Annotated in this window: 55 protein-coding genes (2 of these 55 only partly in view); 29 read left to right on the top strand and 26 right to left on the bottom strand. The window is 55.6% G+C overall.

Translation table 11 applies throughout. From position 1 onward, the window contains the following. The 4 genes from AUC45_RS01880 to AUC45_RS01865 form a co-directional block, all read right to left on the bottom strand. Window positions 1-442, bottom strand: partial view of an L-serine ammonia-lyase gene (locus AUC45_RS01880; protein ID WP_067597348.1) — the start only. It extends 938 nt beyond the left edge of the window; 442 of the gene's 1380 nt are visible here — the first part of the coding sequence; its start codon is at window positions 440-442; the stop codon falls past the left edge of the window. 13 nt (window positions 443-455) lie between these two features. After that, window positions 456-1643: a glycine C-acetyltransferase gene (locus AUC45_RS01875; RefSeq protein WP_067597345.1), complete on the bottom strand. Its 1188-nt coding sequence runs from the start codon at window positions 1641-1643 to the stop codon at window positions 456-458. Between the two features lie 3 nt (window positions 1644-1646). Then, window positions 1647-2675, bottom strand: coding sequence for an L-threonine 3-dehydrogenase (tdh, locus tag AUC45_RS01870; protein ID WP_067597343.1), 1029 nt, complete (start codon window positions 2673-2675; stop codon window positions 1647-1649). 159 nt (window positions 2676-2834) lie between these two features. Continuing rightward, on the bottom strand, window positions 2835-3995 hold the full coding sequence (locus AUC45_RS01865; RefSeq protein WP_067597339.1) for a glycosyltransferase family 4 protein: 1161 nt from the start codon (window positions 3993-3995) through the stop codon (window positions 2835-2837). A 473-nt stretch (window positions 3996-4468) separates the two neighbouring features. Between AUC45_RS01865 and AUC45_RS01860 the strand changes: the two genes are divergently transcribed. Beyond that, entirely contained in the window at window positions 4469-5335 is an 867-nt protein-coding gene (locus tag AUC45_RS01860; RefSeq protein WP_156423714.1) for a sulfotransferase, read from the top strand. 41 nt (window positions 5336-5376) lie between these two features. Then, window positions 5377-6594: a polysaccharide pyruvyl transferase family protein gene (locus tag AUC45_RS01855; protein WP_156423713.1), complete on the top strand. Its 1218-nt coding sequence runs from the start codon at window positions 5377-5379 to the stop codon at window positions 6592-6594. Window positions 6595-6637: 43 nt separating this feature from the next. Here the strand turns inward: AUC45_RS01855 and AUC45_RS01850 are convergent, their stop codons facing one another. The 10 genes from AUC45_RS01850 to AUC45_RS01805 form a co-directional block, all read right to left on the bottom strand. Continuing rightward, the gene (locus AUC45_RS01850; protein ID WP_067597330.1) at window positions 6638-7213 is read right to left on the bottom strand and encodes a sugar transferase; all 576 of its coding nucleotides are present in this window, start codon (window positions 7211-7213) and stop codon (window positions 6638-6640) included. After that, window positions 7210-8124: an NAD(P)-dependent oxidoreductase gene (locus AUC45_RS01845; RefSeq protein ID WP_067597327.1), complete on the bottom strand. Its 915-nt coding sequence runs from the start codon at window positions 8122-8124 to the stop codon at window positions 7210-7212. Before AUC45_RS01845 ends, AUC45_RS01850 begins: the two co-directional genes overlap by 4 nt. Then, entirely contained in the window at window positions 8124-9119 is a 996-nt protein-coding gene (locus AUC45_RS01840) for an ATP-grasp domain-containing protein (RefSeq protein ID WP_067597324.1), read from the bottom strand. The genes AUC45_RS01845 and AUC45_RS01840 overlap by 1 nt, the downstream gene beginning before the upstream one ends. Continuing rightward, complete coding sequence (locus tag AUC45_RS01835) at window positions 9116-9841, bottom strand: metallophosphoesterase (RefSeq protein WP_067597321.1); 726 nt, start codon at window positions 9839-9841, stop codon at window positions 9116-9118. Before AUC45_RS01835 ends, AUC45_RS01840 begins: the two co-directional genes overlap by 4 nt. 28 nt (window positions 9842-9869) lie before the next feature. Next, window positions 9870-12221 (bottom strand): polysaccharide biosynthesis tyrosine autokinase, encoded by a 2352-nt coding sequence (locus AUC45_RS01830; RefSeq protein WP_197409485.1) that lies wholly within the window; start codon window positions 12219-12221, stop codon window positions 9870-9872. Window positions 12222-12379: 158 nt separating this feature from the next. After that, the gene (locus tag AUC45_RS01825; RefSeq protein ID WP_067597315.1) at window positions 12380-13468 is read right to left on the bottom strand and encodes a glycosyltransferase family 4 protein; all 1089 of its coding nucleotides are present in this window, start codon (window positions 13466-13468) and stop codon (window positions 12380-12382) included. A 36-nt stretch (window positions 13469-13504) separates the two neighbouring features. Further along, entirely contained in the window at window positions 13505-14359 is an 855-nt protein-coding gene (locus AUC45_RS01820) for a sulfotransferase domain-containing protein (RefSeq protein WP_067597312.1), read from the bottom strand. 9 nt (window positions 14360-14368) lie between these two features. Continuing rightward, complete coding sequence (locus AUC45_RS01815; RefSeq protein WP_067597311.1) at window positions 14369-15535, bottom strand: glycosyltransferase family 4 protein; 1167 nt, start codon at window positions 15533-15535, stop codon at window positions 14369-14371. After that, on the bottom strand, window positions 15532-16899 hold the full coding sequence (locus tag AUC45_RS01810; RefSeq protein WP_067597303.1) for a lipopolysaccharide biosynthesis protein: 1368 nt from the start codon (window positions 16897-16899) through the stop codon (window positions 15532-15534). The genes AUC45_RS01815 and AUC45_RS01810 overlap by 4 nt, the downstream gene beginning before the upstream one ends. Next, window positions 16884-18230 carry an O-antigen ligase gene (locus AUC45_RS01805; protein WP_067597300.1) on the bottom strand — a complete coding sequence of 449 codons (1347 nt, stop codon included), beginning with the start codon at window positions 18228-18230 and terminating at the stop codon, window positions 16884-16886. The genes AUC45_RS01810 and AUC45_RS01805 overlap by 16 nt, the downstream gene beginning before the upstream one ends. A gap of 194 nt (window positions 18231-18424) precedes the next feature. Between AUC45_RS01805 and AUC45_RS01800 the strand changes: the two genes are divergently transcribed. From AUC45_RS01800 to AUC45_RS01790, 3 genes are read left to right on the top strand one after another with little or no spacing between them, the layout of a single operon-like run. Further along, window positions 18425-19420 carry a sulfotransferase gene (locus AUC45_RS01800; protein WP_067597297.1) on the top strand — a complete coding sequence of 332 codons (996 nt, stop codon included), beginning with the start codon at window positions 18425-18427 and terminating at the stop codon, window positions 19418-19420. After that, window positions 19417-20784 (top strand): polysaccharide lyase family 1 protein, encoded by a 1368-nt coding sequence (locus tag AUC45_RS01795; RefSeq protein WP_233998495.1) that lies wholly within the window; start codon window positions 19417-19419, stop codon window positions 20782-20784. Before AUC45_RS01800 ends, AUC45_RS01795 begins: the two co-directional genes overlap by 4 nt. Beyond that, a complete protein-coding gene (locus AUC45_RS01790) occupies window positions 20784-21962 on the top strand; it encodes a glycosyltransferase family 4 protein (RefSeq protein ID WP_067597295.1) in 1179 nt (392 codons plus the stop codon). The genes AUC45_RS01795 and AUC45_RS01790 overlap by 1 nt, the downstream gene beginning before the upstream one ends. A 46-nt stretch (window positions 21963-22008) precedes the next feature. Here AUC45_RS01790 and AUC45_RS01785 read toward each other — a convergent pair whose 3' ends face one another. The 5 genes from AUC45_RS01785 to AUC45_RS01765 form a co-directional block, all read right to left on the bottom strand. Continuing rightward, window positions 22009-23247 (bottom strand): outer membrane beta-barrel protein, encoded by a 1239-nt coding sequence (locus tag AUC45_RS01785; protein WP_067597293.1) that lies wholly within the window; start codon window positions 23245-23247, stop codon window positions 22009-22011. After that, a complete protein-coding gene (locus tag AUC45_RS01780; RefSeq protein WP_067597290.1) occupies window positions 23247-23825 on the bottom strand; it encodes a polysaccharide biosynthesis/export family protein in 579 nt (192 codons plus the stop codon). The genes AUC45_RS01785 and AUC45_RS01780 overlap by 1 nt, the downstream gene beginning before the upstream one ends. Before the next feature lie 63 nt (window positions 23826-23888). Next, window positions 23889-24746: a sulfotransferase gene (locus AUC45_RS01775; RefSeq protein ID WP_067597288.1), complete on the bottom strand. Its 858-nt coding sequence runs from the start codon at window positions 24744-24746 to the stop codon at window positions 23889-23891. A gap of 3 nt (window positions 24747-24749) precedes the next feature. Continuing rightward, entirely contained in the window at window positions 24750-25982 is a 1233-nt protein-coding gene (locus AUC45_RS01770) for a DegT/DnrJ/EryC1/StrS aminotransferase family protein (protein ID WP_067597286.1), read from the bottom strand. Between the two features lie 5 nt (window positions 25983-25987). Then, on the bottom strand, window positions 25988-28105 hold the full coding sequence (locus AUC45_RS01765; RefSeq protein ID WP_067597284.1) for a polysaccharide biosynthesis protein: 2118 nt from the start codon (window positions 28103-28105) through the stop codon (window positions 25988-25990). 369 nt (window positions 28106-28474) lie between these two features. On the opposite strand from AUC45_RS01765, the gene AUC45_RS01760 reads away from it, so the two are divergent. The 7 genes from AUC45_RS01760 (at window position 28475) to AUC45_RS15820 (ending at window position 35213) form a co-directional block, all read left to right on the top strand. Further along, window positions 28475-29680 carry a glycosyltransferase family 4 protein gene (locus tag AUC45_RS01760; RefSeq protein WP_067597281.1) on the top strand — a complete coding sequence of 402 codons (1206 nt, stop codon included), beginning with the start codon at window positions 28475-28477 and terminating at the stop codon, window positions 29678-29680. Next, window positions 29680-30585 carry a methionyl-tRNA formyltransferase gene (locus AUC45_RS01755; RefSeq protein ID WP_067597279.1) on the top strand — a complete coding sequence of 302 codons (906 nt, stop codon included), beginning with the start codon at window positions 29680-29682 and terminating at the stop codon, window positions 30583-30585. The genes AUC45_RS01760 and AUC45_RS01755 overlap by 1 nt, the downstream gene beginning before the upstream one ends. Then, window positions 30585-31268: a PIG-L deacetylase family protein gene (locus tag AUC45_RS01750; protein ID WP_067597276.1), complete on the top strand. Its 684-nt coding sequence runs from the start codon at window positions 30585-30587 to the stop codon at window positions 31266-31268. The genes AUC45_RS01755 and AUC45_RS01750 overlap by 1 nt, the downstream gene beginning before the upstream one ends. Window positions 31269-31577: 309 nt before the next feature. Continuing rightward, complete coding sequence (locus AUC45_RS01745) at window positions 31578-32198, top strand: response regulator transcription factor (RefSeq protein WP_067597273.1); 621 nt, start codon at window positions 31578-31580, stop codon at window positions 32196-32198. Between the two features lie 142 nt (window positions 32199-32340). Then, on the top strand, window positions 32341-33588 hold the full coding sequence (gene ribB / locus AUC45_RS01740; protein ID WP_067597270.1) for a 3,4-dihydroxy-2-butanone-4-phosphate synthase: 1248 nt from the start codon (window positions 32341-32343) through the stop codon (window positions 33586-33588). Window positions 33589-33592: 4 nt separating this feature from the next. Further along, window positions 33593-34015, top strand: coding sequence for a 6,7-dimethyl-8-ribityllumazine synthase (gene ribH / locus AUC45_RS01735; protein WP_067597267.1), 423 nt, complete (start codon window positions 33593-33595; stop codon window positions 34013-34015). A gap of 607 nt (window positions 34016-34622) precedes the next feature. Continuing rightward, window positions 34623-35213, top strand: coding sequence for a MarR family transcriptional regulator (locus AUC45_RS15820; RefSeq protein ID WP_197409484.1), 591 nt, complete (start codon window positions 34623-34625; stop codon window positions 35211-35213). Window positions 35214-35281: 68 nt separating this feature from the next. Here AUC45_RS15820 and eno read toward each other — a convergent pair whose 3' ends face one another. Continuing rightward, window positions 35282-36571 carry a phosphopyruvate hydratase gene (gene eno / locus AUC45_RS01720; RefSeq protein WP_067597263.1) on the bottom strand — a complete coding sequence of 430 codons (1290 nt, stop codon included), beginning with the start codon at window positions 36569-36571 and terminating at the stop codon, window positions 35282-35284. A gap of 209 nt (window positions 36572-36780) precedes the next feature. On the opposite strand from eno, the gene AUC45_RS01715 reads away from it, so the two are divergent. The 6 genes from AUC45_RS01715 (at window position 36781) to AUC45_RS01690 (ending at window position 39770) form a co-directional block, all read left to right on the top strand. Then, the gene (locus AUC45_RS01715; protein WP_067597262.1) at window positions 36781-37401 is read left to right on the top strand and encodes a hypothetical protein; all 621 of its coding nucleotides are present in this window, start codon (window positions 36781-36783) and stop codon (window positions 37399-37401) included. Window positions 37402-37437: 36 nt separating this feature from the next. Then, a complete protein-coding gene (locus AUC45_RS01710) occupies window positions 37438-37923 on the top strand; it encodes a phage holin family protein (protein ID WP_067597259.1) in 486 nt (161 codons plus the stop codon). Beyond that, a complete protein-coding gene (locus tag AUC45_RS01705; RefSeq protein WP_067597255.1) occupies window positions 37920-38342 on the top strand; it encodes a hypothetical protein in 423 nt (140 codons plus the stop codon). Before AUC45_RS01710 ends, AUC45_RS01705 begins: the two co-directional genes overlap by 4 nt. Beyond that, a complete protein-coding gene (locus tag AUC45_RS01700) occupies window positions 38335-38904 on the top strand; it encodes a hypothetical protein (RefSeq protein WP_067597253.1) in 570 nt (189 codons plus the stop codon). The genes AUC45_RS01705 and AUC45_RS01700 overlap by 8 nt, the downstream gene beginning before the upstream one ends. Before the next feature lie 103 nt (window positions 38905-39007). Then, the gene (locus AUC45_RS01695; protein WP_067597251.1) at window positions 39008-39238 is read left to right on the top strand and encodes a DUF4170 domain-containing protein; all 231 of its coding nucleotides are present in this window, start codon (window positions 39008-39010) and stop codon (window positions 39236-39238) included. A gap of 31 nt (window positions 39239-39269) precedes the next feature. Further along, window positions 39270-39770, top strand: coding sequence for a GNAT family N-acetyltransferase (locus tag AUC45_RS01690; RefSeq protein WP_067597249.1), 501 nt, complete (start codon window positions 39270-39272; stop codon window positions 39768-39770). Between the two features lie 21 nt (window positions 39771-39791). Here the strand turns inward: AUC45_RS01690 and greA are convergent, their stop codons facing one another. The 4 genes from greA to carA form a co-directional block, all read right to left on the bottom strand. Continuing rightward, complete coding sequence (gene greA / locus AUC45_RS01685) at window positions 39792-40268, bottom strand: transcription elongation factor GreA (protein WP_067598902.1); 477 nt, start codon at window positions 40266-40268, stop codon at window positions 39792-39794. A gap of 123 nt (window positions 40269-40391) precedes the next feature. Next, a complete protein-coding gene (carB, locus tag AUC45_RS01680; protein ID WP_067597246.1) occupies window positions 40392-43724 on the bottom strand; it encodes a carbamoyl-phosphate synthase large subunit in 3333 nt (1110 codons plus the stop codon). Continuing rightward, complete coding sequence (locus AUC45_RS01675) at window positions 43724-44251, bottom strand: hypothetical protein (RefSeq protein WP_067597243.1); 528 nt, start codon at window positions 44249-44251, stop codon at window positions 43724-43726. The genes carB and AUC45_RS01675 overlap by 1 nt, the downstream gene beginning before the upstream one ends. A gap of 3 nt (window positions 44252-44254) precedes the next feature. Beyond that, on the bottom strand, window positions 44255-45448 hold the full coding sequence (gene carA, locus AUC45_RS01670; protein ID WP_067597240.1) for a glutamine-hydrolyzing carbamoyl-phosphate synthase small subunit: 1194 nt from the start codon (window positions 45446-45448) through the stop codon (window positions 44255-44257). A 150-nt stretch (window positions 45449-45598) separates the two neighbouring features. On the opposite strand from carA, the gene AUC45_RS01665 reads away from it, so the two are divergent. The 11 genes from AUC45_RS01665 to AUC45_RS01615 all read left to right on the top strand — a co-directional run bounded on the left by AUC45_RS01665 (window position 45599) and on the right by AUC45_RS01615 (window position 55913). Next, entirely contained in the window at window positions 45599-46051 is a 453-nt protein-coding gene (locus AUC45_RS01665) for a GatB/YqeY domain-containing protein (protein ID WP_067598899.1), read from the top strand. 72 nt (window positions 46052-46123) lie between these two features. Beyond that, on the top strand, window positions 46124-48040 hold the full coding sequence (gene dnaG, locus AUC45_RS01660) for a DNA primase (RefSeq protein WP_082700908.1): 1917 nt from the start codon (window positions 46124-46126) through the stop codon (window positions 48038-48040). 9 nt (window positions 48041-48049) lie between these two features. Next, a complete protein-coding gene (gene rpoD, locus AUC45_RS01655; protein ID WP_067597237.1) occupies window positions 48050-50071 on the top strand; it encodes an RNA polymerase sigma factor RpoD in 2022 nt (673 codons plus the stop codon). A gap of 10 nt (window positions 50072-50081) precedes the next feature. After that, window positions 50082-50696, top strand: coding sequence for a hypothetical protein (locus tag AUC45_RS01650; protein ID WP_067597234.1), 615 nt, complete (start codon window positions 50082-50084; stop codon window positions 50694-50696). Window positions 50697-50738: 42 nt separating this feature from the next. Further along, window positions 50739-51377: a ParA family partition ATPase gene (gene parA, locus AUC45_RS01645; RefSeq protein WP_067597232.1), complete on the top strand. Its 639-nt coding sequence runs from the start codon at window positions 50739-50741 to the stop codon at window positions 51375-51377. Window positions 51378-51466: 89 nt separating this feature from the next. After that, the gene (locus tag AUC45_RS01640; protein WP_067597230.1) at window positions 51467-51946 is read left to right on the top strand and encodes an RpiB/LacA/LacB family sugar-phosphate isomerase; all 480 of its coding nucleotides are present in this window, start codon (window positions 51467-51469) and stop codon (window positions 51944-51946) included. Beyond that, a complete protein-coding gene (gene glyA, locus AUC45_RS01635) occupies window positions 51943-53253 on the top strand; it encodes a serine hydroxymethyltransferase (RefSeq protein WP_067597227.1) in 1311 nt (436 codons plus the stop codon). Before AUC45_RS01640 ends, glyA begins: the two co-directional genes overlap by 4 nt. Before the next feature lie 15 nt (window positions 53254-53268). Then, window positions 53269-53745 carry a transcriptional regulator NrdR gene (nrdR, locus tag AUC45_RS01630; protein ID WP_067597220.1) on the top strand — a complete coding sequence of 159 codons (477 nt, stop codon included), beginning with the start codon at window positions 53269-53271 and terminating at the stop codon, window positions 53743-53745. 3 nt (window positions 53746-53748) lie between these two features. Beyond that, on the top strand, window positions 53749-54486 hold the full coding sequence (locus AUC45_RS01625; protein ID WP_067597218.1) for an RNA methyltransferase: 738 nt from the start codon (window positions 53749-53751) through the stop codon (window positions 54484-54486). Window positions 54487-54637: 151 nt separating this feature from the next. Then, window positions 54638-55252: a 30S ribosomal protein S4 gene (gene rpsD, locus AUC45_RS01620; protein WP_067597206.1), complete on the top strand. Its 615-nt coding sequence runs from the start codon at window positions 54638-54640 to the stop codon at window positions 55250-55252. 301 nt (window positions 55253-55553) lie between these two features. Continuing rightward, on the top strand, window positions 55554-55913 hold the full coding sequence (locus tag AUC45_RS01615; RefSeq protein WP_156423712.1) for a hypothetical protein: 360 nt from the start codon (window positions 55554-55556) through the stop codon (window positions 55911-55913). Window positions 55914-56342: 429 nt separating this feature from the next. On the opposite strand, the gene AUC45_RS01610 is transcribed toward AUC45_RS01615, so the two are convergent. Both AUC45_RS01610 and tgt read right to left on the bottom strand, forming a co-directional pair. After that, entirely contained in the window at window positions 56343-56645 is a 303-nt protein-coding gene (locus tag AUC45_RS01610; RefSeq protein ID WP_067597199.1) for a chorismate mutase, read from the bottom strand. A 3-nt stretch (window positions 56646-56648) separates the two neighbouring features. Continuing rightward, on the bottom strand, window positions 56649-57318 hold the 3' portion of the coding sequence (tgt, locus tag AUC45_RS01605) for a tRNA guanosine(34) transglycosylase Tgt (RefSeq protein WP_067597185.1). It continues 461 nt past the right edge of the window; the window shows 670 of its 1131 coding nt (coding positions 462-1131); its start codon lies off the right edge, out of view; the stop codon is at window positions 56649-56651.

Here is a 57318-nt window from a genome sequence, read left to right as displayed (position 1 = left end):
CTGTCGAATAGTATTCGCCCCGCTCGATTGTTTCCCCGGCAGAATCGTAGGCCGTCAACACCATCCCATTTGGATGAAGCTCTGGAATGACATGGCAGGCGAGGTCGATGTCGCGACGAGGATCAAATTCAATCTGGCGATCGCCGGGCAGCGTTATACTTCTTTCCGCCTGCACCAGCTCGATCGTCTTTCGAGCCGCTTCGATATCGATGGTCTCGGGTTCAAATCCGCAAAGGCCCATAAGGCATGCATCCGGTGTCCCGTGCCCAGGCCCGGTAAGTGCCAGCGACCCTTGAAGCTCCACTGTGATCTTCGCGATCCGTTCAAACTCACCGCGTTGGCTAAGGTCTGCCAGAAACGCATTCGCAATCCTGATTGGCCCCACTGTGTGCGAGCTCGACGGGCCAATCCCAATTCGGAAAAGATCAAGCGCGGAAATCATCGCTGCGCCTCGCTCAATTCTCCATGCGTTTCTTGACGGCTGCGAAAGCGGCCAATGCGCGGTCTATGTCAGCGTAGGAAAGTCCAGCAGACATTTGCGTTCGAATGCGTGCCTTTCCTTTCGGGACGACGGGATAGGAAAAGGCGACCACGTAAACGCCTTCTTCTAACATGGCATCGGCAAATTCCTTCGCCACCCGCGCATCGTAAAGCATGATCGGAACGATGGCATGTTCGCCCGGCAGAAGATCGAAACCCAGCTCTGTTAGCTTGGTTCGGAAATAGGCGGTTTTTTCAGTTAGGTCTTGGACACGTTCGGGTTGCTTCTCGATCACATCCAGCGCCGCGATTGCCCCGCTTACGACTGGCGGTGCGACCGTATTTGAAAACAGGTAAGGCCGCGAACGCTGGCGCAGCAACTCGACGATTTCACGCTTCGCACTGGTATAGCCACCCGACGCGCCGCCCAAAGCCTTACCAAGTGTGCCCGTGGTAATATCCACCCGGTCCATACAGCCGCGATATTCATGCGTCCCGCGACCGCGCTCCCCGACAAACCCCGTCGCATGACAGTCGTCAAAGTGAACCAGCGCGCCATATTTTTCGGCAAGATCACAAACCTTATCCAACTGCGCAATAAAGCCGTCCATTGAGAAAACGCCGTCAGTCGTGATGAGCTTGAAGCGTGCGCCTTTATCATCAGCCTCGATCAATTTGGCTTCAAGGTCAGCCATATCATTGTTCTTGTACCGGAACCGCATGGCTTTTGAGAGGCGGATGCCATCGATGATGCTGGCGTGGTTCAGCTCGTCGGAAATCACCGCATCTTCAGGACCAAGCAGCGTTTCGAACAGGCCACCATTGGCATCGAAGCAAGAGGGATAAAGGATCGTATCCTCCATCCCGAGAAAGGCAGACAGTCTGTCCTCTAGCTCTTTGTGCTGGCTTTGCGTGCCGCAGATAAAGCGCACAGAAGCCATGCCATACCCCCAATCATCTACGCCTTTGCGAGCCGCATCATTGACGCTTTTCTCCTGCGCGAGCCCCAGATAATTGTTGGCACACAGATTGATAACTTCGCGGTCTTTCAGAGAGACATTGGCCCCCTGAGGAGAGGTGATGAGCCGTTCATCCTTGTAGAGATTATCTGCGCGGATCTGGTCCAACTCGTTTTGTAGATGCTTTTGAAAATCGCCGTACATGGCTCACTCTTCCCAATTGAGGACTACTTTGCACGCGTCGCCTGAGAGCATCGCCTGAAAGCCCTTCTCGTAATCTTGATATGGCATTCGGTGAGTGATGATGGGGGAAAGGTCCAGCCCGGATTCTATAAAGACCGACATCTTGTACCATGTTTCGAAAATCTCTCGGCCGTATACGCCTTTAAGTGTCAGCATATTGAAGATCACCTTGTGCCAATCGATTGACATGCCCGCTTCGGGAAGGCCCAGAATGGCCACTTTGCCGCCGTGGCACATATTGTCGATCAGCGAGGCGAAGCCCGCCTCGTTTCCCGACATTTCGAGCCCGACATCAAAGCCCTCGCTCATGCCTAGTTCGTGTTGAACATCTTCGATCTTTTCGCGCGCAACATTGATGGCGCGCGTGACGCCCATTTGCTTCGCCATCTCCAGCCGCGTGTCGTTGATATCTGTAATCACGACATTGCGCGCACCAGCATGTCGGCAAACTGCAGCAGCCATCATGCCAATCGGGCCAGCACCCACTATTAGCACGTCCTCGCCCAGAACATCGAATTGCAAAGCTGTGTGGACCGCGTTGCCGAAGGGGTCGAAAAGCGACGCGATGTCGAGATCAATGCCTTCGTTATGGAGCCACAGATTGGCTGCTGGAAGCGCAAGGTATTCAGCAAACGCGCCCGGTCGATTGACGCCAATTCCATCGGCATCGGCGCACATATGCCGGCGACCCGCCATGCAATTGCGGCACCGTCCGCACACGACATGCCCTTCGCCCGAGACGATCTGTCCGCGCTCATACCCCTTTACGTTGTCCCCAATCTCGGCGATCTCGCCGACAAATTCGTGGCCAACCGTCATCGGTACGGGGATCGTTTTCTGCGCCCACTCGTCCCATTTGTAGATATGCATATCAGTGCCGCAAATCGCGGTGCGTTTCACTTTGATCAGCACATCGTTGATGCCCAATTGAGGCATCGGCACATCCTCCAGCCAAAGGCCGGGTTCCGATTTCGCTTTAACCAGAGCGCGCATGAGGGGTCGTTCTCCGATTCAGCTGGAGCAATGTGGCAAGGAGCGGTTATCAGCCTTGCGAGATCGTCCAAAGTTGAATTGCAAAGACCCGTTAGGCGTCCGCCACCAAAGTTTCCACCTTTGCGAAGCCCAGCAGCCAGCTTTTCGCGGCGGTCTATTTTATCGGTTTGCGGTCCGCGTTCGTGGCGCCGCTACCGCGTCCTCGACAATCTCGATCCACTGGTCCGCAATCGTACCCGTATTGAAACGCGCCGAGGCTGCGAGCGCACCCTTAGCGAGCCTTTCGCGCATTCCCGGATTGCCCAGCACATCTGCCAAAGCCCTGGCCAATGCAGGCACATCATCCTTCGGCACAATACGCCCTGTTACGCCGTCATCGATCATGTCTGAAACGCCATGCTCGCAGTCGAACGCGACCACGGGCAATTCCGCCGCCATTCCTTCGACAATGACATTGGGCCACCCTTCATAGGCTGAAGTCAGCACCAGCACATCAGCGGTTTCAATCCATTGCCCCGGCTTTTCAGTCAAACCTGGCAAAGCGATCCGGTTATCAAGCCCAAGATCGGAGCGCTGTCGTTCAAGTTCCGAGCGCAAAGCCCCTTCCCCCCAGATCGTGAGGTTCCAGTCAGGAAAGTCGCTCGCCACCTTCGAAAAAGCATCAATAAGCAGATGGAATTGCTTCTGATCCGCTAGCCTCCCGACAGCCGTGATTGTGTTCCCTCGCCGCTTATTCTGCCACCCTTTGGGCAGATTTACCGGGTTGGGAATGATCCTTGTTCTGGGGCGCTGGCTTTCAGGATAGTACTCAGCTGCGCCCTTGGTCATAGTCACAAACGAAAATGCTTCAGGATATGTACGCGCCCGAGCCATGCGCCAGAGCGGATTGAATGTCTGCAGCGTGGGATTGTTTCGTTCAGAAATAATCACGGGCACGCCGGAAGATCGCGCAGCGACAAGTGCCATCACGTTTGCCTTCGTGAGGAAACTGATGACTACGTCGGGTTTGAATTCGCGATATACGCCTTTCAACGCTCGTATCCGGCGGGACGTTTGACGGATCTGGCTGATCAATCCACTTGATCCGGGAGGAAGGTCCAATCGAAAAAGGTCAACTTCGGGCGCCAAGGGATAGAACGGCTCAAAATCAGGCGCATCGAAATTGGCAACGCCAACTTTCCTGCCTTGCCCCGCCCAATGATTCAGAAGCGTCGTCACCACGCGCTCGCTTCCGCCCGCGCCTAGCGAAGGCAGAACGAAAAGGATGCGCGCATCCGCCGCCTGTTGATCGACGGCTTTCTTGATCTTCGTTAATTCCATGCCTCGCCCCTGCGCGAGCCTGCCTTTCTCATCACGCTTTCCTGCTTGCCAGCCCGAGTTCAATCCTCAGGTCGTTGCGGCGAAACTCGCCGCGCATTGGCAAGACGATGGCGCGCGCCATCCTCTGTAATGAACCCACGGCAGGGTAGATACCAAGGCGCATGCACCGTCGCATCTGGAATAAGGGATTAACACGTTATCGACGAAATTGCCGCGCAATTGAATGGTTTGGTAGCCGTCTACGCGCGCTGGCGTGACACAGGACAGCCGCGCAGCTGAAAGGATCGAAAGCGGCGAGTTTGGGCTGCGGGACATTACCTGAGATAGCCACCCATCCTACCCATGAGGGTGATTGCAAAGCCCCTCCTACCAAGCCATTCCAGATAACGAGTGGAAGCTTATCAAGGCCCTGCGACAGCGAAGCCTGTCTGCGTATAATAGGCAAAGCGTCCACAGCGCCATTCAGCAAACCATTGAAAGTTGTCACAAAGATCATGCAGTTTTCGGACATCGATTTCGTCATCATCGGAGCCGCAAAATCGGCGACAACCTGGTTGCAGCTACAGCTGCAAGCGGATCCGGCGGTCTATATGCCCGATCCGGAATTGCATTACTTTTCACGCGAGTATGAAAAGGGTGACAATTGGTATCTGTCCCATTTCAGCGATGAGGGCATTGGTAAGACTGTTGGCGAAAAATCGAATTCGTACCTTTATGAGCCCGCATCTGCAGAGCGTCTTTATGAGGCATTGCCGCACGCAAAGCTTATCGCCCAACTGCGAAACCCGGTTGAACGCGCTTATTCCAATTACTGCATGCAGTTTCGCCGCGGGAACATCAGCGCGGATATTGAGTCTGAACTCGATCCATCCGTCAGTGAGAATTTCCGTTTTCACATCGCCGGACAATTTGCCACGCACTTACAGAAGTATGTCGATTTTTATGGCCGAGAGAAGCTGCTCATCCTTTTCTTTGAGGGGGTGAAACAGGATCCCGAGGCGCAAATGGCAAAAGTACACGCCCACCTTGGTCTGCCTCCGCGTGATCTTGCACCGGTGAAGCGAGACAAGGTCAAAGACAAGGCTGCGCCGATGGTGACGCCCGGACTTCGAAAAAGCCTTGGCTGGATGAAGCCGCTGGTCGCTCCTTTGCGCGGCAGCGCAGCATTTGAGGCCGTACGCGGTTCGGTCGCCAAGAAAGTCGAATATCCGGAGATGACAGAGGATTTGCGCGATCGGCTCAATGATTACTTCGCGCCTTCGATTGAGGCGCTTGAAGAGATGAGCGGCCAATCACTCAAACATTGGTACAAATCAACAGCGAAGGCCGAACGCGCGTAATCCGCTGCGAAACCGAATTTACCGAGGGAAAATCAGGTTACATGAAGAAGTTTATCATCACCGGCGTGCAGATGCGAAACAAGGGTTCGCAGGCCATGCTTCTGTCGCTCTATTTCGGGCTGAAGGCGCAGTACCCTGATTGCCAGGTCACCGGCTTCGTCTTCAAATATGACGAGCTGGACCAGTATAATCTCAGCTTGCTCCCGCATGATGATTACACGCGCCTGGTGTTTGAAAATGGCCTCAATCGAGTGCCCATGCTCGCGCCCATCCTCACTTTCATTGCAGGCCGGGTGCGCAAGACAAACAAATGGAACGGCAAAATCGCGGCGATGGAGAAGGCTCTGAAAGAAGCCGACGCCATTTTTGATGCAAGCGGTTACACACTGGGTTCAGGATGGTCGAAAGCGGGCGGCCAGCAACTTCTCGAAACCATCAAACTCGCCAAGCGCTATGACACCAAAATCATCTTGATGCCTCAGAGCTTTGGCCCATGGGAATGGGGTGAGGATGACGATGCAGAGTTCCTCAAAAAGGTCAAAAAGGAGCTGACATATTGCACCAAGATTTATCCGCGCGAGCGTGAAGGTTACGATAGCTTGATGGCGTTGGGCCTCGACAATGTTGAATTGTCGGCCGACATGGTGATCCGTGAGAAGCTGTTCCCGGCGGCAGACGACATTTTGGCTTCGCACAAGGCCGATGAAGCAAACTATCCTTCGGAGGGTTCGGTTGGCTTTATCGTCAACGAGAACCTGTTCCGGTTCGGCGATCCTGAAGCGGCCTATGATCTCTACGCCAAGATGCTCGACAAGCTTATTGCGAATGGCGAGACGGTCTACATGCTCAACACGTCCACAGCTGACAAGCATTTGGGCGAACAGATCCTTCGCAAAACCGCGAACCGGGACAAGGTGAATGTGATTTCTGGTGAGTATTCTAGCCCTGAATTGATCCACATTATCAGCCGTTTCAAATATGTAGTTGCCTCGCGCTATCATTCGATCGTGTTCGGATATCGCAGCGGCGTTCCCGCGGTTATTCTTGGCTGGGCTGCGAAGTATGTCGACCTTGCTGACCACTTCGAACAGCAGGATTATGTCTTCGATATTCGCAATCCGGATGTGGATGGGATCATTGCAAAGATCGATGCCATGGGCGCAAATTACGAGACCGAGTCTCAGCGCATCAAAGCCAACCTAACAAAGATGCAATCGACGTCTGTGATTGAGGATGCGGTGAAGGCGTTGGAAGGCTAGACGAAGAGAGCGGATCCTACATGGGACCTCAGATTTGACATGGTTATTTCGCGGGGATTTCCGGGACGTCCGCGCTCAGTTTCTCACCGCCCACCATCACAATGACTGTTCGCGCGATGATTTGCAGATCGAGAGCAAAGCTGCGATTCTCAATGTACCACAGGTCAAGCGCCACCTTTTGATCGAGCGTCAGGAGCGTGTTTCCGCTCACCTGTGACCATCCAGTGAGGCCAGGACGCACGGATTGGCGTTTTGTACCAACCTCGCCCAGCGCAGCTATGGTCTCAGGCAACAACGGGCGCGGGCCCACAATGGCCATGTCGCCGGTGACGACATTCCAGATGCCGGGTAACTCATCAATACGAGAACGGCGCAGAAATTTGCCGATGCCGGTGGTTCGCTCCTCGTCGGGTAGCAGGTTTCCATCGTTGTCTCTGGTGTCGCGCATTGAGCGGAATTTGATGAGCTCAAATGGCTTTGCGCCCTTGCCCGATCGCATTTGACGAAAGAGGACTGGCTTGCCCTGCAGGATCAAGACCAGCAGCCCCAGAACCAACAGGATGGGCAACAGTGTGAGCAACGCTACGAGAGCAAGAAGGCGAGTGAAAAGCGAAATCACGAGCAGATCCCCTCGTGCTGGATTTCTTTCTTCGTGAGAGCGGCTTTCATATCTGCAATAACATCAGGAAGCGCAGTGGGGTTGTATCCGTGCTCGGCGAGCTTTGCGCAATCAATCGCGGGAAAGCCTTTATCGAGCGCGCCATCGGGGCCGCTCTCATTTATCCGAACCGGCACCGCGCACACTTTTGCGATCATATGCGCAAGGTCTTCCAAAGTGTTCCGCTCGCCTGACGAGAGATTGAAGTCGCCTTCAAGGCCCTTTTGCGCAGAGATCAAAAGCCCTTCGGCGACATCATCAAGAGCCACGAAGTCGGCCCCGAATTCGGGATTGGAAAGAGTGATTGTCTTACCCGCAAGAGTCATCTCAAGGAATTTGGAAGCGATATCGTTGCCCGTCCCGATTACCGAGGAAATGCGGAGCACCGCGCATCCGATTCCTAGTTCACGGCACAGCTCACGCGCGTAGGCTTCCTGTGCAGCTTTCGACGAGAGATACAGCGTGCGGCTTTGTGGGCGTATCGGCGTTGTTTCGTCGGCCATGTCCAGAGTTGGATCATAAATATTCGCAGAAGATGCCATGACGAAGTGCGGAACACCTGCGTTGCCAAGCGCCTCAATAAGGTGGCCGGTTCCGAGCACATTTGTGGTCCAAAGCCCTGTCGCTTCTGCTTTGTTCTCAGGATTGATTGCAACGCTGGCTGCGAGGTGGATTGCACATTGCACTTCCAAGAGCGCATCGCGGGGTAAAGATCCTGGATCGTTCAGATTGAAATCAAGCCACTCACAATTCTCGGACAGAGTTTCAGGCGCCGATCGCCCCAACAAGACGAGCGAGTGTCCCGCCGCTATGGCGCGCTCGACAAATGCCCTGCCGACCGTGCCGGTGGCGCCGGTCACAGCCAAGCGCATCAGCTCGCTCCCTGCGTTACGTTGCCGTAATTCGCGGGCAGCAATTGCTCTTCAAGAAACCGCACCACAGTGCCTGTCTGCAATGGAGGCTGTGTGATTTCCTCGCCGAAAAGCAGCTTGCCCAGCACCATGTCCACTTCGTTGAAACCAAGCAGTCCGCGCATTGGTGTGGTCCCAGAATAACGAGCGTTAATCTCAAACAGGCGGAAGACCCCATCGGGGCCGCGACGGAACTGGAAGTTTGCAGGACCATAGGGCTGCAATGCCTTGGCCAATGAGCGAACATACTCCTCGCATTCGGGATATTCGTCAGCATACGCGCGGAACGTATTGCCATCTCGCAAATCGCGGCGAAGGACGATGGAGGCCTTTACTTCACCATCGAAACAGAGTGCGCCAGCGGTGTATTCCTGATCGTCTGACCCTGCCCATTGCTGCACAACCAGGCCCTCGCGCCCTTCAAGTGCCGCATCGAGTTCAGCACGATTGTTCACCATCGACACGCCCACAGCGCGCGCGCCAATGCGGGGTTTGACGATAAGCGGAAAACCAATCTCCGCGGCCAAAGCATCTACAGCAGCATCATCTTCACCCGCGACGGATTTAGGGAATGGCAGACCGTTCTCTTCCAGCCAGCGAGCGGTAAGTAGTTTGTCGTCGGCGATCCGGATGATCTCGGGCGAACTCACGATGATATGCGTGTCGAACCGTTTTTCCCAATCGGCGCGGTTCTCAGCGAAGATTTCGAGTTCAACATCGGTGCCAACCAGGACTGCGGCAGGCTGCTCTCGCTCAAGCATGGCTTCGACCGCGGCCTTGAATCCCGGGTCCTTTGCCATGGGCAAAAGGCCGTGCTTGTCGCCCCAATAAAGCCCAGGCGAACGAGGATCGGGATCGTAGGCAAGCACTTCGTAATCACGCGAGGCGGATTTGAGGCATTTGATGATGCCTTGGCCAAGGACAGCGCCTGCGCCCGTTACCGCGATTTTCGTCATTGATAGAACCCGCACAGTTTGGTTTTCGTGGCGTCTGAAAGTCCGCTTACAGCCTGAATTGCTGAACAATGCGTTTCCGCATCGAAGGGAATTTCGCGCGTCTCAACACTCAGGTCTCCATTTTTTACTTCGACCATTGTCCATGACGGGCTCTGCTCTCCCTTGCTGCGCGGTTGACCCACCGAATTGACTACATGAACTTCAATCCCATGCTTGTCCGAATAGAACCGTTCACGGTGCAAATGGCCGAATATTCCTGCCGTAAACCCTCGTTCGCGAAGGGTTTTTGCCGCTGCTGCCTGCAGTTCGGGATTTGAAAGATAGGTCCAATCGCCATAGCCAAACGGATTGGCATGCGCGAAGAACACGGTGCCCCAGGCCCACTCTGGTATCCATTCAAGTTTTTGCGGCCAGGCCTCTCCCAATTCGCGCCATGTCCACTCGACAGACTCTTTGATCCAGTCAGGCAGCTTGTCGAAGTAGGCCGAGCGCTTTTCAAGCATGTCGATGTAAAGCTGATCGTGGTTGCCGCCGATCAGAAATGCGCCGTCTTTCTCCACCGCCTCAATGGCAAGATCCATGCATTCAGTCGGGTCGACGCCATAAGTGAACAGGTCGCCCAAAAGCAGCATTTGGTCAAAACCTTCCGCACGCGCATCGGCCAGCGCTTGGCGAAACGGAGCCGCCGCCGAATGAACGTCACTGATGACAGCGATGCGCATGGTCAAAACAAAACCTTATGCGTTTGGATCAGGCCGAAGCGGCGTCAGCTGATCCCCAGCCAAACTTGCGCATCAGCTTCTCTTTCAAAGAAAGCTGGCGTGGCACGCCAACATAGTAGTCAGCTGCTTCGTAGTAGAACTGGACCGAGTCGCCATAACGACGGCGCGCATGTTCAGCGTAGTCGACCTGATTGTAGACGCAGCCAGCGACATTGCTGGAACCCAGCATTTCAAGCGTCGCGCGGAATTGATCGATCGTGGTGTTACCCCAACGGGCAACCAGGATCGTGTCGTCAGTGTAATCACACATCGAACGAGCATCGCGCACGGCAAGCACAGCAGGAGCGTTCACCACCACCAGATCAAAGCGCGATTTGAGATCTTCGACCATACGATGGAATTTCGAAGAACTCAGCACTGCAGCAGGTTCGGCAACGGGCGCAGAAGCACTCAAAAGAGCAAAGCGGCTGAGCATTTCTTCGTCATCGGGCTGCGTGACGAGATCGACACCTGTTGCAGCATCACCCATTGCTGGATCTTCCGGCGCATTGAGAGCTGGCAGATCAACCTCTCCGCGCACCACATCCATGAGTTCAGGCGCGTTAATATCCTTCTGGATCATCTGGAGAATACCCGACCGGCGCAAATCAAGATCGAGGATCACCGCGCGTTTGCCCATTGAAACGGCAGCCGCAGCCAAAGTCAGCGCTACAACCGATTTCCCGTCACCCGGCAAAGGCGATGTTACGAGCACACTTTGCGATTGGTTAACCGGCATAAGCGCGCGGACTTCGGAATACATCGAACGGGAAACTTCCGCGAACATCGATTGCGGTTCCTTGAAGACCGGGCTCTCGCGCAGTTTTGGAGAGACGCCTTCATCCAACATCGGAAGCATCGCAAAGACCGGCATTCCGAAGAATTTGCGGATTTGAGCAACTGTGCGCAGGCGATCATCCAGCATGTCGATCATGAACGCGATAATCATGCCAAGAATGGCCGATCCGATGAGTGCGATCAGTGTCGTTTTGAGAGGTGAAGGCGATACGACTTCGTTGTTGGCTGTAGCTGGTGAAATGATGTTTGAGGTTACACCTTCGACCAGCTTTTCCGAGCGAACGCGTGTGATGCGCTCTGCGACTTCGGCAACTGCCTGTGCGCTTGTCACAGCTTCGCGTTCGAGCTGTTCCAGAAGCGGCGTATTGCTTGCATTCTGGTATGCCTTCGAAGTGAGTGAGGCCACCACTGATTGCAATTGCCCTGCGCGAGCTTGATCGCGCGCGGCATCGGCGCGTGCAAGTTGCGCCATGCGGGCGCTCTCAGCGTTAGCCTGTTCTTGCGCAGCGCGGCGTGCAGCGGCCTGTTCAGTCGCGAGATTGGATTGCACCGTTTGCAGTTCAGCACGAACGCGCGCGACTTCAGGATAACCGTCGCCATAGGTTTGCGTGAGGCTGGCCAGTTCCGCGCCCAACTGTGCTTCCTGACGTTGAAGCTGTTGAACGGCTGCGTTGGTTGCGCCTGCAGTCGAACGAATGCTCGCAGCGCTTGCGACGCCCGCGCTTGCTGCAGAAGCACCAGCTCCCCGCGCCGTCGCCGAAGCTGCTTCCGCGGCGATGCGGTTGATCTGGGCCAAGTCTTCTGCCCCACCGGCACCCACGAGCATACGGTTTTCGACGCGGAATTCGGCAAGTGCATCAGCAGCTTCTTTCGCGACCGCAACGCGCTCTTCGCGCTCGGCACCCAAATCATCGAGCAGTTCCTGACGCCGCTCTTCACTGCGGGTGCGTTTCAAGTCGCGCACCGCTGCCGGGAAGGCGTTAGCAATTTCGGCAGCCATTTCAGGAGATCGCGCAGTTGCCGTTAGTTCGATCAAGTCAGAGCCATCTTCCGATTCAACGCGCGTCATTTCGAGCAGTGTCGAGACAGCTTTATTGATCTGATCGGATTCGCTTCCTGATGGGGCACCGCCCATTTCTTCGTGGAATGCTGGATCCTCATGAAGAGCGAGAGATTCGACTACAGTGCGCGCGGAATTGCGTGAGCGATACAGTTTGCGCTCGTTCGCCAGACGCTGGGTGTTGCGAGCGAGGATGTCGGCCTGGTTGGTGCCTGTATCATCGATCAGTTCAACCTGAATGTTGGCACGAGCCTGATAGAGATTGGGCGACAACAATTGCCACGCAAGCGTCGCGAGCGTCACGGCTGCTACGATTGCGAGGATCAAAAACTTGTGCCGCTCAAAAATGCGGATCAGGTCCTGCAGTCCGAATTGCTCAGGCGCGAGCGTTTGCGGCTGCTGTTGCTGCAGCTGCTGAGTCAGATACCCTCGCCGTTGACTGGGAAGATTATCCCGAGGCTGATTGAGGGCTAGATCGTTCACCGGCTTTCTCCATTTATTGCCGCCCACAGGGTGCGTCCCGCGGCAAATTTGCGAGTCTTCACTACAAGAACAGGCTCGGTCACGTAAAAGGCTATTGCGGAGCTTTATGCTCCCTCTTGAGACTACCCCTTTAGGTGAAGGTGTCTTTACTTAGGAGCTTAGCCAATCAGCGAAGCGTAGAGATCGCGGTGCTTAGCGGCTGTATTCTCAATGGAAAAATCACCGCTGCGCTCAATCGAACCGGCTGAAAGCCTGCTATAAAGAGCATTGTCAGAGAGGATTTCGGTGATGCGCGCAGCTATGGCTTGAGGGTCGCCCAATGGTGCCTTTAATCCATTGACGTCGTCCGCCACCAATTCGCAATTGCCTGGCACATCGGTCGCCACGATCGGAAGACCCGATGCCATGGCTTCAAGGAGTGTGATGGGCATGCCTTCGTAGAGCGACACGTTAAGATAAAGGTCACTCGCTTTCATGAGATCCGGCACGTCAGAACGCTCGCCAAGAAATTCGACAACGTCGACGAGGCCCTCGTCGGTCACCCGCGTTCGGAGAGCATCGAGATCCGCTCCTCCGCCTGCGATCTGAAACCTGGGCAAAGGATGATCTGGATTGCTCGCTCTCAGGGCTTTAGCGGTGTCGATCAGCAGCGGATAATTCTTCTGCTCACTGATAGTACCGACCGAGAGGATATATGGTTGATCCGATGGTGCCGAACGGGTTGTCCCTTGTGCGAAGGATCGCCCGGCTGCGTTGGGGATGCGCACAATCGGTTTGTTGACGTACTGGCCAAGGACTTCCTCTACATCCGCGCCAATGGACACATATGTATCGGTCATCCTGTCAAACAGCGGAAACATCTTCGGCGAGAACGGCAGGCGCGTGTTATGATGGGTAAGCACGCGGGGTGCTTTGATCCGGCCCAGTGTCAACATTGGGAGGGCGCGGACTGTGTGCGCATGAACAACATCTGGCGCGAAGCTTTTCAGCGCTTTGCGCATGGCAGAAGCGCCTTCAAACGGGCTGCGCTTGGCAGAAAGGCCCAGAGAGAGGAATGCCCCCCCTGCACCCTCAATTTCTGCGATCATTCGTTTTTCGGTTTCTGCTGAATTTCCAACGCTTTCCGCGTCACAAAGCGCCAACACGAGAGACTGATCACCTGAGCGTGCAAATTCTGCAGAGAGGCCCGTCACAAGGACTTCAGCCCCGCCTGAGGTTAGGCTGTTGGTGATCGAACAAATCTTCACATTGCCCCCGATGCGTTTTGCCAGCCTAGCGGAGGCTCAAGCGATAAACCCTGTGGGCGAATAAAGCGCCTTTGCCTCAGGCGTCAGGTGTTGATCGAACAGTTCCTGCATCCTCGCATCTTCTGCAGGGCCAAGGTAGTCAGTGTACCCAGCGACCTTGCCCCGCCGCACGCGAGAGGCGTCTGAATCTTCGCGATTGTATTCATGGCCAGGAATGCCGGTCTTCTTCTCTTTCTTGCGCATTTTGTCGAATTGAGCCTTCGCCACGGCGTCATCAAGCGCAACTTCATCCACCGCAATGCCTAGGAAGTGCAGGATGCTGCGGACGACGCCATGTGTGTCTTCGCTCAATTCCTCGTAACTGGTGGTAAGCGCTTCCCTGTTAACGAGGCCTGCCGCCCATCCATTGTGGTATTCGGCAATTGCTACTGCGCCATAGGTTTCGTCTTCGAGAAAAGCGGCAATATCACCTTCGAAACGGTGCTTGTGCTTGGTCTGGTGGAAATAAGACGAAACCAGCACATCGCGCGGATCGCGTACCAGCATCACCGTCTTCTTGCCCGCGAACAAATCAGCGCGATAATCGCGGTGGCTCACGGCGATCAACGGCAGGTTTTTGGTTGCGAGCGCCTCTGTAGATGGAAGGCCCCGCTCCATATCGAGATCAAAATTGGGAAGCACTTTGAAAGTCGATCGTAGATCAGGCTCAAATCCCAGATCATAGGTGCGCGCGAGATAGAGCGAGAGGAGATAGCGCAGCCATGTCCGACCGCTTTTGGGGTAGGACACAAAATAGGCGTCAACGACGTTCAGCATGGTCTGCAGACGCGCGTCGTGATTGGTGCGTTTGAAATCGAGCACTCTCGCTTTGAGGGCGGCAATCATCTTCATCGAACTCCGCTAAATTCTTGGTGCCGTCTCTTGGAGGAGGCTCTCAATCAGGTCGGTCCACTGTTGGCCGATCGCCTCGGGCACAAATCTCTGGCTTGTTTCTCTCGCCCTATCGCCGAGAGAAGCACGCAATGTCGCATCGCCCATCAATCGGTCTAAACCCTCGGCCAATGCCACTTTGTCATTCGCAGGAACGAGCAACCCATCATCACCATCAGTGATCATGTCTTCGGGGCCAAAATCGCAGTCGAAGGAAATGCAGGGCAGCCCGGCAGCCATAGCCTCGCCGAGTACAAGCCCCCAGCCTTCATATCGCGAGCTCAGAACAAAAGCGTCTGCGCATTCGATCCAGTCTCCGGGATTGTCTGTCACTCCGGGCATCTCCACACGATCTTCAAGGCCAAGCTTGCCGCGCAAACGCTCCAGAGAATCGCGATCCGGCCCCTCGCCCCATATCCGCAGAATCCAATCGGGATGCTTCGGCGCAGCTTCCACAAAAGCCTCAAGCAGCATGTCGAAGCCTTTTTGATCAGTCAGTCTGCCTACTGCTGTGAGTACCTTATCCTCGCGTGTATCTGGCGAAGCGACCGCATCGCCCCATGCAGCCATGTTGGGAATAATCCAGGATCTTTTGCGCATCTTTGGCGGGAAACATTCCATCGCACCGCGCGTCATGGTGACGAGACCTGTTGCCATCGGATAGGTTTGACGCCGCAACCACCGCCAAACTGCTCCGGGATCTTGCTGAACCGGATTGTTACGCTCCGAAACGACGACAGGAATTGCCAATTCCCTTGCCGCAAGAAGCGTTTGGACATTGGTGCGCGTGAGAAAGCTGATGATGAGGTCAGGCTTTGATTGCTCGAAGTGACCGCGCAGATCAGCGGTGCGGAAGATCACCTCTTTCAAAGCGTTCAGCTTTGCGAGCTTTTGAACCGGACGCGCCAGATAGGAGAGCTCAATACGTGGATCAGGCGTATAATAAGGCGGCTCTTTGCCGTCCTCGAAAGTCACAATCTCAACGCTATGGCCGCGTTCCACTAATTGTCCAGCGACGAAGGTGACCACATGCTCTGAGCCCCCCGCGCGCAGCCCAGGTAGGACGAAAGTGATCCGCCGCGGCATATTCGCTTCGCCCACTTCGTGTTCGAAATTCTGGCGCGAGAGATCATTCATATCGCTCTCACTTCATCGTCGCGCGGTGCGGAATAGCTGATCCGGAATGCAATCTCGAGCGCAACGACCGTCAGCGCCGAGAACGCGATATGGGCATAGTTTGCTCCGATCGCGCCGTATACCGGCAAAGCCGTCAAAGCCACGGCGAAGAACGTGATGGTCGCAGCAACAGCGATGCCAAGCACCACGGTCGGGCGGTTCATGGCCAACATGGTCGAACGCGAAGGCGCGCCGATCATGATAAACATCACGGCTACCAACTGCGTCAGAAGCAATGGAAAAACGAGTTCAAAATCGGCGCCGAATGTCCATTGGACCAATGGCTTTCCGACCAGCCAGGTGCCCGCGATCAGCGCCAGAGCGATCGCGCCCAAAGCGGCTTGGACCTTGAACTTGATCGCGCGTACATTGGTAAACTGCTTGCGTGCCCACATCCGCGACAAATCTGGATAGATCACCGCCTGTACATGCTGCCCAACTTGCTGCGCGACTTTCGCAAAGCGTTTGGCGATATGGTAAAAGCCGGCTCCCGATGGCCCGGCAAGTGCTGCCACCAGCAAGGTATCGGCTTCCTGTGTCAGGGTTCGCAATGCGCTTGACGCATTGGTCGACCAGGCAAATCCCATGAAACCAGGAAAACGCCCGGTCATCCCGTCAACACCTGCTTTGAAAGGGTTGGCAACGCCCATCTTTTCCAATGCGAGTTTTGCGAGCCATGCAAAAATCGCCGTATCGATCAACTGCGCGGCCATCCAGATCGCAAGGAATGTCGCGATATTGGCACCTGCGAGATAGGCAGCGCCAGCCATGATGATGCGAAGGACCGCTGAAAAAAGTTTGAAGTAAGCGAGCCGTTTGAACTGACCAGCCATGCGCAATGCGGCCGTCGGCACACCTCTGATGTTGAACGCGATAGCAGGCGCAAAGATGGCAAGGAGGTAAAAATCTTCGCTCTGAAGTCCAACATGCTCGAGCAGCAAATATCCGGCCCCAAGCATTACGGCTGCCGCCAGCAACGCGCATCCAACGTCGAGCAGAAGACCGAATAGGAACAATTGCGCCATTAGCTGAGGGTTGCCCTCAACTTCTTCCTGAGTTCCAAAGCGGATAAGCGGCTGCCAGCTTTCAAACCGCAGCAGACGCTCACATATGCGCCCAATGGTTAGAACTATGGCCAATACCCCGTAGGCTGCCGGCCCCAATGCACGCGCGGCAATTACCGTGCTCACCAACATGAGCGCAGCGACCGCAACACTGCCCGTCAACAGATGCGCTATGCTGCCAAGGCGCGAACGCAGCATGTCATTGGCGATCAAGCCGTTAATTCTCTGCTGAAAGCTTCCGGCCATCATGTTCGCTGCCATGGTCGGTAAACCGCATCAAAGCTTGGGCGGATTGCGAAATACGTGCTCATCGCCAGCAGAACCGGCATGATCCACTGCCGCGAATACATGTGTGGGATCGAAAATGTGTAGACCATGAAGACGGATACGACAGCGAGAATCATCGCTCCTTCGATCCGGCTTTCGGATAATGCTCGCATTGATCCCGCGATCAGCATCAAAAGCAGCAGCAAAAGCCCGACGAAAGCAACCACTCCGCCTTCATTCCAGATGAGAAGATGGAGTTCGTGCACGGGTGAGCCTTTCGCGCTCACATTACGATATTGATCGACGCCCAGCCCGACCAGCACATTGTTATCCGCCATCTGCCAAGCTTCGGAGATGAGATCAGCTCTGTCAGTATAGGTACCCGCCTCGTTAAGGTCACCGGAGGTTAGTGCGCCTACCACGCGAGTTTCGAACGCTTCGGGAAGCGGCGCGCCTGATGCGACGAACAGGAAGAGACCGACCACCCCAGCCATCGCAAACTTCGCAAATTGATTGAATCCGGAAAAAACTAGATAAACGCCGGTCGCAATCACCGCAGCCGCGAACCCTGTAAACGATCCGCTTGCCAGCAAACCCCATGCGAGGATCAGAGCGCATATCAATCCGAGCCCTGTCGGAATGGTTCGGTTTCGCATGCAGTAAAGCAGCATCGGAAACGCAAAGGCTACCATCGCTCCATTGGGATTGGGCTCGCCCGTCATCGCGCCGACACGGCCATTGCCGGTGAGGAACCCATCACCCATCAGATCAAGCGTTTCCGTGTGATCGAACAGCAGGCTCGCCGTAACGCCAATCATTTGCGAGACGACGATGCCAAACACGAATAGCGCAGGCAGTCGCTGTGTGACTGTGATTTGCTGTCCCATTAAAACCATCGGCACGAGCAGGAAAGCAAAGAGGTATTGCGCGGCCACAATCAACCAGCGCGTCATCTCGCCATTCACAATTGTGCTCAGCAGCAGGCCTGCCAACATAAGTGCGAGACCTGAAATCCAAAACACTGTCATTGATCCAAATGGGCGAGTATTCAACTCGCCTCGCAGGAGCATGGCGCATACCACAAAAGTGATGCCAATATCGCTCAGTGTTAGGTTGATATCGCCAACCCTCAAGACGCTCCACCCACAGAGGAAAACGGCGATGAACAGAACAAGCCGGGTAAAACGCGTTTGCGACCCGGCATTGGAATAGCCGACACGATCGACCCCATAGACGGGATCGGGAGCGAACCCGCCTGCACCACTTTGCGTGTCGGGCGTGGTTTCCCCGCTATCGTTCGGATCGTAAGTCTGTTGGGTAGCCATGGTTGTTACTAAATTGCCCCGATGGCCGTCCTCTTACAATTGCGTAGAAGGACGATAGCTTGCGCATTGTGGCTATCACTTCGTAGCAGTTATTGGTCACTGGGATATACCAAAGATACCTTGCGGGCGGTGGCACTAATATAGGATTTTACAAGCCCGCTTTTCTTTGCGTTCAGATCAGGAATTTGCCCTTAATGCCCAGCCAGGAGACCAAAAGAGAGCCTCTGAAGCTGATCTATGTCGCAGGTTATGGCCGCAGCGGCACGACCCTGCTCGACATCGCGGTGGGCCAGCAGAAAAGCGTGTTTGCGGCAGGTGAGATCACCGCTCTATCGCGCCATGTCTGGGAAAATGACGAATATTGTGCGTGCCGGAAGACCGTTTCAGACTGCGATTTCTGGGGGCCGGTGGTCGAGCGATGGAAAGCGAACAATGCTGACACGTCGGTCTCCCAATATGGCGCTCTGCTTGATCGCTCTGAATCGCTTTTCAACCCAAAGCGATCGTTCGCGAAGTTAATCCCGAGCCGGGATGTATCGGATTTTGAGCGGCTGACAGGCTCGCTCTTTAGCGAAATTGCCGCACAATCGGGCACAAACATCATCCTTGACAGCTCAAAGCTGCCCGGACGTGCATCAAGCATTCATTCCAATCCAAACATCGAGATCTATCTCGTTCACGTCGTCCGAGATGGTCGCGGCGTCGCGTGGTCGATGATGAAGCCCTACAGCATCAAGGTAGAAGAAGGCATCCAGAAAGAGCTCAAACCCAAGCCTTTGTGGTTCACTGCAGCGCGCTGGTTTGTCGTCAACATGGGTGCCGAAATCATGCGTTGGCGTCTGCCCAAAAAGCGCAGCATTCGCGTGCGATATGAAGATTTCGTCGCCGATCCAGAGGCGACGGTAAAGCGTATCATGGCTCTTGTGGGTGAAGAGTACGTTTTACCCGAATACGGAGCTGACGTCATGAAGCCGGGGCACCAGGTTGCAGGAAGCCGCCACCGGATGAAAGACGAAATCCGCATCAACAAGGACATTGGCTGGAAATCCAAGATGCCGCGCGCGAAACAGCGGCTTTTCTCGTTCCTTGCTGCTCCCCTGCTTTGGCGATACGGTTACTTCAACAAGTCCAATGATGATAACGTCGCAAACAAAACTCAGGACGGATCCATGGCAGGGAGGCCGGCGTGACTTATCAATCTGTACTTAAAGGAAAAACGGCGTTGGCAGCGGCGAGCGCAGTCGCCCTGGGCCTTTCCGCCTGCGCCGAACCTGTAGAAGCTGCCCCTCCGCCGGCCGCGCAGCCCGTATCTGGTAAGTTGGCTTTCCCGGGTGCAATTGGACACGGAGCAGGATCCAAAGGCGGGCGCGGCGGCAAGATTATCTATGTCACGACGCGAAAGGATTCCGGCAAAGGATCACTTAGGGCCTGTCTTGTTGCAAAGGGGCCGCGCGTCTGCGTTTTCCGTGTCGGCGGCGTCTTCCGGTTCACCAATCGTCCGCCAGTGATCAAAAATCCATATTTGACGATTGCCGGGCAAACAGCACCTGGCGGCGGTGTCGTCATCTCCCATGCGGGCGGAAACTCGGCACGAACGCCGTTACTGATCAAGAACACCAACAATATTGTCGTGCGGCACGTGCGCATCCGGCTCGATCGGCTTAGTGCCAATCGTAAAAGCGACGATGCGATCACGATCGAAAACAGCCGAAAAATCGTGATCGATCATGTCAGCGCGAGCTGGGCTAGCGATGAATTGGTCAACGGCTATGGCGATAACGATCAGATCACGATCAGCAATTCGATATTTGCATACGGAATACCGCGCCATGACAAATGCGCGCTGCTCGCCAGCGATCCAAAAGACGCTCAGCGAGTGAGCTTCATCGGGAACATCTGCGCGCATAATGGCGATCGCAATCCCGATATCAATTTCCCTCCTCAGTCCTGCGTCGAAGTAATGAACAACGTCCTGTACAACGCGGAGAGCCAATTTGCCGAGGTTTGGGAGCAATTCGGGGGAACCCCGGTCTCAATCGTCGGCAATACTTTCGTGCTTGGGCCGAACGGCAGCCGAAATACTCAAGGGATCGCGCGCAACGATATCGCTGCAAAGGGTAAAGCGAAAATCTACCTTTGGGACAATGATTTCGTCGGCAATTTTGACCATGTCTCTTCACCCGCGCGGCAACGCCAGGTTGGCAATGCGCCCTGTGCGCCAACTATCAAGGCGAAGAGTGCGGCGAAGGCTTATGACGATGTGCTTGCAAGTGCGGGAACCTGGCCGCGTGACGCTATTGACGCCAAGGTAGTAAGCGACATCCGCAATCGCGCAGGTCAGATCATTTCCCGCCCAGGCAGCATCGGAAAGATCAAAAGCGCGAAAGCCTATCGCGATGTTGATCGCGACGGGATGGACGATAATTGGGAGACAAAGCATGGCGCAAACCCCACAGTGGCTGACACTTGGGGCGATGCGAATGGTGATGGCTTTTCAAACTTCGATAACTTCCTGATTTACCGCGATGGTCTGAAGAAAAAAGGCAAAGGCTGATGAACGCGCTCGATCCAGCGCAAAATTTCACGCCCGCGCACAAGGCCAGAACCACAATCTGCTTTCCGTTTGCAGGCGACAGCATTGGCGGCAGTCATATCTCGCTGCTGGGTCTGTTGGAACGGCTTGATCCGACGCAGTTTCGCATACTGATCGTCCCCGAAGTGCCGGACGGTAAAATTGCCAAGCATTTCGGTGCTTTCGAGCAGATCGCTGACCCCGCTTCTCCGATCACATCATTCACGCCTGGCGAAGCCTTCAGCGCACGCAAGTTCTTGCGCACTTTGACGGGTGTTGCTCCTCGCGCGCGGTTCTTGAAAGACCATAACGTTGACATTGTGCACACTAATGACGGACGCACCCATGCGACCTGGGCGATGGCTGCGCGATTGGCGGGCTTGCCGCTAATCTGGCACCACCGCGCTGATCCGACGGCCATGGGGTTGCGCTTGTTGGCACCTGCTCTTGCGACGCGCGTGCTGACGGTTTCCAGTTTCTCACTGCCCAAAGGCAAGATCTGGAGCGCAGCGCACAAGGCGCAGGTCGTGCACAGCCCCTTCGACACGACCATAACGGTCAACCGCAAAGAAGCGCGCGCGCAATTGCTAAAAGAGCAGAACTTGCCAGAAGATGCTCTCCTTTTGGGCTTTTTCGGCAGTTTCGTTCCGCGCAAACGGCCATTGCTCTTTGTCGATACGATAGCGGAGCTGCGCAAGACCATCGATCGGCCCGTATTTGGGCTAATGTTTGGCGAGGCTAAAGTTCCCGAAATGGACACCAAGCTGCGCGAGCATATCGCTATCACGCAAATGCAGGATGCAGTCCGCTTAATGGGCTTCAAAAGCCCGGGACATTTCTGGATCGGCGCGTGCGATCAATTGCTCGTGCCGGCGACGGGTGAACCACTTGGGCGGACCTTGGTCGAAGCCATGCTGGTCGGAACGCCAGTGGTCGCAACACGCTCTGGCGGAAGTCCTGAGGCTTTGGCGGGCGATACAGGCGTGTTGGTTGAACCCGAAAGCGCAACCGCGCTCGCCAAAGGTGTAACCGATCTTCTCGCAAATCCAGCTGAGACACAGCGGATGATTGAACGTGCGGCGCCTTCAGCAAAAGATCGCTTTGGCGTCGAACGCCATGCGACGAGCGTCACGCAGGTGTACCAAGAATTGATGGCGTAGTCCCGGCCGCGCCTCGCCGAAATAGCAGGCGCAGCCAGGATTAATTTTAGAACCGGATACGAGCGGTCACACCGGCTCTGAACCGTTCGAAGTTCTCAAAAAGATCATCGCTCACCCGCTCTGAAACGGTCGCGTCTGCGATGAGAGAGAGGTTGCGATTGGCGAGGAATTCAACGGCGATGTTGGGACCATAAGTCTCCTCGCTGATACCCGAACCGATGAAGTTCGTATCACGGTAGCGAAGCCCTACCCTGCCATAGAAATTGTGTCGCATTTCGACCTGAGCTGTCACCGCCGCACGCGTATCTGTTCGCGCTTGAGCACCGGCACGGAATGTTGCGACATCGCCGCGGAACGCATCGACTATGATGGCTGCACGACGATCAATCAAAAGAGAGATCGACGCATCGACCGAAAGGCCACTCCGAGAATCAAGCCGGGCGTCTTGCGGATCAAACTGAAAGATACCAACGCCCACGCGCCCACGGATGCGATCATTGTCGACAAAGCTGATGCCGACACGTCCGCCGTAAGTCGTGGCATCGCGGTCCGGATCGGTGGGAGTGGGTGGCAACACAAAGTCGCGATACGTGGCGAAACCGGTGACCGTCGCGTACACAGGTCCGCTCACACGATAGCCGACTGTTGCCCGCCCACCATATGACGTGAAATCACGATCATCATCGATGGCTGAGACCGCATCCAGTTCGCGCGCAACCGCCTCGAGATCGAGCAGGATCCGTCCGCCTTCATTGCGATACCGCACCTCTGCAAACAGATCATCGATCAGACGTGGACCTGGACCAGCAACATTACGGGCTTCTGGATCGCCGCGATCCTCTGCCAGACGGGCATAGCCGACTTGTGTGCGGAGTGTTTCGCCTTGGCTGGGACTGTAGTTGAAGCCGAGATCGGCGCCGTACGTGTCCGAATTCTCAGTCGAAAGATCGGCAAATCGTGAAAACTGGCCAAACCCGTTGAAGTTTACCCGAAAGGCGTTCTCGCCAATTTCCACGCCCACCTCGGGCCGCACGATGAACTCGACATCCTCGATCTCATTGTTCGCCACGTCAGCAAGTACGTTGCTGTCATAGCGGGTCGTCGCAGTGATGCTGGGCGAAATTTTTAGTGATCCAGCGGTGATCGGATCAATACGGAATTCCGGATCGTCACCATCCACCAGCGGAGCGATAGTGGTCTGTGCGGCCAAAGGAACGCTGGCGAAGCTGGCTGTTGCCAACGCCGCCAGAGATACACCGCGCATCGCGCCGATTGTTTTCTGCATTAAAACCACCGTTCAAATACGCGAATCCGATCGCCGGGCTTCAGCACGTCGTTCTCGGTCGCCTTGCGGCTTACCGGAGTACCGTTTTCATTGCGGATGACTTCGACTTCCTTTGTGTTCGCGCGGTATGTGTAGCCACCAGCTTGTGACACAGCTTCAAATACAGTCATCCCTTGGCGAAACTCAAGCTCGCCGGGATTACGCACTTCACCTAGGATCGAGATGGGACGCAGCTCCAAGGGCTGAACGGTCACGTTGGGGTTTTTGAGAATATCTTTTGCGATGAGCGCGCTACGCAGTGCCGCGGTAGCCTCGACATATGTCATACCGCTGATTCTCACCTGTTGAACAAGTGGAAGCGAGATCGAGCCCGTTTCATCAATCGTGTAGTCGCCATTGACATTGTCGAGATCCTGCACCGCCACGCGGACCTTGTCGCCAGGGCCAACGCGCAGCTCGGTTGCGCTTGCACTTTCGAGTGGTGGAAGTCCGCCTGCACCTGACGAACATGCCGCCATGGTCGAGAGCATAATCGCAGCAGCGGCTGCTTTTGTGATGTTTGTCGAGAATGTGCGCATAACGGCGCCCCTCCTTTGCAATTGCGAACCTGTTAGCATGCGGTTCGTTAAATTTTTCAACAATTATGCGGCGTCTGCGCGTTCCTGCACATTGAGCCACGACGATAAGTCCCTATCCAAAAGCTTCTCAAGCAGCGCGACATCTTCAGCGTAAAAGTCAGCCAGATGCGCGCGCATTTCCTGCGACAAAGGCGGATAATTGATTTCGCGAGCAAACATGCCGCGTGTTGATTTGAAAAGCGCCGAATTGCGCAGTGGTTTCACCAGCGGCTTGATGGGCGCCAATGCTTTTCGAACAGGCAGGGGGAGGAGCTCTTCCGAGCTGTCGTTCTGACGCTTCTTGGCAAATTCGGAGTCAAAATGCGGGTTTGCACCGATATGCTGCCACACTTTCTCAAGTGTTTCTTGCGGGCGCTGTTTCACATCTTCGAAAGTGAAGCAGAGGATTTGTTCTTTTGGAAACATGTCGAACCAGCGCGCCATGTGCTTGCCGTAGAGACCGCCATTGAGAAACCGCGGCTGCGGGTTGTCGAGTGACATCATGTACTCATCAGGCGGCCCCTTCACCACGCCGCGGCGATAGACCATTTTGTAATCGGAATAAGCGCGGTCAATCGGATTGCGGAATTGCACGATCAGTTTGGCATCAGGATATTCGCGCTTGATATGTTCGGCTGCTTCAGGCGGCGCGAGATAATCGGCAGTCTTCTCGCCCCACAGCGCTCCCTCAGGCTTTGTCGCAGGGAAAAGATCGCGATACCATTGCCAACCCTTTTTGTGATCGCGCGTGAAGAAATGAGGCTCTATCTCGGGCACGAAGATATCGGGATGCTGGCTCATCTGCGCTTGCACCCACGTAGTCGCCGCTTTCATCGCTCCGATTACGATGAAGTCGAGTTCGGGCTTGGGATAATCAGCCATGGTTTATGCCTCGCCTTCGAGCGCATTTAGCACACGAACCAATGCGCGCCCGTATCGAGCGGTGTCCTCTGGTGTTAGCGTGTGATCCACCTGGAACATAATCGTGCGCGCGGCCATTTCGTGACTTGCAGCAAGATCGCCATCGCGGCGCACTTCCAGATCTGAAAACGCGCCTTCGCGGCTCATATCGGGGCAGGAACCGCTCCCACATGCAATACCTTCCGCCATAAGGGCAGCGAGCACCATGCTGCGCGAAACACCTTCGGGGAGCAATTGGAGATCGAGCAGCACATAACATTTATAAAAAGTGTGAAATGCGTGATCGGGAACGTTCATACTACTTACCGCGGGATGCTTGGTCGCCTCCTCCACCAAAGCACAGGCGTTTTCACGGCGCCGGGCCACCCAATCATCCAGCTTTTTAAGCTGCAGACGGCCAATAGCCGCCTGCATTTCTGTCATGCGGAAATTGCTACCGAAATCATCTATGCAATAACGGAATTCGCCGGGAGCTGAATTCGACTTTTCTCTAAGGCGAATAGGGTCCTTGCCGTGATCCTTATACGCCCAGGAACGACGCCAGACAGTCTCGTCTTTCATCACGAGCATGCCGCCCTCGCCCCCTGTCGACATGATTTTGTCGGTGCAGAATGAGAAAGAGCCGGCATCGCCGAATGAACCGACGGCCCTGCCCCGCCACATCGCGCCATGCGCCTGGGCGCAATCTTCGATCAGGAAAAGGCCATGCCGTTCGGCGATGTCGCACAAGCGGTCCATATCGCAGGGCTGACCTGCGAGGTGAACACAAGCGATGGCTCGCGTTTTATCGCTGATTACCCGCTCGACCGAGGCCGGATCGATGTTCTGGGTGTCGGTTTCCACCTCTGCGAAAACCGGAGTAGCGCCAACCGCGACCACTGCGCTGGTGGTGGCGAAGAAGCTTCGCGCCGGAACGATTACTTCATCGCCCTTCCCAACCCCCAGCGCCCTGAGGGCCAGTTCGATTGACACCGTGCCATTGCTTACTGCGACCGCGAAGGGCACTCCGACGTAATCGGCAAATTCCTTTTCAAACGCCTTGTTCTGATCGCCATGGACCAGCGAATTGACGCGGCCGCTGGCGAGCACCTTGGAAACCGCTTCAATTTCGTCTTGCTCGTGGCATGGCCAATTTGATTTGGCGTGAGGCGCCGTATCGTTGCCGGCCGATGGAAGAGTTGCTGCTTTGGTGGCCATTTCTCTTACGCCTCTTCAACCGATTTGAACCGGCGGCTGCGGAAGAATGCATCCGAGCTGGTCACGTAACCCGCAAGGCTTTCAGAGCTGCTTGGCAGCGTTGTCAGATGGTGCGTGATGCGGCGGACATTACTGTCATTACCTGCCTCAACTTCGAGGCTTAGCTGCTCGATCGCCCGCGTGATGAAAGGCAGAGGAATTGGGTTGGATGATGCCTCAAAGATGCCTGGAATATCGGATGCGTCCTGCTCTTCGCAGCTGTCGAACAGCTCCTCGAAAAGTTTTTCACCGGGGCGCAGACCTGTGAACGAGATCGCGACGTCAACATCAGGTTCGAGCCCATAAATGCGGATCATGCGCTTGGCGAGATCGACGATCTTCACAGGTTCGCCCATGTCGAGAACCATAATCCGTCCGCGCGGTGTTTCCTGCTGAAGTGCGCGTGAAGAGCTTTCCAGGATGAGCTGCACCGCTTCGGCGACAGTCATGAAGAAGCGTTCGATATCAGGGTGAGTAACTGTGAGCGGGCCACCAGCCAGCAATTGCTGTTTGAACAGAGGGACAACCGATCCTGATGATCCAAGCACATTGCCAAACCTAACGGTCATGAAGCGTGGTGCATCGGGATCATCAATGCCGCACAGATCAAGCGATTGTGCGTAGAGCTCGCCCACACGTTTGGTAGCGCCCATCATCCCGACGGGGTTCACGGCCTTGTCAGTGCTCACTTGCACCATGGCACGCGCGCTGTACTCAGTGACGGCATCAGCGACATTCTTGGTGCCAATCACATTGGTGTGAACGCCGGCACATGGGTTGCCCTCAACGATCGGCACGTGCTTGAGCGCTGCTGCGTGATAGACGATAGCTGGCCGATGCCGCTCAAACACGCGGCGCACTTCGATTGGATTGCGGATATTGCACAATTCAATCGCGAGGTTCTGCTCCGGAAAGTCTTCGCGGATCTTCTTCTCAATGTTGTAGAGCCCGTATTCGGAATGATCGAGCAACACGATTTTGCTCGGCTTAAAGCCGGCAAGCTGACGCACCAATTCGCCGCCAATCGTTCCCCCAGCCCCTGTGACAAGCACAGGTTCACCGGCGATCTGCTGCGAAATCGCGGCCTCACGCAATTCAAATTCGCGACGTCCCAAAAGGTCCGCTGTCGAAAGCTTGTCGAGATCAGGCGCCGTATCGCGGCCGAGCAATTGCCCCCAATCATCGCCCACGCGCGAGACAGAGATACCTAAATCGCGCGCCCGGCCCGTAACTGCCGCGATTTCACGCGCGCTCATGTTGACCGCATCATCGCACAGCACGACTGTTTCTGGACGGCGCCCGCGCTGTTCCAGGATAGCGACAGCGGTTGGGAGATTTTCCGGGAAACCCAGCACCTGAACGCCATGGATCTGCACAATGGGCCCGTCTGCCTCGGGCAAGAGCACTGCAACTGGATTGACCGCTGCACCCGCTTCAGAATTGCTGAATTTGATGATCGATTCCGCCCAATTGGCAGGACCAACAAGGATCACATTCTTCCGCTCAATTCCGTCAGAAGCCCTGCCCCCTGTGATATTTGTGATCGGCAGATACCGGATGGCACGACGCGAAAGGCGCATCACCTGCATTGTCAAAAAGCAAAGGCAGAAGTGCAAAAGGCCAAGAAGCGCAATATCGCCGAGGCTGCGTGGGCTGCCAATCGACCACCAGATGGCCGACCATGTGATCGCAAGGGCGAAGCCAATGTTGAAGCCCATCGCGATGCAATCGGCCAGCGAAGTGAATCGCCAACTGCGACGATAAAGGCCGCTCAAATACAAAAGGGCGACCGTCAAAGCGCTGGCTGAAAGGGTCAGCAATGTCAGCGTGTCCAGCACGCCGCCAAGTGTCACCCTTGGCTGCACAAATGGCAGCAGCAGGAAGAATGTTCCTGCCACGGCGACAAAATCGAGAGTCATGACGCCTGCGAGACGGATGACCTTGCGCCACATGAAAGCGGGCACAATACCAAACGTATCAGCGAACAGACGCGACCATCGGGTCAGCCGTCCAGAACGATCCACCTTGGCATCCAGATCAGCCGTCGCCCGGACCGCACCGGTATCGTCAGCAGGTGTGTTCATAAAGAAACCGCTTTCCTAGTCTCACCTTCCCGACACAGCGCAAGTGCATCCGCGCCAGGAATCCAATTTCACAATTTCTTAATTACCCACGCCCCCACCAGCATGCACTTGCTCTTCAAGCGATTAGCCGGAAGGGCATAACCCGGCTTTGACAGCATCAGGGGGAGAGCGCAGCATGCGCGAAAGGGTAAGTCTGCTGCTCTCTAAAGAGAGGTTAGGTCACCATTAGGCGCTCTTGAGAGCCCATGGGAGGCCCTTCACTTCTTTAGACTATCCAACTGAATACGCCTTTCTCTTTGCGCATCAGCACGGCAAAGCAGATGCTGACAAAGAGATCATGCGGAACAGACCGCAACAAGGAGCCAATTGGTGAAGATCGTCGTTCTATCGAGCCTCGCATTCTCGCTCATCAATTTTCGCGGGCAATTGCTCGCCGAAATGCGCAGGGCCGGACATCAGGTTGTGGCCGTTGCCCCGGATGACGATCCTCGCGTGCGCGAAAAGCTTGGCGAAATGGGAATTGATTTCAAAATCGTGCCAATGGCGCGCACTGGAACCAATCCAATCGCTGATCTGCAAACGATCAGCGCTTACGTTTCGCTGCTCAAACGCGAAGAGCCTGATGTCGTGGTCGCCTATACCCAAAAGCCGATTATCTACGGTGGGATCGCCGGTCGGATTGCCGGGATCAAACGATATTATGCGTTGATGTCAGGACTCGGGTACCTTTTCAGCGAGGCGGCCGAGGGTCGAAATCTCCTGAAGAAAGTGTTCTGCCGTCTTTATCGCTCTGGCCTTGCGAACGCGCAGCGCATCTTCGTCTTCAATTCTGATGACAAGCAAGACATGCTCGACGCAGGCATCATCGACGGTGATGCGCCCGTTTTGCAGGTGCCTGGCTCGGGCGTCGATCTCGAACGCTTCGTAACCAGCTCCGCGCCAGACAGCCCTATTCGCTTTCTGATGATCGGACGATTGATGCGCGATAAAGGCATCTGGGAATATGCAGAGGCGGCAAAAACGGTCAACGAGAGATTTCCTGAAGCACGTTTTAGTCTGATCGGACGTCCTGAACCCGCAAATCCTACAGGCCTGAATGAAGCTGACGTAGAACGGTTAAAGCAAGACTATCCGATTGAGGTCATTCCTGAGACAAACGACGTGCCTAGCTTTCTTGCCGAAAGCCACGTTTTCGTTCTGCCAACATATTATCGCGAGGGGCTGCCTCGCACAATTCTCGAAGCATTGGCTGTAGGACGCGCTGTCATCACAACAGACATGCCAGGGTGCCGTGATGCGGTTTCGGATGGTGAAAATGGGTTCCTTGTCGAACCGCGCAGCGCCTCCAGCCTTGCTGATGCCATGGCAAAGCTCGCAGCTGATAAAAATCTCGTCAAAAAAATGGGCGCACATTCGCGGCATTTGGCCGAAACGGTTTATGACGTGCGGCTAGTCAACAAGCTGCTGATGGATGAAATGAGCCTGTCGCGCCCCGCCGACGCGCCAGACACTTCAACCCGCGTTTCACGTCAGGCCACAAAACGACGGTTCCGCAGCGAAAGGTCAGCCGTGTGATGCGGATCGCTTTGGTTGGTGCAGTGGACAGCACTGAATGCGCGATGCGCGCTATGATAGCTTCGGATAAATGTGAATTGGCTCTCGTGGCGACGCTTGAGCCAGAATTGTCGAAGCGGCATTCTGACTTTGTTGAACTCGGCCCCCTCGCCAAAGAACACGGCGTGGACATGCTCCATGTGCGCAACATCAATGATGACCATGCAATTGAGGCGATGCGTGAGGCTGCGCCCGACTACATCTTCGTGGTTGGTTGGTCGCAGATATGTAGGGACGAGTTCCTCAGCATCTGTCCTGATCGGATCATTGGCTATCACCCGGCCCCGCTGCCGCGAATGCGAGGGCGAGCCGTCTTGCCGTGGACGATCCTTGCAGACGAAAAGATAACAGGCGCGACCCTATTCTGGATGGATGGCGGGACTGATACGGGCGCGATACTTGCTCAAGAGTATTTTCATGTGGCGCCGCGCGAAACAGCGCGAACCCTGTATGACAAGCACATGATAGCGCTTCAAAAGATGATCGGCACTGCGCTTTTTGAGCTTGCCAGCGAGAATCCCCGCCGCGAGGAACAGGACGAAAGCTGCGCAACATTCGCTGCAAGGCGGCGGCCAGAGGATGGGCGGATTGATTGGCATCAGTCGGCTGAAGCCATCGACAGGCTAATCCGCGCAGTGGGCGATCCGTACCCCGGCGCTTTCTGCGACGTCGGCGGCGCGCGATTGGTCATTCGCGAGGCAGATTTCTCTCAGCAAGCACCTCACCATGGGACACCAGGCCAGATTGTCGGGATGAGCGACGATCATTTGGAAGTGCTCACCGGCGACGGCCTGATCCGCGCTACACAATGGCAATTCAGTGGAGACAAACCTTTGCGCATGCACGCAGTGTTGGGACGCGATTGATGAGCGATATCTCACATCTTGGCAAAGTGCTAATCATCGCCCCACACCCCGATGACGAGGTCTTGGGATGCGGCGGAACCATGGCGCGGTTAGCTGACGCGGGTCACGAAGTTCACGTCGCTGTTGTCACAAAAGGATATGAACCGGCTTTCCCAGAAAGTCTGGTTACTCAGGTTCGAGAGGAATTGGCAGAATCGCACCGACTTCTCGGTGTGACGGAATGCCACTTCCTCGATCTGCCCGCAGCAGCGCTCGACACGATACCTGGAGCCGACATCAATTCAGCGGTCGGAAAGGTCGTGAACGTGGTCCAACCAGACACGTTGTTCATTCCATTTGTTGGAGACATCCACAAAGATCATCAATTGATCTTTGTTGCGGCACTGGTCGCCGCAAGGCCTCGATCTCGCTCTATTCCGAATCGAGTCTATGCGTATGAAACATTATCAGAAACTAATTGGGCCGCTCCCGGCATCACAGAAGCCTTCATTCCGAATGTTTTTTTTGATGTTACCCACACCCTTGAACGCAAGCTCAAAGCTTTTTCTTGCTTCAAGAGTCAGGTGAAACAGAGCCCTGACGAGCGATCGTTGAAAACGATCGAAGCCCTTGCAACCCTTAGGGGTTCCACGGCTTTTCTCGGAGCGGCGGAAGCATTTATGCTTATCCGGGAAATTACATAACACAGCATAACGGACTACACCTTTGTGGTAGTTCCTGTGCCAAAATGAGACTCGACATCTCAAGGGGATTTCCCTTACCCGTCTTTGTCATCATTACATCGAAAAAGCACAACAGATAGCCGTAAGGCAACAAATCGTTGGGAGCGGATTCTTCGGGTCGCAGGGGTTACTCTCGAAGGAGGTTTAGCGATGGAAAATGGTGCATGCGTACCAGTCGCAATAGTTAGTAGAAATACGTTGGCCCGTGAGGGCATGCGCAGAATTCTAAACGGGGATGTTTTCTCAGTCACTGAGTCCCATGATTCAAGTTTGGGGCTGCTTGAAAAGACGCAGCGGGACGAATGTCCGCGTCTAATCATTCTGGATGAGAATGAAGACGACAACCTTTGCTCCGAAGTGGAGCAATTGCAGGAAGAACTTCCTGACGCTCGTCTCGTTGTCCTGAGCAATGATTTCGATTTTGATGCCATGGTTGGCGCGTTTCGCGCTGGTGTGGACGGCTATATCGTCAAGCGTATTGCTTGCGAGCCACTGATTGAATCGCTGAAGCTCGTGAATATGGGCGAAAAGGTAATGCCGAGCGAACTCGCGCTAGGTTTACCGCGTCGCTGGGCACGTGGGACGCTTCCCGCGATGTCGCAACGTGAGCTGGTGACACTGCTTTCAGAGCGCGAGATTGAAACGCTCCGCTATCTGATCCTTGGCTCGCCCAACAAGGTAATTGCTGGCCACCTCAACATCAGTGAGGCGACGGTGAAAGTCCATGTGAAAGCGATCCTTCGCAAGCTTGGTGTGCAAAACCGCACACAGGCGGCGATCTGGGCGGTTAACAATGGCGTTGACCTCAAGAAACCAGAACTCGTAGTTTCCGCCGAAGAGATGCAGGACAATGCATCTGAGTTTGAGGAAGCAAGGCCGATCGCAGTCTGACCAAACTCGCTCCTTCTTAGGGCCCGACATTATATCCCGTCCGCCGAAAGGTTGGACGGGATTGTCGTTTCTGGCCCAGGCTCCTCAGGATTCTTGGCGACCATACATTTGACATCACATTTTGATGTGATAGACGCAACGTATGAACACATCGACTATCACACGCGTTCGGAAGCTTGTCGCTTCGGGCGAAATCACCAAGGCGGGTCTGGCCCGTGCATCGGGTCTTCACGCGAATACCTTGCGCGATTGCGCGGAGGATGATTGGAACCCGACAGCCGAAACGCTTGCGAAACTCTCTGATTTTCTCGACGCGAATGATGATCGGCCTGTGCTGGTAGGAATCGAGGAGATCATCGACGAAGCCCGCAACGGCCGAATGTACATACTGGTCGATGACGAAGATCGCGAAAACGAAGGCGATCTCATCATCCCTGCGCAAATGGCAACGCCAGCTGCGGTGAATTTCATGGCCACTCATGGCCGGGGCCTTATCTGCCTCGCGCTTGATCAAGCGCGCGTTGACAAACTCGGCCTCGAACCGATGACCCGCAACAACACGGAAAGCATGAAAACCGCTTTCACTATCTCCATCGAAGCGAAAGAGGGTGTCACGACCGGCATTTCCGCCGCCGATCGCGCGCGCACTGTTTCCGTTGCGATCGATGCGACGAAAGGGCCTGACGACATTGTGACTCCCGGCCATGTGTTCCCCCTCGCCGCACGCAATGGTGGGACCTTAGTTCGCGCAGGCCATACCGAGGCGGCAGTCGATATCTCTCGACTTGCGGGTCTCAACCCCAGCGGCGTGATTTGCGAGATCATGAACGAGGACGGGACCATGGCCCGCCTGGATGATCTCATCACGTTTGCGCGAAAACAGGACCTCAAGATTGGCACCATTCGTGATCTAATCGCCTACAGAATGCGCAATGATCATCTGGTCGAACGTATTGGCGAGCGCAGTTTTGAAAGTGATTATGGCGGGCCATGGCGCTTAATCACCTATCGCAACCGAGTCGAAGAAAGCGAAGCTTACGTCCTTCAAAAAGGGCATGTCGATCCTGACAAACCCACCCTCGCCCGTGTTCACCCCATTTCTGTTTTTGACGATATCCTTGGACAACCGGGCCCCCGCAAGCGCACATTGCAGCGCGCGATGCAGGCGGTTGGCGAACACGGATCAGGCGTGATCGTTATCATCACGAGCCGTATCGGTGGGAGCGAATGGAGCGAGGATGAAGAGATCCGCAACATCGGCATCGGCTCACAAATTCTCGCTGATCTGGGCGTGCATGACATGATCTTGCTGTCCAATTCCCGCCCCGAACTGGTCGGCATCGAAGGCTATGGCCTCACCATTTCCGATCACATGCCCATTCCGGAGTAAGTCCATGGCCCGTTTTCTGATTGTCGAAGCGCGTTTCTACGCGCACCTCAATGACATGCTTGTCGCAGGCGCTCGTGCCGCTCTGGAAGCAGAAGGCCATGAGGTTGAAGTGCTTACCGTACCTGGCGCCCTGGAAATTCCAGGGGCCATAGCGCTCGCGGCGGAGAGCGGTGAGTTCGATGGATTTGTCGCGATTGGAGTGGTCATCCGAGGTGAAACCTACCATTTCGAAATCGTCGCCGGCGAAAGTGCCCGCGCCATCATGGCGCTGACGATGGACGGCATCGCGATCGGAAACGGCATTCTGACAGTCGAGAACGAGGAGCAAGCGATCGTTCGCGCTGATCCTGCTCAAAAAGATAAAGGCGGCGAAGCAGCAAAAGCGGCGATTGCTCTGCTCAAACTTGCCGAACGGTTTGGCCGTTAAAGGTCAAAGCCGTTCTCGCCAGGCAACAGCTACGTATTTGTACCGATGGCGGTGTTCACATTCCCACCGTAAAACCACCTAGCGTGAGCGCGGGACGTTCCTGTGCCAGAACTGAAGCGCTATCGGGGGATCAGCATGAACGCTCAGGATCGCAAACGGCGAGATGAATTGCGCCTTGTACTTGCCAAATTACAGGTTCAATTGGCAAGGCTCGACAAGCTAAAGGCGCCGATCGCGGCAATACATCTGGATGCAGCAATACAAGAGCTTCGAAAGACAATCGCGTTGTCTGAGACGCTATAAACGCAGAATTTGGAGGTGATGCTTGTGTCGCCTGGCAAGAAGTTTGTCTCGCATCTGCGCACGATTAAGTAGTCATCCCAAGTTTTCAATCCCAAAAGAAACAGTACGTTCGCTGCTGCTTCGACGAGGAGGCTCAATTCGATTGAGCGTACGGGATGGAGGGCGAGATGATCATGTCGGCGTTTGCCTTGAGCGTTCAGAACTGCCGAGCTCGCGTCGAGACAATCACTTCGCTTGCAGACTTCAAAAATCATCCATCGATGTCATCGGAACTCTCAGTGTGCTCTAATGGTCGGTCCGAGCCATGACAGTCGATGCGAGCCAGCTTGCGACCCTTATTGAGAATACCGATGAAGCTGCCGCCATTACGGACAACACAGCGCCCGATCTCCGCCCCCTTTCAGAACAGTTGATCGCGATTGCGCAGGCATTGCGGGACAACGATCTCACCGCTTTGGTGCCCGCATTTCGGCAGTCACATTTGCAGCATTCAAATGCCGCGCCTTCTTTCCAAAGCGGCAGCGCTGCTAGTAGCGACGATCGAAGAGCATCATACGTTCAATTAGCGCGCGAGGCTTATGCCGTTCGCCGGATGCGGAGCAGTATATTCGACAATGAGGAAATCTTCGGCGAACCGGCCTGGGATATTCTGCTCGATCTCTACATCGCCGATTACGAGAACAAACCGGTTTCCGTATCAAGCGCATGCATCGGATCGGCATCTCCGCCTACAACAGGGCTAAGATGGCTCGGGGTCTTGGCCGAACAAGGCCTTATCTCGCGTGATCAAGATCCGGACGATCAACGCCGTATTCTCGTACATCTCACTGAACATGCAACACAGCGCATGGACCGATATTTTGCCAGCACCGAAAAACGCGCTGGCATCGCCTGAGCCGCCTTCTAAGTCTCATCCCCCTCCACCGAGATTGGCGGCTCAGGCGTATCCGTACTTAACCTCGATCAGGCGCTGAGCGCGCCAAAACAACCGCGTCCGGCATAAACTGCATTGCCGCCCAACTCCTCCTCGATACGGATCAGTTGGTTGTATTTTGCAAGCCTATCTGAACGAGCGAGCGATCCGGTCTTGATCTGTCCGCAATTGGTCGCAACCGCCAAGTCGGCAATGGTCGCATCTTCGGTCTCACCCGAGCGGTGGCTCATCACTGCAGTGTAGCTTGCCCGGTGCGCCATATCGACCGCCGCCATTGTCTCAGTGAGCGTGCCGATCTGATTAACTTTTACGAGCAGCGAATTGGCAAGGCCTTGCTCAATTCCGTGGCTGAGGCGCGATGGATTTGTCACAAACAGATCATCGCCGACCAATTGGACTGTGTCGCCAACCGCTTCGGTAAGAGCGTCCCAACCGGCGAAATCATCTTCGCTCATGCCATCTTCGATTGATCGGATGGGGTATTCTGCGCAGAGTTTAGCGAGGTATTCGGCCATGCCATCGGGATCGAGGCTGAGGCTTTCGCCCGAGATTTCGTATTTGCCGTCTTTGAAAAACTCAGTTGCGGCGCAATCCAGAGCGAGAACCACATCATCACCCGGCGTAAAACCCGCTTTGCTGATTGACTCCATAATGAAATCGAGTGCCGCGCGGGTGCTGGCAAGGTTTGGCGCAAAGCCGCCTTCGTCGCCAACCGATGTCGCAAGGCCTTTATCACTCAGGCCCTTTTTCAACGTATGGAAGATTTCCGCGCCCCAGCGCACGCCTTCGGCGATGCTGTCTGCGCCAACCGGCATCACCATGAATTCTTGAATATCAATCGGGTTATCTGCGTGTTCACCGCCATTGATGATATTCATCATCGGCACGGGAAGCACGTGTGCCGAAACTCCGCCCAGATAGGAATATAGCGGCAGGCCGCGCGCATTTGCTGCCGCCTTTGCGACTGCAAGGCTGGTTCCAAGGATCGCATTGGCACCAAGTCGGCCCTTATTGTCGGTGCCATCAAGTGCGATCATCGCCAAATCAATGTCGCGTTGATCCTCTGCATCAAACGCACCGATGAGCAGATCACGGATATCGTTATTGACCGCTGCAACCGCTTTTAGAACGCCCTTGCCCTTGTAACGATCAGCATCGCCATCTCTCAGCTCCACGGCCTCATGCGCGCCTGTCGACGCGCCCGATGGCACGGCGGCCCGGCCAAAGCTGCCGTCATCCAGCAAAACGTCCACTTCGACTGTGGGATTGCCCCGGCTATCAAGGATTTCTCGGCCATGAAGGTCGATGATGGCGGTCATATTTGGCTCCAGAAAGAAAGTGTTGTATACAAATAAGACACCTGAATTGGATCGATTCTGCTAGGTGCGTGTTCGATTTAGGGAAAACGTTGTCTTGCACCAAAACCCTATTAGCCGGAAACAACCGGCGCAAGCGGCGTTGACGCGTGAAGTGTAAACTATGCGCGGACCACTAGAATTCTCCGTAATCAGAGGGCAACAAGGATACCATGACAACTCAAAAGACCACCAAAACCCCAGCCAAGAAATCCGCGGCCGCCAAAAAGACCACGGCAACACGCAAAGCACCCGTCAAAAAAGGAGCCGTTGCCAAGAGCGCGACAAACGGATCAGCCAAGCCCGCAGCTGAAACCGGCACTGCGGTTGCAAAAAGTCGTTTCAATGCGGCGCTCGAAGAGGCAAAGGCAGGCGCACAGGCGCTGCGCGCTGAGGCAGAGACACGCGCTGGCTCCTATCGCGACAGTGCAAAGTCAAAAGGAGACGATCTCGTGAGCGATGCGAAGCAATATGGCGCTAAGGCCAAGACGCGCGCTGGTGAACTTGCAACCGACGGCAAAAGCGCCGTCAGCGATGGTATTGCATCGCTCGGCCAAGTCGTGGGCGACACAGCTGGTCAGATCGATGATCGTTTCGGTGAGCAGTATGGCGACTATGCTCGCAAAGCATCACGCACTCTCGCTGAGACGTCTGCCAAGCTAGAGGCGAAAAGCGTTGACGAATTGGGCGAAGATGCACGCGAATTTGTCCGCAAAAGCCCCGGTGTCGCGGTAGGATTGGCCGCGATAGCTGGGTTCATGGTTGCGCGAATGTTTCGCGGTTCACGCGACTGATCCGGCAGCGTCCACCTGTCCTCGGATACAAACCTGATGCGCGATGATGCATCGCGCCCTGATCGGGCGGACCTCGGCAATCGCGGTCCGTCCGATGCGCATTTGGGCGCTGGCGATGACAATGATCCAGTGAATGCGGAAGAAGCAACCGATGATGCGCCTCCTCCCCCGCTGTATGACGACTCAATAACGGGCGAGATCGCAGCCCTTATCGATGATGGGCGCACATACGCTCAGGCAGAGATTGCGTTTCAGAAGATCCGCGCAAAGCTCGCCGGGCGCCGTATTGCGGTTGCCATCGCCTGTATCGTGATTGCGGTCGTGCTTTTGCACATTGCATTTCTGGCACTTGCGGTGGGATTGGTGATGGCGCTTGAACCGCTGGTCACGATCTGGGGTGCAATTGCGATCGTGGTGGGCGCATTGCTGTTGCTTGTCTTGGTGCTTGGCTTGAAGGCCAAATCCAGTGGCCAGAAGCTCTCGGCGTTGTTCGCGTCTGATGATGAGAGCAACGCATCATGAGCGACCTTGAACAGCAATTCAAAGAAGACAGAGCGCTAAGAAATGCTGCACTCGCAGTGCTCAAAAGCGATGTGGAGCATGCAAAGACTGCGCTTTCAGGCAAAGCAGTGGCAGAGCGGGTTGGAAACCGCGTCGGCGATGGCGCAAAAGATATTCTAGAGATCGCCAAAGGCCACGCCGATGATAATCGCGGCATTTTGGCTGCCTTGATCGGGGCGTTGGTTTTGTGGTTTGCACGAGAGCCTTTGCTTGAGATCCTGGGCTTCGGTTCAGCTTCTGACAATGAGGTGGACAATACTCCCTTTGAGGAGGATGAAGAGGCAGCATCCGCGCAAAAGGACTTCGCGACAGCTGACGCTACTGGCGACACTGTCGAGAGCGATGAAACCGTTTCTGAAATGGTGAATGACAATGAATGACACGAGTTCCACACCGCAGCGCGACGAATTGCGCGCTAAAATCGAAGCCAGTGAGCGCCGCATTGCCGAGCGCACCGTCGCAGATCAGGCAAGCGAAGCGGCAGGTGCGGCCAAGCAATACGTCAAAGACAACCCAATGACGGTGATCGGCGGCGCGATTGCGTTCGGTCTTGTCTTGGGCTTGATGACCAAAACCGGCCGCAATGCAGCCAAGAATGCTGCGTCCAGTACGGCGGGCGCGGTCGGCGGTGCAGCATCTGGCGCGGCAAAAACAGTCGGCACAGCAGCAAAAAAACGCGGGGCCGCCTTTGGCACCCTGTTGGCTGACGCGATCGTTGCGTACGGAATGAAGCTGATTGACGATGCGTTGGATGGCGCACGTACAGGGCGAGACAAACTGGAAGACCTTTCCGATGATGCGGCGGCTAAGGCGCGCGAAGTGAAACGCGATGCGGAGTATTTTGCCGGAAGCGCAGCAGATAAATCTCGTGCAGTGACACAACGCACCCGCCGACGTGCGGTGCGCGCTGTTCGCGATATCAAGGATCGCGTCAGCAACTAGTCCAGCGATTTCGGTGTTTTGCTATTGGGCGGCGCTTGACTGCTTGCTCCTACGTGTCTCTTCGCTAAATGGCGGCAATACATTTTAGCATTGGGACTAAATCATGGAAGAAACCACCACCAAGCAGCGCCTCCACCTTGTCATGGGCGGTCGCGTCACCGATCCGCGCGGTCACGAATTTGCCGATCCTGAAAGTGTGCACGTTGTCGGCGTCTACAGCTCCTACGAAGCAGCCGAAGATGCATGGCGTGCACAGGCTCAACGAACCGTGGACGATGCTGAAATGAAGTATGTCGTTGTGCACATTCACAAGCTCCTCACGCCTGAGGGATAAGCAGCGCTGCAAAGCCATAGCCAGCTGCGCCATGCCCTATTCAATCCGCTCCTTTCGCAGAAGCGATGCCCCTGCCCTCGCCCAACTTACCGCAGCGGCGATCAATACGGTCGGTTCCGCGCGCTATTCACCCGAACAAGTATCGGCCTGGGCTGCTCGTCATACGGGCCCAGAGCGTTTTCTTGACCGCAATGACCAAGGTCATCTGATTTGGGTTGCCGTGTCGGATGCTGACATTGCGGTGGCGTATTCGCTGCTCGAGCCTCCTGAAGAAGCTAGCGCGCATCTCGATATGCTGTACTGCCACCCCGACCACACTCGAAAGGGCCTAGCACCCAGGCTTCTGTTTGCGGCAGAGGAATATGCGCGCGAACAATCAGCCGAGCGAATTTACACCGAGGCGAGCGAACTAGCCCGGCCGGCATTCGAAAAAGCAGGCTATCGCGTCACCGAAAGGCGCGACTTTACGATACTGCACGAAGGCAAGGACGTGCCGATCCACAATTTTGCGATGGAGAAGCTGCTCGATTAAACGTCAGCGCAGCTTCAACGATCAGACAAACTCGATCTTATCGACGAGGTAAAACTTGTCGCCCGACGGGACCGTCACCTCAATCTCGTCTTCCACCTGCTTGCCGATCATGGCTCGCGCGATGGGAGAGCTGAACGAAATGCGTCCTTTGGAAGCATCCGCCTCGGTCTCACCAACGATCTGGTACTTCACTGGTTTGTCGTCATCGTCGAGAAGAGTGACAGTCGCACCAAACACGATCCGATCACCAGTTAGTGTTGCTGGATCGATGATCTGCGCCCGGCTGATCTTGCTTTCGAGATCGCCGATCATTGCTTCGACCTGGCCTTGGCGCTCTTTTGCAGCGTGATATTCCGCATTTTCCGACAAATCGCCGTGCGCGCGAGCTTCCTCGATCGCATCGACAATACGAGGGCGTTCCTCGCGCAGAGCTTTCAGCTCAGCGGTCAACTTTTCATAGCCCTCGGCCAGCATCGGAACTTTATCCATCGTCGCCATCTTCATTTCTTCCTTCTGACGCGAATCCCCATCATCCCGGATATTGATACTCAAATGCCCCGCGGCCGCTCCTTGCGAGGCGACCTATCGAACATGAGAATGTCGGGAAGGACTGCGTAAATTTCAGCTATAATAGTCCTGGAGTGAGCGGACTTCAAGCTGGTGCGTCATTGTAGCCATTGCGGATACCGCTGCGCACGATCCGGCAGCTGTCGTATAATAGGGAACTCTGCTTTCCAGCGCTGCCTGACGGATCGATTTGGAATCGAGCATCGACTGCCAACCCTCCGTCGTGTTGAAGATGAGCGCGATATCACCATCGATGATTCGATCGACGATATGTGGTTGCCCTTCGGCGACTTTGTTGACGCGCTCAACCTCAAGGCCCTGCTCTGATAGGTAACTCTGCGTTCCCGCAGTGGCGACGACATTGAAACCTTGGTCAATCAATCCCTTAACGGCAGGCACGATGACAGGTTTGTCAGATGCTTTTACTGACACGAACACAGTTCCTTCGGTCGGCAACACCATCCCTGCGCCCATTTGGGATTTCAGAAATGCAACTTCGAAGGTGGAATCGATGCCCATCACTTCACCCGTCGATTTCATCTCTGGTGTCAGCACCGGATCAGAGCCTGGGAAACGATTGAACGGGAACACGGCTTCCTTGACGGCCATGTAGTCAAGATCGCGTGTGAATGGCTCAAATTCGCTCAAAGGGGTGCCAGCCATGACGCGAGCTGCTATTTTTGCGACAGGTTGCCCGATCGCTTTTGCAACGAATGGCACGGTTCGAGAAGCGCGCGGATTGACCTCGATCAGGTAAACCTCGCCGTTTTTCACCGCGAACTGCACGTTCATAAGCCCGCGCACACCAAGAGCCATGGCCAGCGCTTCGGCCTGACGCTCCATTTCTTCGATGATGTCTTGCGGAAGCGAATATGCGGGCAAAGTGCAGGCGCTGTCACCCGAATGAACGCCCGCCTCCTCGATATGCTGCATCACACCAGCAATGCGCACCTCGTTTCCGTCGCAAAGCGCATCAACGTCGCACTCGGTCGCGTCGCGCAGATATTGATCGACCAAAACCGGGCTTTCGCCGGACACCTGCACTGCAGTGCGCATGTAGTCATCCAGTTGCGCTTCGGAATCGACAATCTCCATTGCGCGTCCGCCCAACACATAGGATGGGCGTAAGAGCACAGGATATCCAATGCGTGAAGCGACCGCAGCGGCCTCATCGCGGCTGTATGCGATGCCATTATCGGGCTGTTTTAGCTTTAGCTGATTGACGAGGCGCGCAAACCGTTCGCGGTCTTCTGCAAGATCAATGGCGTCAGGACTGGTGCCAAGGATGGGAATCCCCGCATCTTCAAGCGCTTGTGCAAGTTTCAGCGGAGTTTGCCCGCCGAATTGGACAATTACGCCCACCAGCTCGCCTGACTGCTGTTCAACTCGGAGAATTTCGAGAACATCTTCCGCGGTTAATGGCTCGAAATAGAGCCTGTCTGACGTGTCGTAGTCCGTTGAAACCGTCTCTGGGTTGCAGTTGACCATGATGGTCTCAAACTTTTCGCCATTCCACTCCTCGCCCAAGGCAAAGCAGGCATGGACACAGCAATAGTCGAATTCGATCCCCTGACCGATTCGGTTTGGACCGCCGCCAAGAATTACGATCTTGCGTTTGTCAGAAGGGGCCGCCTCGCATTCTGGCTCACCGAAGGAAGGCGCTTCGTAAGTGGAATACATGTACGGCGTGATCGCTTCGAATTCCGCCGCACAGCTATCAATTCGCTTGAACACTGGGAGCACACCAAGTTTCTGGCGAAGCTCGCGCACTTCGGCCTCGCTGGTGGCTCCCGCCATTGCCTGAAGTGCGTCATGCAGAAGGCCTGATCGCTTCGCCTGCGTTTCAGCGAGCCCGCCTTTTACACCGACAGAACGCACTGCCAGTGTGGCCAACCGCTGATCGGAAAAGCCCATTGATTTGAGACGGCGAAGTGTCTCTGCGTCCTGCGGTAGGCCATCTTCGGAAACCTGTTTCTCCGCTTCGATGATCGCTTCGATCTGGCGCAGGAACCAGGGATCATAGCCGGTCACATCGGCGATATCCTCAACACTCAGTCCTTCGCGCATCGCTTGGGCAACTTTGAGCAGGCGATCCGGTGTGCGCCGGCTGATTGCAGCCGTCAGGACATCGCGCGAGACACCCTCTAATTCTGGGACCCGATTGAAGCCGTCGAGGCCCGTTTCGAGCCCTCGCAGCGCCTTTTGCACCGATTCCTGAAAATTGCGGCCAATAGCCATGACCTCGCCCACTGATTTCATGGCAGTGGCAAGCTTTGCCTCGGTGCCTTTGAACTTTTCAAAAGCAAACCGCGGGATCTTGGTCACGACGTAATCAATGGTGGGCTCAAAACTTGCGGGTGTTGCTCCCGTGATCTCGTTCGTGATCTCGTCAAGAGTGTATCCCACGGCCAATTTTGCAGCGACACGTGCGATGGGAAAGCCGGTTGCCTTCGATGCAAGCGCGGAGGAACGCGAGACGCGCGGATTCATCTCGATCACGATCAACCGGCCATCCTTGGGATTGACCGCGAATTGCACATTCGATCCGCCCGTTTCCACGCCGATCTCGCGCAGCACCTCTATGCTCGCCGTGCGCATGATTTGGTACTCTTTGTCGGTCAGCGTCAACGCTGGCGCAACTGTGATAGAATCGCCCGTGTGCACGCCCATCGGATCAACGTTTTCGATGGAGCAGATGATGATGGCATTATCAGCGCGGTCGCGCACGACTTCCATCTCGTACTCTTTCCACCCCAGAAGTGATTCCTCAATCAAAACCTCCGTAGTGGGCGATGCATCGAGACCATCTGAGACGATCTTGTCGAACTCAGCCTTGTTGTAGGCAATCCCGCCGCCAGTCCCGCCAAGCGTAAAGCTTGGGCGTATGATCGAGGGAAGCCCTGTACGCTCCAAAACTTCGCGAGCTTCCTCCAAAGTGTTCGCCACACCAGAACGCGCGCTTTCAAGGCCGATCTTATCCATCGCTTCCCGAAAGCGCTGGCGGTTTTCAGCCTTGTCGATGGCATCGGCTTTGGCACCAATCATCTCGACGCCGTGCTCTGCAAGAACGCCCATGTCCTCCAGCGCGAGCGCACAGTTCAACGCTGTCTGCCCGCCCATCGTGGGCAGCAACGCGTCGGGCTTTTCCTTGGCGATGATCTTTGCGACCACTTCGGGCGTTATTGGCTCGATGTAGGTGGCGTCCGCGAACTCCGGATCTGTCATGATCGTTGCTGGATTGGAGTTCACCAAAATGACCCGATAACCCTGCTCCTTGAGAGCCTTGATCGCTTGCGTGCCCGAATAATCAAACTCGCACGCTTGCCCGATAATGATCGGACCTGCGCCAATGACGAGGATCGAGGAAATGTCGTTACGCTTAGGCATTATTCGCTTGTCTCGTCGTTAGCCGTGTCGATTTCTGGATCGAGTCTGGGAATGTATCTGGTCACTGAAAACGCGGTGAGGCGCATGCCGTCCTGCTGCTTCTCGCATCCAGCGCGCACGATATTGTCATGCTGCTGAGGCTCGCCGCGCACCCGATAAAGCGCCGGGTCTTTGCCAAGGAAAAACGCCCCCTTCTCATCGACCGGTTGGGACATAAATTGGTCAACAGCGGTGGAGGTTTCGTTCGTGTTCGTCATATTGCGCCGACCCGCATTCTTGTCGCTTCCCGCAACGGTCAACTCTTGGAGCGCATCAAGATCAATTTTGGTGATGTCGTAGGTGTAAGTCGGCACCCATGTCCCGCTGTCGATCCCGGCATTGCGAAAATCGCGAGCAGATGTTGTAGACGCCATTCGAGCTACACATTCGTCGGTGTCTTCGGCCACGTCTCGCCAGTCTTCGGGGAAGAGGATCGAGCAGCCCGGCAGAGCCACAATCGGGATTAATGCTACAGCATACCAACGCACGACCTATGCGAGCCCCCCGACAAACTTCTCAAACAGATAAAAGCTATCCTGTGGCCCTGGCGATGCCTCTGGGTGGTATTGCACCCCGAATGCTCGCTTGCCTTTCACCGCAATCCCGCAATTGGAACCGTCGAACAGGCTCACATGGGTCTGTTCCAAGTTATCGGGCAGAGTTTCCGCATCGACCGCGAAACCGTGGTTCATGCTGGTGATTTCAACAAGGCCGGTGGTCTCTCCCCACCCTTCCCCAACCCGCTTCACGGGATGGTTCGCGCCGCGGTGACCCTGGTGCATTTTCAACGTCTTCGCACCCGCAGCGAGAGCCAGCATTTGGTGGCCGAGGCAAATGCCGAACATCGGCACATCTTGCTCAAGCAAAGCCTGAATAACTGGCACGGCATATTCCCCCGTTGCGGCAGGATCTCCCGGGCCATTCGACAAGAACACGCCATCTGGTTCAAGCGCGAGGATATCTTCGAGCGAAGTCTTGGCCGGCACCACCGTCACGCGCGCTCCCGCACGCACCAGATTGCGGAAGATGTTATCCTTCGCGCCGTAATCCACGGCAACCACATGCGGCTTGTTCGACCAGTCAGCCCGGCCGTATCCATGGCCTAAACGCCAATAGCCGCCCTCCCACTTTTCGGAAGCGTCTCGTGTCGCGCGGATCGCGAGGTCCATCCCCTCAAGCCCTGCCCATTCCCGCGCGCGCTCGAGCAATTCAGGCAGGTCGAATTCACCGGAAGGATCATGCGCGATAACTGCATTGGGCGCGCCTGCCGTCCTGATCCGGCGCGTCAAAGCCCGCGTATCAACGCCTGCAAGGCCAATCTTGTTATTGCGCGCCATCCATTCGACAAAGCTTTCCGCTGAACGGAAATTAGAAGGCTCCGTCACATCCTCTCTGGTTACGCAACCAACGGCGCTCTCCACAGCCTTTTCAACAGCGCTTTCCACATCCTCAGCATTTGCACCGACATTGCCAATATGCGGGAACGTGAATGTGACGATTTGCGCTGCGTAAGACGGGTCAGTCATCACTTCCTGGTAACCGGTCATCGCCGTGTTGAAGCAAACCTCACCAACCGCGCTGCCGACACTCCCGAACCCCTTGCCCCAAATCACGCTGCCATCGGCCAAAACGAGACATCCTGTCGCGCCTTTGGGCTGCGCAGGGGTGGTGGCGGATGGGGCCATTGGGCGCTCCGTTAAAAAGGGTTTTTCCAGCGATGTCGCTAAGTCTCATGCGCTAGGCTTGCACTTGGCCCGCGTCAACCTAGGTTGGCCCTGCAATTGCGTGCCTTTGCGCAGAAACTCCACTCATCCACAGTAAAGTCGATAAAAACCATGATCCGAGACGATATCAAAACCGCCACCGTCACCGCGATGAAAGCGAAAGAGAAAGAGCGCACCGCAACGCTTCGCCAGATGTCTGCAAAGATCAAGGATCGCGATATCGAGCAGCGGACATCATCGAAAGAGATCGACGACGATGCGCTTGTCACCAGCGTGCTTCAGAAAATGGCCAAGCAGCGGCGCGAATCGATTGAAATGTACGAGAAAGGCGGGCGCGCTGAGTTGGCGGCTGCTGAGCTGGCCGAGCTTGCCGTGATCGAAGAGTTTTTGCCTCAGATGATGAGCGAGGCAGACACGAAAGCCGCGATTGACGCGATCAAAACCGAGCTTGGCGCATCGAGCATGAAAGACATGGGAAGCGTGATGGGCGAGTTGAAAAAGCGCTATGGAGCGGTACTGGACGGCAAGCTTGCGAGTGGTTTGGTGAAAGCTGCGCTGAGTTAAGCGCATTTCCATCCACAAAACTCTCCCAATCCGACGCTTGAATTGCGCCTCACTCCGGCGCACTCTTTATCCATGAGCATCACCCCGCAATGGAAAGATGAATTGCGCGCGCGCATTACGCTTTCAAGCGTGGTGCAACGCACGACAAAGATCACAAAAAAAGGGCGTGAATGGGCGGGATGTTGCCCATTTCATGACGAGAAAACGCCCAGCTTCTATGTAAACGATCAGAAGCAATTCTATCACTGTTTTGGCTGCGGCGCGCATGGCGATGTGATCACATGGATGATCGAGCAGCGTGGGCTTGGCTTTATGGACGCAATCAAGGAATTGGCCGCCGAAGCCGGGATGGAAGTGCCCGCCCCTGATCCTGCAGCCGCAAAGAAGGCAGAAAAGCGCGCAGAGCTCGTTGATGTAACGACGGCTGCTCAGAATTGGTTCGTTGAAAATCTGCGCGGCGCCGAAGGGCGCGATGCGCTCGATTATCTGAAGCGTCGAGGGCTTACCGGAGAGACATTGCGCGAATTCGGTTTTGGCTATGCACCCGAAGACAAACAGGCCCTGGCAAATGCGCTGCCCAATTTTGAGCCGGCAATGCTTGCCGACAGCGGCATGCGGATCGTTACTGACGATGGCAGCACCTATGATCGCTTTCGCGGGCGCGTCATGCTCCCCATCCAGGATGCACGTGGCAGGGTGATTGCCTTTGGCGGGCGCATCCTTGCCAAGCGTGAGGGCGTTGCGAAATACCTCAATTCTCCCGACACACCGCTATTCGATAAGGGGCGTACTCTTTACAACCTGCACCGCGCTTCTCCTGCCTCGCGCCAATCGGGCCGAGTGATTGTGGTTGAAGGGTACATGGATGTCGTCGCGCTGCATCAGGCGGGATTTGAAGACGCTGTGGCGCCGCTCGGCACGGCGTTAACAGAAACACAGCTCCAGATGCTGTGGCGCATGGTTGAGGTGCCGATCTTGTGCTTTGATGGTGATGCGGCGGGACAGCGAGCCGCGATGCGAGCAATCGGTCGCGCACTGCCTATGCTGGCCCCGATGCGATCGCTCAATATAGTGCGGTTGCCGTCCGGGCTCGATCCTGATGACCTAATCAAACAGCAAGGGGCAAAGGCGATGGAAAAGCTCCTTGCCAACCCTCAGAGCCTGCTTGATGCAATCTGGACCGCCGAGCGCGATGCACAACCCCTCAACAGCCCCGAGGCCAAAGCTGGACTCAAGGCTCGGCTGCTGGCCCATGTCGATACGATCCAGGATCAGGATATCCGCGCGCTCTACAGGCGCGATCTTCTCGATCGGTTCTCTGCCTTCGCCTACCCGCCACGCGAGCCTCGAAAGCCGGGCAGCGCTACCTCATGGCGAGGCCGCAGCATCGCTCCGGCACGCCTTTCGAATGACGCTCGCGCCATTTTGGTACGCGTTGCATCGGGTGGCCAGCAATCGAGTTTGCGCGATGCTGTTATGGCGGGTTTCCTGCGCCATCCAGATCAGATCGAGCAGCATCAGAACGCCCTTTTGGAGCTCGCGCGAATTGATCCGCAAATCACACCCGCAATTGAATCGCTGATAGAACTGTCAGAGACCCTTGATTCGCGCGGCGAAATGGCCATATCTCCCACCAAAGGCCATATCGCCCCAGCGGATACTCATGCATACGCTTTTCTCAGAGAAAGCACACCACCTGCTGAAGCGCGCGATCAACTGGCCGAAGCTGTGTCTTTGCTGGTCCAAAAACCAGCGCTCGAAGCCGCTATGGCGGCGACGATTGCGACGTTTGACGAAGATCCTGAAGGGTCCTTTGCTGAACAGGAACGGCTCCGCACACAGCTACATTCAGTTAATGAGCGCTTGAAAGCTTTCGGGCGACGCAAGGCCGGATTGGCCGAAGAGACAACATCTGCTGCCGATAGGCCAGCATCGGGGATAACTCCGGAAAAGGCAGAGGCCTCTGCCACAAACCGGACAATGGATTGATAAAGATACATGGCAACGAGCGCTAAATCGCAAGAGAAAGAAGATGCTCCCCTGATCGACCTCAATGAGGCGTCGATCAAAAAGCTGATCACCAAAGCGAAGAAGAAAGGCTACGTCACTTATGACGAGCTGAACGAAGCTTTGCCGTCAGGTGAGATGAGCCCCGACCAGATCGAGGACATCCAGACCGCGCTTTCCGAAATGGGCGTGCAGATCGTCGAAAATGACGAGGAAGCCGAAGCTGAGGCTGAACAAGAAGCCGAAGTTGAGGAAATGTCCGTTGGCGACAGCAAGAAAGACGCCAAGAAGGACGCAAAGCCTGCTGCGAAAAAAACTGGCGCTGGTGAACGGACAGATGATCCTGTCCGAATGTATCTGCGCGAAATGGGCGCAGTGGAGCTGCTCAGCCGCGAAGGCGAAATCGCGATCGCAAAGCGGATCGAATCGGGCCGCGACATGATGATCATGGGGCTCTGCCAAAGTCCGATTACCTTCCACGCGATCATCCAGTGGTCTGAAGCGCTGAACGCAGAAGACATGCAGCTGCGCGAAATTCTCGATCTCGACGCCATGCTTTCCAAGGAACCTCCGCCAGACAAGATGGAAGAGGAAAACGAGGAAGCTGATAACGGCGAGATTTCTGAAGAGACCGCCGGCCCGACAATTCGCGATGACGACGAAGTCGAAGATCACGAAGAAGAAGGCGATGACGAAGACGGCGAAGGCGGCGAGAAAAAGCGCGACGATGACGAGGAAGAGGACAACACCCTCTCTCTTGCGCAAATGGAAGCCACGCTGAAGCCTGACGCAATCGAGCGCTTTGCGCGTATCACCAAACTCTTCAAAACGTTTGAGAAGTTGCAGGCCGAACGCGTTGAAACTCTTGCTGCTGGCAATGATTTCCCGAAAGCCAAAGAGAACAAATACGAAAAGCTGGGCGAAGAACTCACCGGCGAAGTGGAATCGATGCAATTCCACGCGACCAAGATCGAGTTCCTGGTCGACAATCTCTATGCATTTAATCGCCGTCTCACCGCACTTGGTGGGCAAATGCTGCGTCTGGCGGAGCGCCATAAGATCAAGCGGATCGACTTTCTCAAAGGCTATGTTGGCAATGAGATGGACGATGCATGGATCAAAGAACGCGCGAAGAAAGACAAAAAGTGGGCTTCTTTCCTTGAACGCGAAGAATCCGCGATTGAGCGAATCCGTACAGAAATTGCCGATATTGCATCGCAAACCGGCATGGCGCTCCCTGAATTCCGCCGCATCGTTAACATGGTGCAAAAAGGCGAGCGTGAAGCGCGGATTGCGAAGAAGGAAATGGTCGAAGCCAACCTTCGCCTTGTGATCTCTATCGCCAAGAAATACACCAATCGCGGCCTGCAATTCCTTGATCTCATTCAGGAAGGTAATATCGGCCTGATGAAGGCGGTCGATAAGTTCGAATACCGCCGCGGCTACAAATTCAGCACCTACGCGACATGGTGGATCAGGCAGGCAATCACTCGTTCAATTGCAGACCAGGCGCGCACGATCCGTATCCCGGTCCACATGATCGAGACCATCAACAAGCTGGTGCGCACTTCGCGTCAATTCCTGCACGAGGAAGGCCGCGAACCGACACCGGAAGAAATGGCTGCACGCCTATCCATGCCGCTCGAGAAGGTTCGCAAGGTGATGAAGATCGCCAAGGAACCGATCAGCCTTGAAACGCCAATTGGCGACGAGGAAGATTCGCATCTGGGCGATTTCATCGAGGACAAGAACGCGATCATCCCGGTGGATGCCGCGATCCAGGCAAATCTCAAGGAAACCGTCACTCGCGTGCTCGCATCGCTGACCCCGCGCGAAGAGCGCGTGCTGCGCATGCGCTTTGGCATCGGGATGAACACCGATCACACTCTTGAAGAAGTGGGTCAGCAGTTCTCAGTTACGCGTGAACGTATTCGCCAGATCGAAGCGAAGGCATTGAGGAAGCTGAAGCATCCGAGCCGCTCGCGTAAAATGCGCTCGTTCCTCGATCAGTAAGGGCACATCCATGGCAAAGACATTGACGCAGGGCGTGCTCGCTTTTGCGGGCGCGCTCGCTCTTCCGATTGGAGCGAGCGCGCATGCCCAGGAGGCTGTGTACCAACCGCCACAAGATGAGCTAGTCGAAGCCATGGCGATTATGGAAGTCATGTTCCCTGCAGAAACCCGCGAAGAAACAATGCTTTCCGTCGCAACATCCATGGGCGGGCAAGCCGCAGATGGTATGATGCAAGGGCCCATTTTCGAAGAGCCTGGCATCAAGGCTATCGTTGAGAAGTTCCTCAGCGATTTGCCGGAAACAATGCGCCCTGCAATCTCAAAGCACCTGCCGGGGATGATTGAGGCAACGGCTGTCGCATACACCCGGGAATTCACTTTGGAAGAGCTGCAAGACATTCGCGCCTTCGCTGATACGCCAAGTGGCACTCGATATTTTTCGAGCGTTCAAAACCTACTCAATGATCCGGTTGTCGCCGAGGCCAACACTGCCTTTTTTCAGGACGTGTCTGTCATTTCGCAGCAGCAATCGCAAGCCGTCCAGCAAGAGGTGATCGAATACCTTCAGGCAAACCCTGACGTCATGCAGCGCCTTCAAGATGCCGGTGTGGGCTCGGGTAGCTGAACCACAAACTGTCTATCTCACCCCTGAAGCGAGGATTGCTACATGCCGACAACAATCGCCATCGTTAGCCAAAAAGGCGGTTCGGGTAAGACCACGCTAGCTGTCCATATCGCTACACGCGCTGCGCAGGCCAAGCATGAGAGCTGCGTAATTGACACCGATCCGCAAGCGACAGCGGCCGCCTGGTCTGATTGGCGCGGGGATTTCCTGCCCGTTGTTGTCACCGCACCGCCTGCTCGTCTTGGCCGGACAATTGACAGTGCAATCAAGCAAAATGTTGATTTCATTGTGATTGACACCCCGCCCCACGCTGATGCCGCTGCACGCGAGGCGATCAAGGCGGCTGATCTCGTCCTCGTCCCAACCAAACCTCGCGCATTCGATCTCGCGGCACTTGAGCCAATTGCAGACCTGGTGGAGTTCGCCAAAACGCCCGCATTCGTGGTGCTTAACGCGGTGCCCTCTGGCGCGACCAAAATCTCAAAGAGCGCCAAAGAGGCGGCGAAGGCCATTGGATTGAAGGTCTGCCCCGTAGAGCTCGGTGATCGGGCGGCTTTTCACCGCTCTAGCGCCAAGGGCGAAACCGCAGCGGAGATCAATCCAGAAAGTAAAGCCGCCAAAGAGATCGACAAGCTTTGGAAGTGGCTTTCCAAGGAATTGAAGAAAGCCGCGAAGGAATAGCGGGTTAAACCTCTTCCGCTCCACAACAACGTAGAAAAGCGCATCATCTAGGGTGGAGCAATCGGGCGAACCGCACTATGTGGAGACCCATGCGCATAGCCATTGCATCAGATCACGCCGCAACGGACCTCAAGGCCGACCTTATCGAATTCATGATCGATGGGGGGCATGAAGTCGCTGACCTTGGCCCTGATCCGGGCGATAGCGTCGATTATCCCGATTACGGCTATAAACTCGCCGAAGTCATCGCCGAAGGCGTCGCCGAAATGGGTGTGGCGCTTTGTGGCAGCGGTATTGGTATCTCGATCAGTGTAAATCGCCACCCTGCCGTCCGATGCGCTTTGGTGTCGGAGCCGTTGTCCGCAAAACTTGCGCGCGAACATAATAATGCGAATTGCATTGCGCTCGGCGCGCGTCTGACCGGCATCGAAATGGCGCGGGCTTGCGTATCTGAATTTCTGGCGACCGACTTTGCCGATAAAGGCAATCCCGAAGGTCGCCATCAACGCCGGGTTGCAAAGCTCGGCCATCCGCCTGTTCAATCTGATACAATCGAGACCCTCCAATGAGCACAGCCCCATCAGACGTCCTCAACCCCATGGATTCTTTCTGGCACGACGATCTTGCTACCGCTGATCCGGAAATTGCAGAGGCGATCGGCAAAGAGCTGAAACGTCAGCAGGACAAGATTGAGCTGATCGCGTCTGAGAACATCGCCTCAAAAGCGGTGCTCGAAGCGACCGGAAGCGTCTTCACCAACAAGTACGCAGAAGGCTATCCGGGCAAGCGCTATTACGGCGGATGCGACTATGCCGATGTAGTTGAAACACTGGCAATTGAACGCGCCAAGCAATTGTTTGGATGCAATTTTGCCAATGTGCAGCCAAACAGTGGTAGCCAGATGAACCAGGCCGTTTTCCTCGCCTTGCTGGAGCCGGGCGATACGTTCATGGGTCTTGATCTCAATTCAGGTGGTCACCTGACGCACGGCTCGCCCGTCAATATGAGCGGCAAATGGTTCAACCCGGTAAGCTATGGTGTTCGTCAAGATGACGAGATGATCGATATGGACGCGGTTGCTGCAACAGCGCGTGAGCATAAGCCCAAACTCATCATCTGCGGCGGAACGGCCTACTCACGCCAGTGGGATTTTGCAGCTTTCCGCAAGATCGCCGGTGAAGTGGGTGCAATCCTGCTGTGCGATATGAGTCATATCTCTGGCCTTGTGGCTGGCGGTGCTCACCCCTCGCCCTTCCCGCACTGCGATATCGTCACCTCGACCACGCATAAATCGCTGCGCGGGCCGCGCTCGGGCATCATACTTTGGAACGACGAGAAATACACCAAGCCACTCAACATGGCAGTGTTTCCTGGCCTTCAGGGTGGTCCGCTGATGCATGTCATCGCGGCGAAGGCGGTCGCCTTCCGCGAAGCGCTTCGGCCCGAATTCAAAACCTACGCACACCGCATCGTCGAAAATGCTCGCGCTCTGGCTGCAAGCCTTGAAGAAAACGGGCTGCGCATTTGTTCGGGCGGCACCGACAATCACTCAATGCTGGTCGATCTGACTGCCAAAGATGTGACGGGCAAGGATGCTGAAAAAGGTCTCGATCGGGCATGGCTCACTTGCAATAAAAACGGCATCCCCTTCGATACACGCTCACCGTTTGTGACCAGCGGCATTCGCCTTGGAACGCCCGCAGGTACAACGCGCGGCTTTGGCCCGTCGGAGTTCCGGAAAATTGGCGCTTTGATTGCAGAGGTGGTCGATGGTCTTTCGACAAACGGCCCCGAAGGAAACGGCCAAGTCGAAGAACGCGTGCGCGGCAAAGTTGCTGAATTGTGCTCGTCCTACCCCGTCTATCCCGACGCATAAGAGAGAAGACACCACATGCGGTGCCCTTTCTGCGCCAATGAAGACACGCAGGTAAAAGACAGCCGGCCGACAGAGGACAACACCTCCATCCGCCGCCGTCGCCAGTGCAATTCTTGCGGCGCGCGCTTTACGACATTTGAACGCGTGCAATTACGCGAGGTGACTGTCGTGAAGGCCGGCGAAAATGGCGAAGACGCGCGGCGAGAACCTTTTGACCGCACAAAGCTTGAACACTCGGTCACCCTCGCCTGCCGCAAACGCGGCGTATCTGAAGAGCAGATCGACCGCTTGGTGTCCGGCATTCAGCGGCAAGTCGAAACCGCGGGCGATGCCGAGGTGCCATCAGCGCGTATCGGCGAGCTTGTCATGGACGGTCTGCGCGGCATCGACAGTGTTGCTTACATCCGCTTTGCCAGCGTCTATCGCGATTTCTCCGAAGCGCGCGATTTCGAAGAGTTTGCAAGTACTGTGGCCGAGGCGGCGAAAAGCTGAGAGGTGGCAAACAAGCCCATCATCGTGCTGGTGCGCCCGCAACTGGGCGAGAATATCGGCAAGGCAGCACGCGCAATGCTCAATTTCGGGATCACTGAAATGCGGATCGTCAATCCGCGTGATGGCTGGCCCAATCCATCTGCAGGGCCAGCGGCAGCGGGTGCAGATATCGTTCTGGATCAGGCCAAGATTTTCGAAACAACTGCTGAAGCCGTGGCTGATTGCGAGCATGTCTATGCAACCACTGTGCGCAAGCGCGGCGTGACGAAGCCAGTTGTGGGTGCGGATGGCGCTGCGCGGCTGATGCACCGGCATTCTGGCCGACATGCCGTGCTGTTTGGACGCGAAGCGTCAGGATTGGAAACCGAGGATGTTGCGTTGGCCCGGCACATCCTGACCGTGCCGATAAATCCGGAATTCGGTTCACTCAATCTCGCGCAAGCGGTGATCCTGATCGCCTATGAATGGTCACGGATCGGACGCGAAATGGCGGAAAGTGACTTGGTGCAACCCACCGCCGAAGACGAAACGCTTCCTCCTGCCCCGCAGGACGATCTTGAGGGCTTGATCGCGCATCTGGAAGGAATGCTCGCCCCCAAAGGATACTTCCTCCCGTCCGACCGTGAAGAGGCAACGAAACGCACACTTCGTAGTGTGTTGACCAAACCGGGCTGGAATCATTTGGAAGTGCGCACGCTGCGCGGCGTGCTTTCCTCCCTCGCCCGTCCCGATAAGGGTTGATTTTCCCTCGCGCGCTGCTATTTGCGCGCCTTCGCGAATTGGCTCCGCACCCCGGTGAAGCGGTGGCCGCATCGAACAAACAGGTTCGATGGTGCGATGCCGGGTTAGATGGTCAGCATGTGGCTGGCTCAGCAAATTGAAGGAAAGACTTATGTCAAAGCGCAAGAGCGCCAAGTACAAACTCGACCGCCGGATGGGCGAAAACATCTGGGGTCGTCCAAATTCTCCGGTCAACAAGCGTTCTTATGGACCCGGCCAGCATGGCCAACGCCGCAAGAGCAAGATGTCAGACTTCGGTCTGCAACTGCGCGCCAAGCAGAAGCTTAAAGGCTACTACGGCGATGTGACTGAGAAACAGTTCCGCTCGACCTATAAGGACGCCACCCGCATGAAGGGTGACACCGGGCAAAACCTGATCGGCCTGCTTGAGCGTCGTCTCGACATGATCGTGTATCGCGCCAAATTCGCGCCAACGATCTTCGCCGCTCGTCAGATCGTGAGCCACGGCCACATCTATGTGAACGGTGTAAAGTGCAACATCGCATCGCGTCGCTGCGACGTGGGTGACGTCATCAGCCTCGGCAAAAAGGCTCAGGAAATGGCTCTCGTCATCGAAGCCCAAAGCCTGCCAGAGCGTGAGATCCCCGACTACGTTGCGCCCGATGGCAATGACAAAGTGAGCTTCACTCGCGTTCCAAAGCTCGATGAGGTGCCCTACCCGGTCACCATGGAACCAAACCTCGTGGTCGAATTCTACTCGCGCTAATCTGCGAAACAGCGAAACAAACAGGGCGGTCCTTCGGGGCCGCCTTTTTTGTGTCTGGGATGCGTGTTCCTATTGCGCCGGGCTATGCTGGGAAACTTTGGTCCAAATTAGACATCTTTCTATCGACCAATTGCGGACGCCGGTTGTGAGCTGCTATTGTACAGGAGTGACCGGCCATTCCTCAAATTTCGTGCTCACAAGCTCGCTTACCATTATCTTCTTGATGGCAACGTCGTCCTGTTCCGATCAGGTTTCTTCGAATGAAGGCAGCACTAGTCGATCAGAGCCGCAAGCGGCGGACATGACTTATCATTGCGGCGGCGAATTAACTGAAAGCGTTGCGAAATCCTACTTCATCCAACTGAGAGATGCGCTCGACAAAGAATTGCCATCACATGCTTTCGATCGCTTTGTTGGAGAAAGGTTTAACACGCACCGAAACGGACGCGATTTTGTCTATGTTCGCGAGGAGGTTGTGCCCGTCACACCAGCGCGCATTTCACGAGAGGATTGGGCCAAGATAGCCGCATTGGGTTTCGATGGGCTTTCGGATGGAGGCTATCGGGGCTGCATGCTCAACTATGGAAAGGTGTGGTTTCAAGGTGATGGAGACAATTTCTGGCTTTCAGCAATCGACCATGACATGAATTGGGAAAGCTAACGACCTTTGGACCCGTTGCGCCATGGCTGCCCAAAGTCCGCTTCCACCCCACAAACCGACATCTCTCAATAGCTGTCAATTAGCCGCAAGCTGAATGTCGGCTCTCGCTTACTTGAGCGCCTTTCCTACACCGCGCGTGATACTCATACTGCGTGTGGCTCTTTCTGATCGTCCAGCCTCAATCAGACCGCAAAAAAGATGATCTTCTTGCGGAACGAAGCCAAATAGACCTCAAAAAGCGTCTCTCCCCCCTGTCCGTCACCCAACTCGAACCGCAGCTTTATCGCGGTATTTCATAGCTTTGCGTGTAAGGGCAGAGGGTGACAGGGTGTCACCTTTGTCAACTTCGGCCCACAAGAACTGTCTCATGCCGGGACAATTTGGTCATCTATGTACTGCCAGCCCACAGTGCTGGTATCGCCGCAGCTCTTACCCGCGCGTCTTGTCCCATTCCTCAAACTCGTAAGCAATCGAGCCTTCAACCAGACGCTCCCAGATATCGCCGATCACATCGCCCGGAATGCCGCATGCATCAGCTTCCGCCACCGCTGCCGCTATCACGCTTGCCTTGCGCTCCTCGTCCCGCACAGCGTCTCGCGTCTCTTTTATCCGGGCAGCTGCGCGCATGTAGCCAAAGCGCTTCTCAAGCAGAGCGACAAGCTCGCGATCTGTCGCATCAACGCCTTCACGCACCTCTATCATTGTGGCGCAGTCTTCAGGGCTTTTCGGCATTGATCAGGAACTTCCAAGGTAGTTGCGGCGAAACTCAGCCGCAAATTCAGTAAATTGCCCCCGCCCAATGGCATCGCGCATCGCCTTCATCAAGGCTTGGTAAAATGCAAGATTGTGCTCGGTCACCAACATGGCGCCCAAAATCTCGCCAGACTTTTGCAAATGGTGGAGATAAGCCTTGGAATAATCGCGCGAAGCAGAACACTCCGAGCCTGGATCAAGCGGCTCTTTGTCCTCCGCAAACCGCGCGTTTCGAAGGTTTATCGGGCCGTTCCAGGTGAAGGCCTGACCATTGCGGCCTGATCTTGTGGGCAGCACACAATCAAACATGTCGATCCCGCGCTCAACCGCGCCAACCAAATCGTCTGGCTTGCCCACTCCCATCAAATAGCGCGGACGATCCACGGGCAATTGATCGGGCGCATAGTCGAGCACGCCGAACATCGCCTCCTGCCCCTCACCCACGGCCAAACCGCCAACGGCATATCCATCAAAGCCGATATCGACGAGCTTCTCCGCGCTGATCTTGCGCAGGTCCTCGTCCAAGGCGCCCTGTTGAATGCCAAACAAAGCGGCTCGCTTTGCATGGCTCTCCCCGGCATCGAAACCGTCGCGGCTGCGCTTTGCCCAGCGCATCGACATTTCCATGCTGGCAGCGATCTCATCGCGCGGA

The sequence above is a fragment of the Erythrobacter sp. YT30 genome (assembly GCF_001542875.1).
GTDB lineage: Bacteria > Pseudomonadota > Alphaproteobacteria > Sphingomonadales > Sphingomonadaceae > Erythrobacter.
The sequence above is the reverse complement of the archived record's forward strand: the minus strand, read 5'-3'. Positions and strand labels throughout refer to the sequence as shown.

What these genes read in the sequence shown, in the direction of transcription:
- tdh (WP_067597343.1), bottom strand. Translation starts at nt 2,675, where the DNA reads ATGCGCGCTCTGGTTAAAGCGAAATCGGAACCCGGCCTTTGGCTGGAG.
- AUC45_RS01785 (WP_067597293.1), bottom strand. Translation starts at nt 23,247, where the DNA reads ATGCAGAAAACAATCGGCGCGATGCGCGGTGTATCTCTGGCGGCGTTG.
- AUC45_RS01700 (WP_067597253.1), top strand. Translation starts at nt 38,335, where the DNA reads ATGAATGACACGAGTTCCACACCGCAGCGCGACGAATTGCGCGCTAAA.
- AUC45_RS01640 (WP_067597230.1), top strand. Translation starts at nt 51,467, where the DNA reads ATGCGCATAGCCATTGCATCAGATCACGCCGCAACGGACCTCAAGGCC.
- AUC45_RS01750 (WP_067597276.1), top strand. Translation starts at nt 30,585, where the DNA reads ATGAGCGATATCTCACATCTTGGCAAAGTGCTAATCATCGCCCCACAC.
- AUC45_RS01810 (WP_067597303.1), bottom strand. Translation starts at nt 16,899, where the DNA reads ATGGCAGCGAACATGATGGCCGGAAGCTTTCAGCAGAGAATTAACGGC.
- nrdR (WP_067597220.1), top strand. Translation starts at nt 53,269, where the DNA reads ATGCGGTGCCCTTTCTGCGCCAATGAAGACACGCAGGTAAAAGACAGC.
- AUC45_RS01800 (WP_067597297.1), top strand. Translation starts at nt 18,425, where the DNA reads ATGCCCAGCCAGGAGACCAAAAGAGAGCCTCTGAAGCTGATCTATGTC.
- AUC45_RS01695 (WP_067597251.1), top strand. Translation starts at nt 39,008, where the DNA reads ATGGAAGAAACCACCACCAAGCAGCGCCTCCACCTTGTCATGGGCGGT.
- parA (WP_067597232.1), top strand. Translation starts at nt 50,739, where the DNA reads ATGCCGACAACAATCGCCATCGTTAGCCAAAAAGGCGGTTCGGGTAAG.
- AUC45_RS01765 (WP_067597284.1), bottom strand. Translation starts at nt 28,105, where the DNA reads ATGAACACACCTGCTGACGATACCGGTGCGGTCCGGGCGACGGCTGAT.
- AUC45_RS01710 (WP_067597259.1), top strand. Translation starts at nt 37,438, where the DNA reads ATGCGCGATGATGCATCGCGCCCTGATCGGGCGGACCTCGGCAATCGC.
- AUC45_RS01875 (WP_067597345.1), bottom strand. Translation starts at nt 1,643, where the DNA reads ATGTACGGCGATTTTCAAAAGCATCTACAAAACGAGTTGGACCAGATC.
- AUC45_RS01755 (WP_067597279.1), top strand. Translation starts at nt 29,680, where the DNA reads ATGCGGATCGCTTTGGTTGGTGCAGTGGACAGCACTGAATGCGCGATG.
- eno (WP_067597263.1), bottom strand. Translation starts at nt 36,571, where the DNA reads ATGACCGCCATCATCGACCTTCATGGCCGAGAAATCCTTGATAGCCGG.
- AUC45_RS01865 (WP_067597339.1), bottom strand. Translation starts at nt 3,995, where the DNA reads ATGGAATTAACGAAGATCAAGAAAGCCGTCGATCAACAGGCGGCGGAT.
- AUC45_RS01835 (WP_067597321.1), bottom strand. Translation starts at nt 9,841, where the DNA reads ATGCGCATCGCTGTCATCAGTGACGTTCATTCGGCGGCGGCTCCGTTT.
- greA (WP_067598902.1), bottom strand. Translation starts at nt 40,268, where the DNA reads ATGGCGACGATGGATAAAGTTCCGATGCTGGCCGAGGGCTATGAAAAG.
- rpsD (WP_067597206.1), top strand. Translation starts at nt 54,638, where the DNA reads ATGTCAAAGCGCAAGAGCGCCAAGTACAAACTCGACCGCCGGATGGGC.
- rpoD (WP_067597237.1), top strand. Translation starts at nt 48,050, where the DNA reads ATGGCAACGAGCGCTAAATCGCAAGAGAAAGAAGATGCTCCCCTGATC.
- AUC45_RS01845 (WP_067597327.1), bottom strand. Translation starts at nt 8,124, where the DNA reads ATGCGCTTGGCTGTGACCGGCGCCACCGGCACGGTCGGCAGGGCATTT.
- AUC45_RS01650 (WP_067597234.1), top strand. Translation starts at nt 50,082, where the DNA reads ATGGCAAAGACATTGACGCAGGGCGTGCTCGCTTTTGCGGGCGCGCTC.
- AUC45_RS01790 (WP_067597295.1), top strand. Translation starts at nt 20,784, where the DNA reads ATGAACGCGCTCGATCCAGCGCAAAATTTCACGCCCGCGCACAAGGCC.
- AUC45_RS01855 (WP_156423713.1), top strand. Translation starts at nt 5,377, where the DNA reads ATGAAGAAGTTTATCATCACCGGCGTGCAGATGCGAAACAAGGGTTCG.
- ribH (WP_067597267.1), top strand. Translation starts at nt 33,593, where the DNA reads ATGGCCCGTTTTCTGATTGTCGAAGCGCGTTTCTACGCGCACCTCAAT.
- carA (WP_067597240.1), bottom strand. Translation starts at nt 45,448, where the DNA reads ATGGCCCCATCCGCCACCACCCCTGCGCAGCCCAAAGGCGCGACAGGA.
- dnaG (WP_082700908.1), top strand. Translation starts at nt 46,124, where the DNA reads ATGAGCATCACCCCGCAATGGAAAGATGAATTGCGCGCGCGCATTACG.
- AUC45_RS01705 (WP_067597255.1), top strand. Translation starts at nt 37,920, where the DNA reads ATGAGCGACCTTGAACAGCAATTCAAAGAAGACAGAGCGCTAAGAAAT.
- AUC45_RS01780 (WP_067597290.1), bottom strand. Translation starts at nt 23,825, where the DNA reads ATGCGCACATTCTCGACAAACATCACAAAAGCAGCCGCTGCTGCGATT.
- AUC45_RS01805 (WP_067597300.1), bottom strand. Translation starts at nt 18,230, where the DNA reads ATGGCTACCCAACAGACTTACGATCCGAACGATAGCGGGGAAACCACG.
- AUC45_RS01815 (WP_067597311.1), bottom strand. Translation starts at nt 15,535, where the DNA reads ATGAATGATCTCTCGCGCCAGAATTTCGAACACGAAGTGGGCGAAGCG.
- AUC45_RS15820 (WP_197409484.1), top strand. Translation starts at nt 34,623, where the DNA reads ATGACAGTCGATGCGAGCCAGCTTGCGACCCTTATTGAGAATACCGAT.
- AUC45_RS01690 (WP_067597249.1), top strand. Translation starts at nt 39,270, where the DNA reads ATGCCCTATTCAATCCGCTCCTTTCGCAGAAGCGATGCCCCTGCCCTC.
- AUC45_RS01775 (WP_067597288.1), bottom strand. Translation starts at nt 24,746, where the DNA reads ATGGCTGATTATCCCAAGCCCGAACTCGACTTCATCGTAATCGGAGCG.
- AUC45_RS01770 (WP_067597286.1), bottom strand. Translation starts at nt 25,982, where the DNA reads ATGGCCACCAAAGCAGCAACTCTTCCATCGGCCGGCAACGATACGGCG.
- carB (WP_067597246.1), bottom strand. Translation starts at nt 43,724, where the DNA reads ATGCCTAAGCGTAACGACATTTCCTCGATCCTCGTCATTGGCGCAGGT.
- AUC45_RS01665 (WP_067598899.1), top strand. Translation starts at nt 45,599, where the DNA reads ATGATCCGAGACGATATCAAAACCGCCACCGTCACCGCGATGAAAGCG.
- glyA (WP_067597227.1), top strand. Translation starts at nt 51,943, where the DNA reads ATGAGCACAGCCCCATCAGACGTCCTCAACCCCATGGATTCTTTCTGG.
- AUC45_RS01715 (WP_067597262.1), top strand. Translation starts at nt 36,781, where the DNA reads ATGACAACTCAAAAGACCACCAAAACCCCAGCCAAGAAATCCGCGGCC.
- AUC45_RS01610 (WP_067597199.1), bottom strand. Translation starts at nt 56,645, where the DNA reads ATGCCGAAAAGCCCTGAAGACTGCGCCACAATGATAGAGGTGCGTGAA.
- AUC45_RS01820 (WP_067597312.1), bottom strand. Translation starts at nt 14,359, where the DNA reads ATGAAGATGATTGCCGCCCTCAAAGCGAGAGTGCTCGATTTCAAACGC.
- AUC45_RS01840 (WP_067597324.1), bottom strand. Translation starts at nt 9,119, where the DNA reads ATGACGAAAATCGCGGTAACGGGCGCAGGCGCTGTCCTTGGCCAAGGC.
- ribB (WP_067597270.1), top strand. Translation starts at nt 32,341, where the DNA reads ATGAACACATCGACTATCACACGCGTTCGGAAGCTTGTCGCTTCGGGC.
- AUC45_RS01615 (WP_156423712.1), top strand. Translation starts at nt 55,554, where the DNA reads ATGACTTATCATTGCGGCGGCGAATTAACTGAAAGCGTTGCGAAATCC.